Origin of the sequence: Desulfovibrio sp. X2, assembly GCF_000422205.1 — a bacterium.
Lineage (GTDB): Bacteria > Desulfobacterota > Desulfovibrionia > Desulfovibrionales > Desulfovibrionaceae > Alkalidesulfovibrio.
On the sequence record NZ_ATHV01000055.1, the window covers coordinates 55,226 to 108,160 of the forward strand.

The 52,935-nt window shown below is 69.1% G+C and carries 44 protein-coding genes and 4 tRNA genes (1 of these 48 running past the window's edge); 31 read left to right on the forward strand and 17 right to left on the reverse strand.

What is annotated here, in order from left to right:
- Nucleotides 1-526: the end of an HD domain-containing protein gene (locus DSX2_RS18900; RefSeq protein ID WP_020881489.1), read on the forward strand. Its footprint begins 2,096 nt before the window's first position; 526 of the gene's 2,622 nt are visible here — the last part of the coding sequence; its start codon lies off the left edge, out of view; the stop codon is at nt 524-526.
- A 55-nt stretch (nt 527-581) separates the two neighbouring features.
- Here the strand turns inward: DSX2_RS18900 and DSX2_RS13405 are convergent, their stop codons facing one another.
- Entirely contained in the window at nt 582-2,117 is a 1,536-nt protein-coding gene (locus DSX2_RS13405) for a multiheme c-type cytochrome (RefSeq protein ID WP_020881490.1), read from the reverse strand.
- 191 nt (nt 2,118-2,308) lie between these two features.
- Between DSX2_RS13405 and DSX2_RS13410 the strand changes: the two genes are divergently transcribed.
- Nucleotides 2,309-3,736, forward strand: coding sequence for a DNA integrity scanning protein DisA nucleotide-binding domain protein (locus DSX2_RS13410; RefSeq protein ID WP_020881491.1), 1,428 nt, complete (start codon nt 2,309-2,311; stop codon nt 3,734-3,736).
- 140 nt (nt 3,737-3,876) lie between these two features.
- Here the strand turns inward: DSX2_RS13410 and DSX2_RS17735 are convergent, their stop codons facing one another.
- Both DSX2_RS17735 and DSX2_RS13420 read right to left on the reverse strand, forming a co-directional pair.
- On the reverse strand, nt 3,877-4,956 hold the full coding sequence (locus DSX2_RS17735) for a hypothetical protein (protein ID WP_020881492.1): 1,080 nt from the start codon (nt 4,954-4,956) through the stop codon (nt 3,877-3,879).
- An 89-nt stretch (nt 4,957-5,045) separates the two neighbouring features.
- Complete coding sequence (locus DSX2_RS13420; protein ID WP_020881493.1) at nt 5,046-5,759, reverse strand: lipid-binding SYLF domain-containing protein; 714 nt, start codon at nt 5,757-5,759, stop codon at nt 5,046-5,048.
- A gap of 228 nt (nt 5,760-5,987) precedes the next feature.
- Here DSX2_RS13420 and DSX2_RS13425 point away from each other — a divergent pair, with 228 nt between their 5' ends.
- The 3 genes from DSX2_RS13425 (at nt 5,988) to DSX2_RS13435 (ending at nt 9,986) form a co-directional block, all read left to right on the forward strand.
- On the forward strand, nt 5,988-6,416 hold the full coding sequence (locus tag DSX2_RS13425) for a peptidylprolyl isomerase (RefSeq protein WP_020881494.1): 429 nt from the start codon (nt 5,988-5,990) through the stop codon (nt 6,414-6,416).
- 127 nt (nt 6,417-6,543) lie between these two features.
- Entirely contained in the window at nt 6,544-8,835 is a 2,292-nt protein-coding gene (sucD, locus tag DSX2_RS18845; protein WP_020881495.1) for a succinate--CoA ligase subunit alpha, read from the forward strand.
- A 41-nt stretch (nt 8,836-8,876) separates the two neighbouring features.
- Nucleotides 8,877-9,986, forward strand: coding sequence for a hypothetical protein (locus tag DSX2_RS13435; protein ID WP_020881496.1), 1,110 nt, complete (start codon nt 8,877-8,879; stop codon nt 9,984-9,986).
- A 123-nt stretch (nt 9,987-10,109) separates the two neighbouring features.
- Here the strand turns inward: DSX2_RS13435 and DSX2_RS13440 are convergent, their stop codons facing one another.
- A complete protein-coding gene (locus DSX2_RS13440) occupies nt 10,110-12,080 on the reverse strand; it encodes a peptidase U32 family protein (protein WP_020881497.1) in 1,971 nt (656 codons plus the stop codon).
- 76 nt (nt 12,081-12,156) lie between these two features.
- Here DSX2_RS13440 and DSX2_RS13445 point away from each other — a divergent pair, with 76 nt between their 5' ends.
- Genes DSX2_RS13445 through DSX2_RS13455 form a run of 3 tightly spaced genes read left to right on the forward strand, consistent with a single transcriptional unit; the run spans nt 12,157 to nt 15,440 of the window.
- Entirely contained in the window at nt 12,157-12,939 is a 783-nt protein-coding gene (locus DSX2_RS13445; RefSeq protein ID WP_020881498.1) for a dihydroorotate dehydrogenase, read from the forward strand.
- Nucleotides 12,940-12,942: 3 nt separating this feature from the next.
- A complete protein-coding gene (locus tag DSX2_RS13450) occupies nt 12,943-13,863 on the forward strand; it encodes a dihydroorotate dehydrogenase (protein WP_020881499.1) in 921 nt (306 codons plus the stop codon).
- A gap of 26 nt (nt 13,864-13,889) precedes the next feature.
- On the forward strand, nt 13,890-15,440 hold the full coding sequence (locus DSX2_RS13455) for a sialidase family protein (protein ID WP_020881500.1): 1,551 nt from the start codon (nt 13,890-13,892) through the stop codon (nt 15,438-15,440).
- An 81-nt stretch (nt 15,441-15,521) separates the two neighbouring features.
- Here the strand turns inward: DSX2_RS13455 and DSX2_RS13460 are convergent, their stop codons facing one another.
- Nucleotides 15,522-16,313, reverse strand: coding sequence for an ABC transporter substrate-binding protein (locus DSX2_RS13460; protein WP_020881501.1), 792 nt, complete (start codon nt 16,311-16,313; stop codon nt 15,522-15,524).
- A complete protein-coding gene (locus DSX2_RS13465) occupies nt 16,310-17,572 on the reverse strand; it encodes an EAL and HDOD domain-containing protein (protein ID WP_020881502.1) in 1,263 nt (420 codons plus the stop codon). The genes DSX2_RS13460 and DSX2_RS13465 overlap by 4 nt, the downstream gene beginning before the upstream one ends.
- A gap of 154 nt (nt 17,573-17,726) precedes the next feature.
- Between DSX2_RS13465 and DSX2_RS13470 the strand changes: the two genes are divergently transcribed.
- From DSX2_RS13470 to DSX2_RS13485, 4 genes are all read left to right on the forward strand, one after another.
- A complete protein-coding gene (locus tag DSX2_RS13470) occupies nt 17,727-18,239 on the forward strand; it encodes a cyclic nucleotide-binding domain-containing protein (protein ID WP_020881503.1) in 513 nt (170 codons plus the stop codon).
- A 142-nt stretch (nt 18,240-18,381) separates the two neighbouring features.
- Nucleotides 18,382-19,110, forward strand: a complete 729-nt coding sequence (locus tag DSX2_RS13475) for a CerR family C-terminal domain-containing protein (protein WP_020881504.1) — start codon at nt 18,382-18,384, stop codon at nt 19,108-19,110.
- Between the two features lie 27 nt (nt 19,111-19,137).
- Nucleotides 19,138-20,385 (forward strand): efflux RND transporter periplasmic adaptor subunit, encoded by a 1,248-nt coding sequence (locus DSX2_RS13480; RefSeq protein WP_020881505.1) that lies wholly within the window; start codon nt 19,138-19,140, stop codon nt 20,383-20,385.
- Nucleotides 20,382-23,528 (forward strand): efflux RND transporter permease subunit, encoded by a 3,147-nt coding sequence (locus DSX2_RS13485; RefSeq protein ID WP_020881506.1) that lies wholly within the window; start codon nt 20,382-20,384, stop codon nt 23,526-23,528. The genes DSX2_RS13480 and DSX2_RS13485 overlap by 4 nt, the downstream gene beginning before the upstream one ends.
- Before the next feature lie 112 nt (nt 23,529-23,640).
- Here the strand turns inward: DSX2_RS13485 and DSX2_RS13490 are convergent, their stop codons facing one another.
- The 5 genes from DSX2_RS13490 to DSX2_RS13510 all read right to left on the reverse strand — a co-directional run bounded on the left by DSX2_RS13490 (nt 23,641) and on the right by DSX2_RS13510 (nt 30,838).
- On the reverse strand, nt 23,641-25,194 hold the full coding sequence (locus DSX2_RS13490) for an efflux transporter outer membrane subunit (RefSeq protein ID WP_020881507.1): 1,554 nt from the start codon (nt 25,192-25,194) through the stop codon (nt 23,641-23,643).
- 1 nt (nt 25,195) lies between these two features.
- A complete protein-coding gene (locus DSX2_RS13495) occupies nt 25,196-28,369 on the reverse strand; it encodes an efflux RND transporter permease subunit (protein WP_020881508.1) in 3,174 nt (1,057 codons plus the stop codon).
- A gap of 15 nt (nt 28,370-28,384) precedes the next feature.
- Nucleotides 28,385-29,566, reverse strand: a complete 1,182-nt coding sequence (locus DSX2_RS13500; protein WP_020881509.1) for an efflux RND transporter periplasmic adaptor subunit — start codon at nt 29,564-29,566, stop codon at nt 28,385-28,387.
- A gap of 87 nt (nt 29,567-29,653) precedes the next feature.
- Nucleotides 29,654-29,944, reverse strand: a complete 291-nt coding sequence (locus DSX2_RS13505) for a hypothetical protein (protein ID WP_020881510.1) — start codon at nt 29,942-29,944, stop codon at nt 29,654-29,656.
- Between the two features lie 327 nt (nt 29,945-30,271).
- A complete protein-coding gene (locus DSX2_RS13510) occupies nt 30,272-30,838 on the reverse strand; it encodes a TetR/AcrR family transcriptional regulator (protein ID WP_020881511.1) in 567 nt (188 codons plus the stop codon).
- 141 nt (nt 30,839-30,979) lie between these two features.
- Between DSX2_RS13510 and DSX2_RS13515 the strand changes: the two genes are divergently transcribed.
- The gene (locus DSX2_RS13515) at nt 30,980-32,563 is read left to right on the forward strand and encodes a sigma-54-dependent Fis family transcriptional regulator (RefSeq protein WP_020881512.1); all 1,584 of its coding nucleotides are present in this window, start codon (nt 30,980-30,982) and stop codon (nt 32,561-32,563) included.
- A 123-nt stretch (nt 32,564-32,686) separates the two neighbouring features.
- On the opposite strand, the gene thiC is transcribed toward DSX2_RS13515, so the two are convergent.
- From thiC to gpmA, 6 genes are all read right to left on the reverse strand, one after another.
- The gene (thiC, locus tag DSX2_RS13520) at nt 32,687-33,949 is read right to left on the reverse strand and encodes a phosphomethylpyrimidine synthase ThiC (protein WP_020881513.1); all 1,263 of its coding nucleotides are present in this window, start codon (nt 33,947-33,949) and stop codon (nt 32,687-32,689) included.
- A gap of 91 nt (nt 33,950-34,040) precedes the next feature.
- Complete coding sequence (locus DSX2_RS13525) at nt 34,041-35,150, reverse strand: HD domain-containing phosphohydrolase (RefSeq protein ID WP_020881514.1); 1,110 nt, start codon at nt 35,148-35,150, stop codon at nt 34,041-34,043.
- 77 nt (nt 35,151-35,227) lie between these two features.
- Nucleotides 35,228-36,175 carry an AEC family transporter gene (locus DSX2_RS13530; protein ID WP_020881515.1) on the reverse strand — a complete coding sequence of 316 codons (948 nt, stop codon included), beginning with the start codon at nt 36,173-36,175 and terminating at the stop codon, nt 35,228-35,230.
- Nucleotides 36,176-36,271: 96 nt separating this feature from the next.
- The gene (mutY, locus tag DSX2_RS13535; RefSeq protein ID WP_020881516.1) at nt 36,272-37,366 is read right to left on the reverse strand and encodes an A/G-specific adenine glycosylase; all 1,095 of its coding nucleotides are present in this window, start codon (nt 37,364-37,366) and stop codon (nt 36,272-36,274) included.
- A gap of 31 nt (nt 37,367-37,397) precedes the next feature.
- The gene (locus DSX2_RS13540; protein ID WP_020881517.1) at nt 37,398-37,820 is read right to left on the reverse strand and encodes a hypothetical protein; all 423 of its coding nucleotides are present in this window, start codon (nt 37,818-37,820) and stop codon (nt 37,398-37,400) included.
- A gap of 241 nt (nt 37,821-38,061) precedes the next feature.
- Nucleotides 38,062-38,811 carry a 2,3-diphosphoglycerate-dependent phosphoglycerate mutase gene (gene gpmA, locus DSX2_RS13545; RefSeq protein ID WP_020881518.1) on the reverse strand — a complete coding sequence of 250 codons (750 nt, stop codon included), beginning with the start codon at nt 38,809-38,811 and terminating at the stop codon, nt 38,062-38,064.
- Nucleotides 38,812-39,024: 213 nt separating this feature from the next.
- On the opposite strand from gpmA, the gene DSX2_RS13550 reads away from it, so the two are divergent.
- The 18 genes from DSX2_RS13550 to DSX2_RS13635 form a co-directional block, all read left to right on the forward strand.
- On the forward strand, nt 39,025-39,795 hold the full coding sequence (locus DSX2_RS13550; RefSeq protein WP_052014797.1) for a cytochrome c3 family protein: 771 nt from the start codon (nt 39,025-39,027) through the stop codon (nt 39,793-39,795).
- Nucleotides 39,796-39,991: 196 nt separating this feature from the next.
- Nucleotides 39,992-41,218 (forward strand): 4Fe-4S dicluster domain-containing protein, encoded by a 1,227-nt coding sequence (locus DSX2_RS13555; protein WP_020881520.1) that lies wholly within the window; start codon nt 39,992-39,994, stop codon nt 41,216-41,218.
- Entirely contained in the window at nt 41,215-42,186 is a 972-nt protein-coding gene (locus DSX2_RS13560; RefSeq protein ID WP_020881521.1) for an RnfABCDGE type electron transport complex subunit D, read from the forward strand. The genes DSX2_RS13555 and DSX2_RS13560 overlap by 4 nt, the downstream gene beginning before the upstream one ends.
- A 3-nt stretch (nt 42,187-42,189) precedes the next feature.
- Nucleotides 42,190-42,780 (forward strand): RnfABCDGE type electron transport complex subunit G, encoded by a 591-nt coding sequence (gene rnfG, locus DSX2_RS13565; RefSeq protein ID WP_020881522.1) that lies wholly within the window; start codon nt 42,190-42,192, stop codon nt 42,778-42,780.
- The gene (rsxE, locus tag DSX2_RS13570) at nt 42,777-43,436 is read left to right on the forward strand and encodes an electron transport complex subunit RsxE (protein ID WP_020881523.1); all 660 of its coding nucleotides are present in this window, start codon (nt 42,777-42,779) and stop codon (nt 43,434-43,436) included. The genes rnfG and rsxE overlap by 4 nt, the downstream gene beginning before the upstream one ends.
- Before the next feature lie 3 nt (nt 43,437-43,439).
- A complete protein-coding gene (locus tag DSX2_RS13575) occupies nt 43,440-44,015 on the forward strand; it encodes an electron transport complex protein RnfA (protein ID WP_020881524.1) in 576 nt (191 codons plus the stop codon).
- A gap of 13 nt (nt 44,016-44,028) precedes the next feature.
- Nucleotides 44,029-46,146, forward strand: coding sequence for an FAD-dependent oxidoreductase (locus DSX2_RS13580; RefSeq protein WP_020881525.1), 2,118 nt, complete (start codon nt 44,029-44,031; stop codon nt 46,144-46,146).
- Complete coding sequence (locus DSX2_RS13585; protein ID WP_020881526.1) at nt 46,143-47,201, forward strand: FAD:protein FMN transferase; 1,059 nt, start codon at nt 46,143-46,145, stop codon at nt 47,199-47,201. The genes DSX2_RS13580 and DSX2_RS13585 overlap by 4 nt, the downstream gene beginning before the upstream one ends.
- A 139-nt stretch (nt 47,202-47,340) precedes the next feature.
- Nucleotides 47,341-47,559 (forward strand): 50S ribosomal protein L31, encoded by a 219-nt coding sequence (rpmE, locus tag DSX2_RS13590; RefSeq protein WP_020881527.1) that lies wholly within the window; start codon nt 47,341-47,343, stop codon nt 47,557-47,559.
- Nucleotides 47,560-47,642: 83 nt separating this feature from the next.
- Nucleotides 47,643-48,530, forward strand: coding sequence for a DUF1385 domain-containing protein (locus DSX2_RS13595; protein ID WP_152512961.1), 888 nt, complete (start codon nt 47,643-47,645; stop codon nt 48,528-48,530).
- A 4-nt stretch (nt 48,531-48,534) separates the two neighbouring features.
- Nucleotides 48,535-49,608 carry a peptide chain release factor 1 gene (prfA, locus tag DSX2_RS13600; RefSeq protein ID WP_020881529.1) on the forward strand — a complete coding sequence of 358 codons (1,074 nt, stop codon included), beginning with the start codon at nt 48,535-48,537 and terminating at the stop codon, nt 49,606-49,608.
- Nucleotides 49,609-49,642: 34 nt separating this feature from the next.
- Nucleotides 49,643-50,512, forward strand: coding sequence for a peptide chain release factor N(5)-glutamine methyltransferase (prmC, locus tag DSX2_RS13605; RefSeq protein WP_020881530.1), 870 nt, complete (start codon nt 49,643-49,645; stop codon nt 50,510-50,512).
- A 268-nt stretch (nt 50,513-50,780) separates the two neighbouring features.
- The gene (gene lpxC / locus DSX2_RS13610) at nt 50,781-51,704 is read left to right on the forward strand and encodes a UDP-3-O-acyl-N-acetylglucosamine deacetylase (protein WP_020881531.1); all 924 of its coding nucleotides are present in this window, start codon (nt 50,781-50,783) and stop codon (nt 51,702-51,704) included.
- A 265-nt stretch (nt 51,705-51,969) separates the two neighbouring features.
- Nucleotides 51,970-52,045, forward strand: a tRNA-Thr gene (locus DSX2_RS13615).
- 13 nt (nt 52,046-52,058) lie between these two features.
- Nucleotides 52,059-52,144, forward strand: a tRNA-Tyr gene (locus DSX2_RS13620).
- Between the two features lie 58 nt (nt 52,145-52,202).
- Nucleotides 52,203-52,279, forward strand: a tRNA-Gly gene (locus DSX2_RS13625).
- Nucleotides 52,280-52,319: 40 nt separating this feature from the next.
- Nucleotides 52,320-52,395, forward strand: a tRNA-Thr gene (locus DSX2_RS13630).
- Nucleotides 52,396-52,446: 51 nt separating this feature from the next.
- Nucleotides 52,447-52,935 (forward strand): GTP-binding protein (locus tag DSX2_RS13635; protein ID WP_020879966.1); only part of this gene is annotated, 489 nt, incomplete at its 3' end.

Below are 52,935 nucleotides of genomic sequence, written 5' to 3' on the forward strand. Positions count from 1 at the left end.
CTTCGCCACCCTCGCGGGCTGCATCAGCCTGTGCGGCGGCGACATCCTGGCCGCGGACATCTTCACCCTGTCCGACGGCACGGCGCTGGACGTCTTCGTGGTGCAATGCCCGAAGAACGGGCCGGACTGCCCGGAGATGTGGTCGCAGGTCGCGCGCAACGTGCGCTGGGCGCTGACGGACAAGCTCTCGCTCGACTACCGCATCGGCGAACGCCGCGCCTCGCCGCTCTACCGCGCGCCGCGCGGCACGGGCAAGGAGCCCTCGGTGCTCTTCGACAACGGGATCTCGGATTTCTTCACGGTCGTGGAGGTCGCGGCGGACGACCGCCTGGGCAGGCTCTACGACATCGCCGCGGTCCTGGCCGACTCCTCCGTGGGCATCCACTCGGCCAAGATCACCACCCACGGCGGGCAGATCCTGGACGTCTTCATGGTCCGCGGCCAGGGCGGGGTGAAGCTCGAGGACGAGGCCGCCCAGGACGCCCTGCGCAAGGCCCTGATCAAGCGGCTGCGCGACTCGCGGTAGTCACGCCCGGGCTATTCCCGGCATATTCCCGGCAATTCCGGCTCCCGTCCCCCGGCTACTTCTTCTTTCCCCTGCGCGCGTCCACCCAGTCCTGCAGCTGCAGCACGGTCTGCATGAGCTGGTAGCGGCCCTCGGCGAACACGCCGTAGTCGCCGCCCCCGGCCATGGCCGAGGTGAAGCGGCTGGAGTTGGCGTAGAACAGCCAGGTGCTGCCCCAGAGCTTCTCCGGATACTCGTCGAACATGTCCTTCTCGTCGGCCAGGCCGAGCTTCCAGGCCTTCTGCATGACTCTGTTCCCGGCCAGCACGGTCTGGTCGGTCTCCGCGATGGCCTTCTCGAAGCGCGCCCAGTGCCCCTCGACCCAGGCGCTTCCGTGGCAGCCCGAGCAGACCTTCTGCAGCCGCGCCTTGCGGACCGCCATCTCCTTGGCGTCGATCAGGAAGGACGAGGCGACCTGACCGTTCAGGGAGGTCGGCAGGGGGAGCCCCTCGGCGTTCCTGATGATCGAGGTGTCGGGCGACTTGGGCTCCGGATGGGCGAAGGGCAGGCCGAAGATGCGCCAGGGCAGGCGGTCGTTCATGGTATGGGTGCGCGTGGCCAGGACGGTGCCGTCCGGCGTGACGACCTGGCTGATGTGGCAGACCGCGCAGGTCGGGGCCGTGAAGTCGCGGCCCACGGTCCAGGGCATGGCGTTCCAGTCCCATTTCGACTTCATGGTCGAGAAGATGCCGCCGTGCTTGCTGGCGGCGTAGATCTTGTAGGCGGGCACGTCCGGCCCGTTGTGGCATTCCTCGCAGGTGTAGGGCTGCCGGGCCGTCTTCACGGCGAACTGGTGGCGCGTGTGGCAGGCCGCGCAGCTGCCCATGCTCCCGTCCAGGTTGACCCGGCCCACGCCGTTGTTGGGCCAGCCCGCTATGACCGGGAACTCCATGGGGCCGAGCGCGGTGTCCCGGCTCTTGGTCCCCGTGACCCGAAGCTTGGTGCCGTGGCAGTGAAAGCAGGTCCCGGCCATGGCCTCGGGGCTCGCGGGCCTTATCTCCACGCGGCCGTGGGCGTTCATGGCCGCGGCGCCGTCGATGGCGTTGACCGCCTGCATGTAGAGCGTGTTGTGCGCCAGGTTGCCGTAGGCGTGGGCCATGATGTTGCCGTCGTACTGCTTGCGCTCCACGGCGTGGCACTGTGCGCAGTCGTCCGGGCTCACGTCCACGTGGATGGTGAAGCCGTTATGCTCGAAGGCCCCCTTGCCGTGCTCGGCCGAGCGCGTGACGTGGCATTCGGCGCAGCCGACCACCGTGCCGGAGAGCTCCTCGGGGATGTCGCTGCTCGAGACGCGGCGCGAGGCCGCGGGGACCTTCAGCGCCTCGGCCGGGGTGATCTGCGCGTGGCGGCTGGCCCGCCATCCGGCCACCACGCCCGGGGTGACCATCTCGTGGCAGGAGAGGCAGGTGGTCGTGGCGTCGCTGATCGGGGGCTTTGGGACCGAGGTCTTGGCCTCCGGGGTGCCCGAGGCATCGGGATTCGCCGCGCCGCACAGGCAGGGCACGGCAAGCAGACTGAACAGAGCCAGGGACGGAAGCAGGTGGAAACGCATGCCTATTCTCCTCGCCTCGCAGCGCAGATTGACGGTTTCCGTCCTGTCTACACGAGGCGGGGGAGGGCGGCAACGCCGCATGGTGAAAAAATGGACGCGGACGCGGTCCGCTCCTGAGCCGTGGGCTTGCCGCCTGGCCGGAACACGCGCTAGAAACGGCTCGAGGGCAACGCAAACGCCAAGGAGCGGACGTGCCGGCAGCCGAAACTCTCAGCATCTACAACATCCACGACGGCCTCTCGGACGGGCTTTCGCACTTCTCTCCGGACAGCCGCGCGGCCGTGATCTACGCCGTCAGGGAGGACGACCCCCTCCGGGTCTACGACCCGCAGAACCTGCTCGCGGGCCACGAGCTGAAGCTCAAGGAGACCTTCGCCGATCCCGAGGCGCTCAGGCACGTCACCGGCGTGCAGCCCTGGGGCACGGAGCACGTGCGCATCGAGCCGCCGGACCTGGCCGGGCTCATCGGCTACGGCGGCCGCTCGCGCAACGCGGCCTTCCAGATGTGGTTCACCGAGCACCATCCGGACATGTGCTCCACCGGGCCCACGCGCTGCTGGCTCGAGCACGCCGTGCGCCTCCTCTCCCACGACCTCTCTTCGGGCGAGGCCGCCTCGCTCGGCACCGCGGGCTACGTGCTGCGCGAGTACTCAGTGCACGCCGTGCGCGACTACATCGTGGACGAGCGCAACCGCCGCCTGGGCTGGGACACGAGGCTGCGCATCTATCCGCTGCTCGACGCGGTGCTGAACATCTCGAAGACCAGGGAGGAGGGGCGCTGGCCGCGCGGCGACCTCGTCTTCGTGGAGCCGCCGGACCTCGCGCGGCTGAACTTCCTGGTGCGCTTCCCGTCCACCGAGCAGCCCGCGACGCGCGACTACAAGCACGTGCGCAAGCTCCTGCAGTGCGTGGAGCAGGGCGGGCGCTGGCTGGCCTCGGACGGAGCGCAGGTCGTGGGCGTGGTGCAGGGGCCGAGGCCCAGGGGCAGCGTGGCGGCCGAATTCAAGGGCAGCCACGGCTTCATCCGGCTGGACGAGGAGGCCGTCTGCTCCTTTTCCGACGGCGCCTTCACCTCGAGCACGCGCAAGGCCAACCTGGTGCATCTCGAGGAGATCCTGCTCGCCTCGCGCCTCGATCCCTCCTCGCAGCACATCCTCTTCCAGTGCGTGCAGTCCCTGGTCCACGCGGCCCAGGACTCGGGCCACGGCTGCGGCATCGTGGTGGACCTGGGCCTCTCGCCCCTGTCCATCCCCGGCCAGCACCTGGAGGTGCCGCTCGATCTGGTCAATTCCGGGAACCTGGAGCTGGCCAAGGCGCTCTCCTGCGTGGACGGGGCGCTGCACGTGGGCGCGGACCTGCACCTGCACGGCTTCGCCTGCCTGCTGGACGGCACGAGCGTGCCGGGCGAGAGCCGGGCGCGCGGCGCGCGCTACAACTCCGCCGTGCGCTTCACGGCCATGCACGACGACCTCGTGGTCATCGTGGTCTCGTCGGACCGGCCGGTCTCCATCCTGCAAAACGGCGTGGAGCTGACCGCGAGCTGCGCCTGGATTCCCCTCTCCAGCCGCCTGCGCAGGCCTCCGACCATGGAGGAATGGCTGGCCGCGGCCGGAGTCTAGGATTTCCCCGACTCGGATCGTGTAGGGAAGAGTGCCGCCTGAGCGTTCGCGCGGCGACGTCGTGCCGGATGCGGCCGGACCCTGGCGGGCCCGACGGGCGGAAGGCGTGAGGGAGGAACGGCGGACGAGGACGTCCCGGCTTAGGCGAAGTCCACGGCCACGTTGTTCTCGAGCGACGCCAGGGCCAGGGCCTTCTCGCGCGTGAAGCGGTCGAGCACGGCCTCGCGCACCTGCTCGGTGGAGCCGCCGAAGTGGCGCCCGCGCTCGGCGTAGACCTTGTCGATCAGCTCGCGGAAGAAGCGGGGGCCGTGGCCCGCCTTGATCTCGGAGAGGGCGGTGGCGAAGATGTCCGCCGCGCCGTTTGCGCCGTGCTGCACCGCGGTGGAGAAGATGACCTCGCGCAGGGCCTTGGGCAGCTGGTTCTCGGACAGCCCCATCTCGTCCAGGATGGCCGAGAGCGCCGGGCGGTAGTGGCTCTGCTCCACGAAGTCGTGCTGCAGCTTGGCGAAGCGGTCGGGCTCTTCGGCCGCGACGGCGCGCCAGGCGTCCGGCATGCCGCCGCGCGTGGAGCCGGTGTTGGCCGGGCCCGCGTCGCGCAGGCGCTCGGCCAGGGCAGGGGCCTTGTCGTCCAGGAAGTCGAGGAAGTCCTTGAGCGACCCCTTGGTCGAGGACAGCTGGTAGGTGCCGTAGGAGGTGCCGCCCACGCGGTCGTAGCCCACGGCCGCGGCGCCGTCCGGGCCGGACTCGAAGCGGCTGGACAGGGCGCCCGTGTCGTCCGTGGCTGCTGCGTCCGCCGTGGCGGCGGTCTTGGCGGCATCGCTCCCGGCCGCTGCGGCCTTGGCCGCCTCCGGCGCGGCTGCCTGCGCATGTCCGTCCCCGTGGTCCATCTGCATGGCGGCCATGGTCAGGAGCATGTTCATCTGCATCCGGCTGTCCAGAAGTCCCATGCCGCCCATGCCCCCCATTCCCGCCGGCCCGGCGCCCATTCCCCCGCCGCCGTTGCCGTTGCCGCCCGCGTCGGCGGCCAGCGTCTGCTGCAGGAACTGGTTGGCCATGGAGATCTGCACGCTCTGGCCGAGGGTCTTGAAGGTGTCGGCGAAGCTCTCCCTGGGCTGGACCGGACGTCGGATTTCCGACGTGCCGTTGCCTGCCCCTTTCTGGGCTCCGTAAGCCTTGGAATCTATGGGATAGATGGGAGAGTCTATGGGCGTGTTGGCCATCGTTCCTTCCTCGCGTCTGGTTTCACGCCGGTTGACTAGCAACCGGCGTGCCGGACGCGGGAAGTGGCCGTGCGGCAGGGATTCTGCCGCTACTGGACGCTCGGGGTGGCGGCCGGAGCGTCAAGGGCCCGATACAAGGCATCGGCCTGCTCGGGACGCGGGTAGTCGTTCTTGAAGAGCACGTCGTCCGCCGTGGCCTTCTCGCCGTAGAAGCGGCGGATCGTGTCCTCCTTGGGCGAGACGTAGGTCGCGCTGGCCGAGAGCCCGAGCCAGAAGCCGTCGCCGCCCACGAAGGTCACCACGCCGTCCAGGGCCTCGTTCAGGGAGGCCGCGTGCTGCTTGAGCTTCCTGCCGTCGATCTGACGCACCGAGCCGCCGAGGTCGAGGGTCATGCCCGCCATGCGCTTGACCACCGCGTCGTCCATGATCAGCATGACCAGCTGGTTCTTCGTGGCGCCGACGACCAGCCCGGCGTTGATCCCGGTCAGGCGGTAGAAGGCCGGGGCGGACCAGGTGCCGTCCTCCTTCCTGTGCACCAGCACGCCGTCGCCGGACGAGCCGCCGAAGACCAGGGAGGCGTCCTCCACGTGCGGGAAGACGATCACGCCGCGCGCCTTGGGCAGCAGCTCGCTCAGGGCCTCGTTGCCCGGATCGGCGCGCACGGTGTCCACGGCCTTGGCCGAGGCGTTGAGCAGGTTGTAGAGGTCCACGGGCGGAGGCGGCCCGGGAGGCATCTTGGGAGCTTCGCAACCGGCGAGCGCAAGGACCAGGGACAGGCAGAGAAGGGCGAGGATGGTACGCATGGTCCCTGTCATACGCCAATTAAGGGGGCATGGGAAGGCGGAGGGGGGCGGAGGCGTGGTCTCCGTGCCGTCCGAAGCGGCGTAAAACATTCGACATTGGACAACTTTCCCTGGCTCCTGTAGGGTGGCATGATGGCTGCTGGACTGCTGCGGCCCGATCCGACACACGAACACACAATCCCCCGCACGGCGATACGCCGCGTTATGGGGCCAAGGAGGAGGTACCGCATGGCCCAGGCAAAGAACGGAGATGTCGTCAAGGTCCACTATACAGGCAAGCTCTCCGACGGTACGGTCTTCGACAGCTCCGAGGGACGCGATCCCCTGGAGTTCACCCTGGGAGAGGGCATGGTCATCGAGGGTTTCGAGAAGGCCGTCGTCGGCCTCGCCCCGGGCGAGAAGCGCGAGGCGACCTTCGGCCCGGACGAGGCCTACGGCTCGTATGACGAGAGCCTGTCCTGCGCCGTTCCGCGCGACCAGATCCCGGAGCACATCCAGCCCGAAGTGGGCATGATGCTCTCCTTCACCACCGAGGACGGCCAGCCCGCCCACGTCACCGTCACCGAGGTCACGGACGACTCCGTCACCCTGGACGGCAACCATCCGCTGGCCGGCAAGACCCTGACCTTCGCCGTGGAGCTCGTCTCCATCGGCTAGCTTCCCGGCCGATCCGGCCATCCGTCTCGATCATCGACAGGGAACCGCCTTGCGCAAAGGCGGTTCCCTTCGTTTCGCAAAGGGCGTATACCACTCGCAATACACCCTCAACCCACGCGGAACGCGCATGCTGCTCGACGAGGACAAAAGCAAGGACCTGTTCGCCGCCGCGGGGATTCCCGTGCCCCACGGCATGGTCGTCCGCGCGGGAGACGAATCGCGACCCGAGCCGTTCTTCCCGCCCCCCTGGATCGTCAAGGCCCTGGTCCTCTCGGGCGGGCGAGGCAAGGCGGGTGGCGTCCTCCGGGCAGAGAACAAGCAGGCGCTGGACAAGGCGCTCGACGCGGTCTTCGCCCTGAAGATCGGCGGCGAGCCCGTGCGCCTGGCGCGCGTCGAGCCCGCCGTGGAGCACGAGCGCGAACTCTATCTTTCCCTGTCCGTGTCGCGCGACCGGGCGGGCATGGTGCTCGCGGCGAGCGGCTCCGGCGGCATGGATGTCGAGAGCGGGGCGAACGGCTCGGTGCGCATCGAGACCGTGGACCTGCCCGACGGCCCGACCCCGTATCAGGTGCGCTCCGCCTTCTTCGCCCTCGATCTGCCGCACGCGGCCTGGACGCCTTTCAACGAGCTCGTGGCCGCGCTCTGGAAGGCGGTGCGCGGGAACAACCTGCTCCTCGCCGAGATCAACCCCCTGGTCTATCTCCAGGACGAGCACGAGGAGCCTGCCGAAGAGGACGAAAAGGACGAGGATTCCGACGACTCCGCGAATGACTCTGCGAATGACTCAGCGGACGAATCCGGGAACGAGTCCTCCGGAAACGGAGACACGGGCGAGGCCGGCGCCGAGTCGGCGGACGAATCCTCGAACGGCAAGGCGGCCGCGTCGCGCAAGGCCGAGGAGAAGCGAAAGGAAGAGTGCAAGGGCCGCTTCCTGGCCCTGGACGCCAAGTGCGAGATAGATTCCAGCGCCATGTGCGGCCGCAAGGACCTGGAGGCCTACTTCGAGCCCTCCCACCTGAAGGAAGAGGAACGCATCTCGCGCGATGCGGGCTTCGCCTACGTCAGCCTCACCGGCTCGGTGGGGCTTCTGGCCAACGGCGCCGGGCTGGCCATGGCCACCATGGACAGCCTGAACCTGGCCGGGCTGCCCGCGGCCAACTTCCTGGACCTCGGCGGCGCGGCGGACGAGCGGCGCATGGGCCGGGCCCTGGAGCTGCTCTTCGGCGACCTGCGCGTCGAGGCGGTGTTCATCAATCTTTACGGCGGCATCCTCTCCTGCGGCGACGTGGCCAAGGCGCTCGCCGCCGTGCTCGGCGGGCGGCCGCCGCAAAAGCCCCTGGTCGTGCGCATGGCGGGCAACGGCGCCTCGGTGGGGCTCGGCGTGCTCGGCTCCCTGGCGCAGCCGGACATCCACGTGGTCGGCGACATGGCCGAGGCCCTGTCCGTGCTGCGCACGCTGACCGACCAGAAGGAGCCCGCGCGCATCGTCATGCCCGAGGACGACTGGGCGCCCGCGCCGCCCGCCTCGTCCCACGACGCGGCGGACATCGGCGCGTTCCCCCTGTGCAGGGAGTCGGCCGTGCTCGTGCAGGGCGCGACCGGCCGCGTGGCCGGAAAGCATATCGAGCTCATGCGCGCCTACGGCACCAACGTGGTGGCCGGAGTGACGCCTTTCAAGGGCGGTGCGGAGGTGAACGGCCTGCCCGTCTACGACTGCGTGGCGGACGCCTGCCGCGAGCACCGCATCGACGCGTCCATCATTTTCGTACCCGGTCCGTTTGCCGCGGACGCGGCGCTCGAGGCCGCGCGGGCGGGCATCCCCTGGGTGGTCTGCATCACCGAGGGCGTGCCGCAGCAGGACATGCTGGCCGTGCTGCCCAAGCTCGGCTGCCTGGGCACCCGGCTCGTGGGGCCGAACACGCCGGGCGTCATCGTGCCCCGGCAGTGCAAGATCGGGATCATGCCCGCCGAGCCCTTCACGCCCGGCCCCGTGGCCGTGTTCTCGCGCAGCGGCACCCTGACCTACGAGGCCGCCTCGCGCCTTTCGGGCGAGGGCATGGGCCAGAGCTTCTGCCTGGGCATCGGCGGCGATCCCTTCACCGGGCTCGATTTCGTGGACTGCCTGCAGATGGCGGCCGCCGACCCGGAGACCCGGGCCGTGCTGCTCATCGGCGAGATCGGCGGGCGGGCCGAGGAGGACGCGGCGGCCTGGCTGCGCGAGCATCCCATCGGCAAGCCCGTGGCCGCCTTCGTGGCCGGGGTCACGGCCCCGCCCGGCAAGCGGCTGGGCCATGCCGGGGCCATTCTCGAGGAGCATTCCGGTGGCGCGGGGGCCAAGCTCGCCGCGCTGCGCGAGGCAGGCATCTCCCTGTGCGCCTCCCTGGACGAGGTGCCGAAGGTGATGGCCGAACTGCTGTGACACGAACCGGCCGCGAAGCGGCCGCTTGAGGGAGAGACCATATGGCGCGTCCTGCGCGCACGATCTCCGTGATCGTCATCGTGGCCGCCGTCAGCTGGCTGGCCTTTTATCTCGGCGGAAAGTTCATGCACCGGCACAAGGCCGAAGAGCTGGCCGTGCAGCAGGAACAGGCCTCGCCGTCCGCGCCGGTCAACCCGGGCGGACCGTCCGTGGTCGTGCCCGCGCCGCCGCCGCCCGCTGCCGGGCAGGCGGGAGCGGGCGGGGCGGTCGGCGCCCCGGGCGAACAGGCCAAGAAGCCCGTGTCCGAGGATTCCGTCGTGCCCTCGGCCTTCTTCCGCGACCTGGCGCGCTACTGCGTGGCCCAGTTCCAGCCCGCGCACACGCGCAGGAACCCGGGCGACAGGCCCGCGAACGGGCTCAGCGTCAGCCGCCTGAACGCCCGCTTCGGCCTGGACGAGAACGCCTTCGGCAAGTCCCACCAGGGCGCGGAGAGCATGCGCCGCCACATCCTGTCCTATGTCTTCCAGCCGGGCTTCGTGCCCTACCTCTACAACAACTACGCCGACCTCTTCCTGGACCAGCTGCGCGAGGCCGTGGCCGATGCGCACCGCGACTACAAGACCGCCAAGGGCTATTCCTCCGAGCCGCTGCACGCGGACGACGCCGCGGCCATGCTGCACCAGGACTCGGCGCTTGCGGCCGAGGCGGGCAAGATCCTGGCGGCCGTCTCCTCGAGCAAGGAGATCACGGCCCGGGTGGCCGCCGAGCAGGCAGCCGCGGCCAAGGTGGCGGCTGCCTACGAGCGCGTCTGGGCGGCGGCGGACAAGAACCAGCTCGGCCCCGAGGCGGACGCGATCATCCGCCTGGCCGTGGCCGACCGCGAGGCCGCGCGAAACGGCGTGATCCGAGCCGTGCTGGCCAAGACCGGCCCCCTGCCGCTCGAGGACGACGAGGTCTTCTACATCGCCACCTGGGGCGCGCGGCGGGCCAACACGCCCGGCCAGTCCGAGGGGCTGGCTGCGGCCGCGAAGAGCCTTACGGACCTTTCGGGCAAGCTCGCGGGGCTGGCCGAGGAATACGCCTCCGGGCAAGGCGCCGCCCCGTCCTCCGCTCCAGCGCAGCCTGACAAGACGCAGGGCGCAGGCGGCTGATCGGGAGGCCCTCGGGCCGATTCAGGGCCTCAGACGACGAAGCGGCGGTCCGGGAATCTCCCGGGCCGCCGCTTCGTGTTTTCTCGCCGTTCCCGCGCCGTTTGCGCAGGACCGTCGTAAGGATCAGAGCAGCTGCAGATCGAGGTTGAAGGCCGAGGTCCTGGTCGCGGCCGGGACCTTGCCGGGCTTGTGCTCGTGCAGGTTGGCGAAGACGGAGTAGCCCGCGCCCCGAAGCGCCTCGGTCGCGGCGGAGAGGTCGAGGGGCCAGCCGGGATAGATCCACCAGGTGGGACCGTAGGCGCGCACCCACAGGACCTCGCCCTTGGGGCTCTTCAGCGGCTCCTCGGATTTGACCTCCGCGGCCTTGGTGCGCGAGAGGCACAGCGGCCACATGCCGCCCGACACCACGCCGAGCGGCAGCGGGCTCTGCCTGGGCAGCTCCAGAAGATCCTCGCGGGGCAGCTCCGGGCTCGCGAAGGCGCCGCTGAAGCCGAGTTCCTTGAGCGCCTGGATGGCCAGGCCGTTGGCCAGGTTGCAGAAGGGACCGGCCCAGACGTCGAGGCGGCCGAGCTCGGGGAAGAGGCCGATCTGCCAGGGCGAGTTGCACACGAAGCGCCGCGCCCCGCCGCGCGTGAGCACGGCGAGCGAACGCCGGACCCACTCCTCCTCCTCGGGCCAGAGCACGGGGGGCAGCCACCACCAGACGCGGCCGTAGAGCCCGCGCGAGATGTCGCCCTCGCCTCCGGGCCGAAGCCACAGGCCCACGGCGTCGCTCTGCCTGCCGCTGGGCATGCGGCGGTGCACGTCCAGGCGCAGCGGCCTGCCCCCGGTCTTGGCCGGGGCGGGCAGGCGCGGGGTGAACGAGGCGGCTCCGGGCTCGGGCGCGCTGACGGCCTCGAACTCGGCCCGCAGCCGGGCGAGCAGGGCGGTCAGCTCGGGTTCGCGGCGGTCGATGAGGTAGACCGCGGAGCCGGGCCTGGGCGCGTTCCCCTTCTGCGGCCGCAGGGTGTAGCGGCCCTTCTTGGGCACGGGCGCGTTCACGAACACGACCATGTGGCCGGGCTCGTCCTCGAAGCCCACGCGCAGCCGGTCGCCCTTGAGCAGCGGTTCGCGCGGGGTGAAGGAGAGGCTGCCCCCCTTGGGGCTGCCCGCGACCTTGCCGATGAAGCGGCCGGAGGCCGTGGACTCCGACGGAGTGACCGCCGGGTGCGGCTTCTGGGGGAGAAATCCGTAGTGCGTGCGCGGCCGCCCGAGGGCCTGCGCGAGGTAGTCCTCCGCGGCCTTCCTGCTCTCCGGGCTGCCCTTGCCGTCGCGCAGCGCCTTGTAGGCGGACACGGCGTAGTAGACGTAGTGCGGCCCCTTCTTGCGGCCCTCGATCTTCCAGCAGCTGACCTGGGGCACGTCGGCGAGCAGGCGCACGAGCACGTCGAGGGAAAGGTCGCGGCAGGAGAAGAGGCGCTCGCCCGGGCCGCCGCGCGAGTAGCGGCGGCGGCAGGGCTGCACGCAGCGGCCGCGAAGCCCGCTCTTGCCGCCGAGGTAGCTCGACCACCAGCAGCGGCCGGAGACCGCGTAGCACAGCGCGCCGTGCACGAAGACCTCGAGGTCCAGCCCCTCGGGGCAGGTCGCGGCCAGCGACTTGATCTCGTCGATGGACAGCTCGCGCGGCAGGATGACGCGCTTGGCGCCGAGCCTTTGCGCGACAGGTAGAGACGCCGCGTGGGTGGCCGAGGCGAGCGTGGAGATGTGCAGCTCGCCCTCGTAGCCCGCCTGCCGGGCGAGCTCGAGCATGGCCAGGTCCTGGACGATGAGCGCCTCCGGGCGCACGTGGCGGGCCAGGCGCTCGATGAGGCGACCGGAAGCGGCCAGCTCGCCGGGCTTGACCATCACGTTCAGCGGCACGTAGGTGCGCGCGCCCTTCTCGCGGGCCAGCTCGGCCAGCCGGGCCAGCTCGCCCACGGAGAAGTTGTCCGCCTGCATGCGGGCCGAGAAGTGCTTGAGCCCGGCGTAGACGGCGTCCGCCCCTGCGGCCAGGGCGGCCAGGAAGGATTCGGAGTCTCCGGCCGGAGCGAGTATTTGCGGTGTGCGTTCGTTCATTGTAAGGGATGCTTTCGCTGGGTGGCCGCAGGAGGCTGCCTTTTCCCGTGGGGCGAAAAGCCTATCCGAGAGGACGATGGAGCACAAGACCTGCCGTACCCTTCGCGTCGTCGCAGTGCGTCTGCTGAACGGCGGCGAGCAATTTTTGCTGACCCTGGAGAATCCCGGCTTTTCCGCCTGGAAGCCGGGCCAGTTCGTGATGATACGCCCCGTTTCCTGGGGCTTCGAGATGGTCTGGGCCCGGCCCGTGTCCATCGCCTGGTGCGATGAGCACGGCCTGACGCTCGTGGTCCGCCGCGCGGGCCGCGGCACCGCGCGCATGGCCGGGCTCGCGCCCGGCGACGAGGTCACCCTCTGGGGGCCGCTCGGCACGAGCTTCGTCACCGACCCGGCCGCGCCTACCCTGCTGCTCGCGGGCGGCATCGGGCTGGCGCCGTTCTGGGGCTATGCCGCGCGCCATCCGGCGCCGGAGAATCTGCATCTCCTCTTCGGCCACACCCTGCCGCTCGACGCCTTCCCCATGGAGCCCTTCGCTTCCCTCGGCAAGGTGGAGACCTTCTACCAGCAGACGGCGGAGCAGCTCGGCGAGTTCGTGGCCCTGCTCGAGGCGCGCGTGGCGGACTTCGCGGCGCGGGAGAAGGGCCTTGTCCTGGCCTGCGGCCCCGGCCCCTTCCTGCGCACCGTGCACCGCCTGGCGCTCGCGCACGGCGTGCGCTGCCAGCTCTCCCTGGAGAACCGCATGGCCTGCGGCATCGGCGCCTGCCTCGGCTGCGTGGCCACGGACGCCTCCGGCCACCGCGTCCAGTCCTGCACCCGCGGCCCGGTCTTCTGGGCCACCGACCTCTCTCCGGAGTTCTGATCCATGGCCACGCTGAACACGAGCGTCTCCTTCGGGGGGCTCACCCTCAAGAATCCCGTGCTCACCGCCTCGGGCACCTTCGGCTACGGCCTGGAGTTCTCTCCCTACGGCGACCTGACGAAGCTCGGCGGCCTCGTGGTCAAGGGGCTTTCGCTGAAGCCCCGCGAGGGCAACCCCATGCCGCGCATCGCCGAGACGCCCTGCGGGATGCTGAACGCCATCGGCATCCAGAACGTCGGCGTCGAGGTCTTTTTGCGCAACAAGCTGCCGCTCCTTCCCTGGCGCGAGACCGCGGTCATCGCCAACCTCTACGCCTGCTCGGCGGAGGAGTTCGGCGACCTGGCGGGGCTGTTCGCGGGCGAGGAGGGCGTGGCCGCGCTCGAGGTCAACGTCTCCTGCCCCAACGTCAAGGAGGGCGGCGCCGCCTTCGGCGCGGATCCCTCGCAGATCGAGCGCGTGACCGCCGCGGTGCGCAAGCGCTGTCCGAAAAAGCCCGTCATCGTCAAGCTCTCGCCCAACGTCACGGACATCGTGGTCGCGGGCCGGGCCGCGGCGGACGGCGGGGCGGACATCCTCTCGGCCATCAACACCCTGACCGGCATGGCCGTGGACGTGCGCACGAGAAAGCCGCGCCTGGCCAACGTGGTCGGCGGCCTGTCCGGCCCGGCCGTGAAGCCCGTGGGGCTTCGCTGCGTCTGGCAGCTCGCCCGCGCGCTGCCCCTGCCGGTCATCGGCATCGGCGGCATCTCCACGGCCGAGGACGCCCTGGAGTACATGCTCGTGGGCGCGCACGCGGTGCAGGTGGGCACGGCCAGCTTCATGCGGCCGGACGTCGCCTTCACGCTCGTCGAGGCCATCGAGGCCCTGGGCGCGAGCCTCGGCCTCTCCTCCCTCGACGAGTACCGCGGCAGCCTGAAGACCTGAGCCCGAAACCCGACCAAGGGGGGCGTATGCCGACGATCCACGGCCGAAGCGAGCGTCATGTCGTCATCGACAAGCGGCCCGGCCTCTACCTGAGCTTTCCGGACGTGGCCCGCGTGGACGACCGCATCGTCTGCGTCTACCGCGAGAGCGAGGGCCATCATCATCCCAAGCACCACCGCCTGCTGTGGCGCGTGAGCGAGGACCTGGGGCGAAGCTTCGGGGACGCGCGCATCCTGCATCCCTCCTCGGGGCACTGCCCGCGCATCTCGCTCCTGCCCGGCGGCGACCTTGCCGTGGTCTCGGACGGCACGCCGCCGCTCATGGCCTGGTCCGCGGACAAGGGGCGGACCTTTGCCGCCATGGCCACGCAGCGGCTGCAGCACGCCCTGCCGGACCGCGTCATGGAGCGCGACACCCTGACGCTTCTCACCACCGCCCACCTGCACCGGGGCAGCGCGCCCTTCTCCCAGGCCGGGCAGGCGCCCACGGAGCAGATGGTCTACGTCTCGCACGACCGCGGCGCGAGCTGGGACCCCCTGGCCGTGCAGGCCCGCGACGCCTGCCTGATGCTCTGCGAGGCCTCCATGGTCCGGCTGCCGGACGACCGGCTCCTGGTCCTCATGCGCGAGAACTCCGGCGTCTACGAGCCCATGTACTACAGCCTCGGCAGCCCGGACGGCAGCCAGTGGAGCGAGCCGCGACCCACGCCGCTCATCGGCCACCGCCCGACCCTCGGCCTGACCTCGGCGGGCAAGCTCCTGGTGACGTATCGCAGCGTGGGGCCGGACCTGTGCACGGCCGCCTGGCTCGGCGACCTTTCGGAGTGGGGCGAGTTCGCTGTGCACGGCCTCGCGCCCTCGCCGGTCAATCCCCGACTGACGGACGAGGGGCTTTTCGTGGCCAACGCGGCGGGCGAGGAGGCGTGCGCGCGCTGGGCGCTCAGGCCGATCACCTCGCCGGTCTCGGCCAGGGCCGAGCTGAAGCTCCGCCTGCGCGTGGAAGAGGCCGAGGAGAAGGCCTGTTGCGTGCGCTTCGGCGGCATCTGGTGGAGCGTGACGCCCGGCGCGATCCGTCCCCTGGTCAAAGGCGCGCGTTCCGTGCGCCTGCCCGAGGGGAGCGTGGACCTCGCCTTCGCCTACGAGCCGGGCGCAAAGCGCGCCCGGGTGAGCCTGCGCGTGGACGGCCGCCTGCGCGCGCGGCGCGAGGTGGACATGGACGTGGCCGCGCGGCCCGTGATCGTGGGCAACGGCTCCATCGAGAAGGACAATGCCGGGCGCTGGCTGGTCGAGCGCATGTCGCTCTCGATCTCGGAGCCGCGCTACGGCAGGGAGTACCGCTGGGCCTGGAAGCCGGACGACGGGCTGCCCGACGCCTGGGCCCGCGCCAACGTGCTGGAGCTTCAGAACGCGCGCGGCGTGTGGGGCGGGGACATGGGGTATTCGGGCTGGTGCGAGCTGCCGGACGGCTCCTTCTTCTGCGCCTACCACCACGCCGTGGCCTCGGAGCCCGGCTACCGGCAGTCCTGGACCTCCTGGATCCAGGGGAGCTTCTTCTCGGCGGAGGATTTCGCGCGCTAGTGTCGCGTCCGTGAAAAAAGTAGATATTCCGCGCAGCGATCTTCCGCAAAATACGGCTTTGCGTATTTTGCGGACGTCACGCTAGAAGCCGCTCGCGGCCTTGAGGCGGGCGAGGGTGCCGTCGGCGCGCATGGAGGCGAGGCCCGCGTCGAGCGCGGCCTTGAGCTGTCCGGCCCGTCCCGCCCTCTTGGAGAAGCAGACGTAGAGCGGCATCTCCTCCAGCGGCGGCTGCAGGAAGACGACCTCGTCCGCCTTCGGCCCGAGAAGCCGCCTGGCCAGCGCCTGTCCCACCCGCTCGTCGGAGATCATCATGTCCACCCGCCCCGCCGCCAGCATGCGCATGGCGGTCTGGTCGTCGCTCACGACCTCCTTGTTCAGGTAATCGGCCGCGTCGAAGGCCTCGCTGTTGGCGTAGCCGCGCTGCACGGCGATGGAATAGGGCGTCAGGTCGCGCAGGGTGCGCCAGTGGATGTTCCTCCCGCGCAGGGCGAAGAAGCCGACCACGCCCGTTCCGAGTGGGTCGGAATAGGTGAAGATCGCCTCGCGCTCGCCCGTGTGGTAGGCGGGAAAGATGCCGTCGAGCTGGCCTTCGGTGGCCCGGCGCATGCCGCGCGGCCAGGGCAGGAAGGCGAGCTCGAGCGTGTAGCCCGAGCGGCGCAGGGCCTCGCGCACCACCTGGGCGTAGAAGCCGTCGCCGGGGAGGTCCGTTCCCACGTAGGGCTGCCAGTTCAGGGTCGCCAGGCGCACGGTGTGCGAGGCCCGGCAGGGGGCGGCGAGCAGGAGCAGTGCGGCCAGGAGCCCGGCGGCCAGGGACGCGGGGCCGGTCCAGGCCGCGCCTGCTTCCGGGCGACGTCGGGCGTCGCCTCGCCTCATGTCTCGGTCCTGAATCCGAAGAAGGAATTGGCCCACAGGAGGGAATCGTAGTAGCAGCGGGCCACGACCAGCGGGTCCAGCCCGAGTTCTTCCATGGTCACGTCCAACCGCTCCCAGTTGCCGCTCTCGAAGCACTTGGCCAGGTCGATCCACAGGACGTAGGGCGATTCCCGGCCGCAGAGGGCGTCCGCGATGGCCGTCTCGAGCGGCAGGCTCTCCAGGATCTCCTCCATGGGCATGTCGAACATGGCGTCGAGCAGGGAGAAGAGGCCGAGCAGGAAGAGGCTGGCCGGTTCCTGGGCCGGGTCGGAGCGGCTCGCCCCGGCCTTCTCCAGGAACTTGCCCCTGATGGCCGAGAGGTAGGGGAGTTCCGAGGATTTCCCCGGAGGCAGCATGTCGGTGAGGATGATCAGGCGCAGCCAGTTGCGGACCTTGTTCCAGCCGAGGATGACGATGGCCTGCTTGATGGAGTGCACCTTCTGCGGGAAGGAGAAGGTGGCCGAGTTGAGAAAGGAGAGCAGGCGGAAGCTGATGGACACGTCGGTCTGGATGAGCGCGGCGAGTTCGTTGAAGTCGGGCTCGTCGCGCTGCAGGATGCGGAAGAGGTTCAGGCGCGAGGCCTCGTTGGAGGAGAGCTTGCGGCCCGGCACCACGGTGGGCTTCTGGATGAAGAAGCCCTGGTAGAGAGAGACGCCGAGCTTTCGCAGCGTCTCGTAGCGGCTGCGTTCCTCCACGCGCTTGGCCATGACCTTGGCCGGAAAGGCCGCGGCCCCGGAGAGCAGGCGCTTGACCTCGAAGCCGTCCTTCTCCAGGGCGTCGATGATCAGGATGTCCGCTTGGCGGTAGAGGGGCGTGAAACCGGGGTGGGCGCTGAAATCGTCCAGGGCCACGAGGAACCCCTCGGCCCGGATGCGCCGCACGGCCTCGACAAGCTCGGGAAGGAGCACGTCCGGCTCGCGCAGCTTCACAACGGTGCTCTTGGACGGCAGCACCAGGGGCAGTTCCTCGATGACCGCCTCCTCGGTGAAGGACAGCATGACCCGCGTCTCGTCGCGCGACGGGGCGCGCTCGGAATGGCTGAAGGCGTTGGCGGCCACCGTCAGGGTGGCCATCTGGCCGTCCGTTATGACCGCCGCCTCGGCCTCCGGGCTGTCGCGGTAGAAGAGGTCGTATCCCCAAACCCGCTCGTCGCCGTCGAAAATGGGTTGTCGGGCGAAGACGGTGGGTGTATATGTGATTTCCCCATGATCGTGGGACATACGTTCTCCAGCAAGCAATTCGAGAGAATACCCGTTTAGCCTCTCTTGGCGTTCAAGGCAAGGAACCGACATTCCGAGTGGCTGCAGGCGGCGCCCGGCGCAGGCGACGGAACCCCGGAGCACAGGGCTTGCGGGCAGCGAGCCGACTTCGCTTATGATCGACCCCGACCATCTTCTCGAACATCCGCACGACCAGGCGGGCTATCTCGACAAGCTGCGGCTCCTGCCGGGCTTCGACGTGCTCGACGACGAGCGGCTGCGCTGCCTCCTCTCCGCGACCAAGGTCCGGCGCTACGAGCCGGGCGAGATGATCATCCGCGAGGGCGAGTCCTCCCCGCGCTTCTATTTCCTTCTGCAGGGGCTCGTGCGCGTCTTCAAGGGCGCGGTGGAGCTCGGCTGCCTGCAGCGCCTGGGCGAGGTCTTCGGCGAGATGGGCGTGATCGACAAGAGTCCCCGCAGCGCCTCGGTGCAGGCCATCCAGCGCACGCTCTGCCTGGTCCTCGACGCCGAGGCCCTGGACGGGCAGCAGGGGGAGTTCAAGGCCGCCCTGGGAGCCATGGTCTACAAGGCCTTTGCCGAGCGCCTGGTGGAACGGCTGCGCGAGACGACCGACGAGAACGTGCGCCTCAAGGAGGCCCTCGCACGACAGGGCCTCGCCCTGCCCTGAGCGTCCCCGCCCTCTCCTCAGAAAAACGAACCCGACTTTTCCGATACCCGTCCGGCAAGGCTCTGGCCATGCCCGCTGCGGCGGCCGTTGACAATCGTTTAAACACTCGTTTAGGGGGGACTGCGCCCCGGGAGAGGACGAGATGGCCAGACGAGCACAACCAGATACGCGACAGCGCATAATCGAGGCCGCCGGGCGCGTCTTCTCCGACAAGGGCTTCCACCGGGCCACGGTGCGGGGCATCTGCAGCCGCGCCGGAGTCAACGTGGCCCTCATCAAGTACCATTTCGGCGGCAAGGAAGGGCTCTATCGAGAGGTCCTGGGCCATGCCTTCGGTCGGTGCCTGCGCGAGTTCCCGCCGGACACCGCGCTTGCGGACACGCCGCCCGAGGAGCGCATCGCGATCTTCGTGCGCGGCCATCTCGCGCGCATTCGCGAGAAGCGCCGCATCTCCTGGGAGGAGCGCCTCCTGCGCCGCGAGTTCTTCGAGGCCTCGCCGACCATGGAGGACATGGTCCGCAGCTTCATCTGCCCCGTGGCCGAGCTTCTGAACCGGGCCGTGGGAGAGCTGCTCGGCCTGCCCCCGAGCGACCTCGACGTCATCCGCTGCAGCCTCTCCGTGGTCGGCCAGTGCCTGCACCACTACTACTCCCTGCACACCATCTCCGCGCTCTATTCGGAAATGGGCTACAGCCCGGCCGAGATCGACGCCCTCGCGGAGCACATCACCCACTTTTCCCTCGCCGGCATCAAGGGCGTGCTCGCACGGCGCAAGGCCGGAGACGCGGCGCTCGTCCGTCCCGGCGGGAAGACCTCGAACAGGCCCGGCCTGGGCGCTTCCCGTGAAGCCGCCCTGGCCGCGCTCACATGAAAACGCAAGGAAATCGGTGACGCCCTCATGAACAGGAAAGCGGCGTATGCGATCAGGACCGTGGCTTTGCTCGGAGCGGCGGCGCTGCTCTTGTGGGCCCTGCCCCACATGATGGGCGCGCCGGGCGGCACGGCCGGGGACGGCAAGCCCGCCGCGCAGGATGCGGCCGCGGGAGGCCGGCAGGCCAAGGGCGCCGTGGGCAAGGGCAAGGTGCCCGTGACCGTGGCCACGGCCAGGCGCAGCGACTTCCCCATCGAACTCAAGGCCGTGGGCACGGTCGAGGCCAGCGCCACCGTGGGCATCAAGTCCCGCGTCGAGGGCGAGCTGGTCAAGGTCCACTTCGTGGAGGGCCAGGAGGTCAAGAAGGGCGACCTGCTCTTCACCATCGACCCGCGCCCGCTGCAGGCCAGCCTCGAGCAGGCCAGGGCCAACCTCGAGCGCAACAAGGCGCTCCTGACCAAGGCCGAGGAGGACTACCGGCGCTACCAGGAGCTCGAGCGGCAGAAGATCATCAGCCAGGAGCAGTTCGAGCAGATTTTCTCGACCCTCGCGGCGCTCAAGGCCACGGTGCGGGCCGACGAGGCCACCGTGGACAACGCCCGCGTGCAGCTCGAGTACACCTCCATCCGCTCGCCCATCTCGGGCCGCGTGGGCAGGCTGCTCTCCGACATGGGCAACATGATCAAGGCCAACGCCGACAACCCCATGGTCACCATCGTGCAGATGGAGCCGGTCTACGTGACCTTCGCCGTGCCCGAGGAGCGCCTCGTGGACGTACTGAAGGCCATGCGCGCCGGACCGGTCACGGTCCTGGCCCAGGCCGCGGAGGCGGGCGTTCAGCCCGAGAAGGGCGCGCTCTTCTTCGTGGACAACCAGGTGGACCGCAAGACCGGGACCATCACGCTCAAGGGCGAGTTCGACAACAAGAACCGCCTGCTTTGGCCCGGCCGCTTCGTCACCGTCACGCTCGGCCTGGGCATGATCAAGGATGCGGTCGTCGTGCCCTCGCGGGCCGTGCAGACCGGGCTCGACGGCCAGTACATCTGGACCGTGGACGCGAACGGCGAGGCCGGAATCCGCAACGTGACCACCGGACGCAGGTCCGATTCCGAGACCGTGGTCCTCTCCGGCATCGAGGCCGGAGACAGGGTCATCGTGGACGGCCAGCTGCGCGTCACGCCCGGCGCGCCCCTCGAAATCCTCGACGCCCCGGGCCAGTCGAGCCTCGCCTCTCCGGACGGCGGAACCCTCACGCCCGCGGGCAGCCCCTCATGAACATCTCCGAGCCGTTCATCAGGCGGCCGGTCATGACCACGCTGGTCATGGCCGCCATGCTCCTCTTCGGCATCGTCGGCTACATCCAGCTGCCGGTCTCCGACCTGCCCAACGTGGACTTTCCGACCATCCTCGTGCGCGCCGAGCTGCCCGGGGCGAACCCGGAGACCATGGCCTCGAGCGTGGCCGCGCCGCTGGAGCGCGAGTTCGCCACCATCTCGGGCATCGACTCCATGAGCTCGGTGAGCGGCGTGGGCCAGACGCGCATCACCATCCAGTTCAACCTCGACCGCAACATCGACGCCGCGGCCCAGGACGTGCAGTCGGCCATCGGCAAGGCGCAGCGAAAGCTCCCCGACGATCTCTCCACGCCGCCCTCCTACCAGAAGGTCAACCCCTCGGACCAGCCGATCCTCTACCTCACGCTGGCCTCGAAGACCCTGCCCCTGTCCACGGTCTCGGAGTACGCCGACACCTTCATCGGCCAGCGCATCTCCATGCTGCCGGGCGTGGCCCTGGTGAACATCTACGGCCAGCGCAAGTACGCGGTGCGCGTACAGCTCGATCCCAAGGCCCTGGCCTCGCGAGGGCTCGGCATCGACGAGGTGGCCGAGGCCGTGTCGCGCGGCAACACCAACCTGCCCGTGGGCGCGCTCTCGGGCGAGCACACTGCCTACAACATCAAGTCCTCGGGCAAGCTGCAGCAGGCCGCGGACTTCCGGCCGCTCATCGTCTCCTGGCAGGGCGGCTCGCCCGTGCGCCTGGAGCAGCTCGGCCGCGTGCTGGACGGCGTGGAAAACGACAGGCTGGCCCTGTGGCGCGACAACGACCAGGCCGTCATCCTGGCCATCCAGCGCCAGCCCGGCACGAACACCGTGGCCGTGGTCGACTCCATCAGGAAGCTCCTGCCGACCTTCCGCAGCCAGCTGCCCGCGGGGCTCGAGCTCTCGGTCATGTACGACCGCTCCGAGTCCATTCGGGCCTCGGTGCACGACGTCAAGTTCACTCTGGTCCTGACCATCTTCCTGGTCGTGGCCGTGATCTTCCTCTTCCTGCGCAACCTGCGCGCCACGCTCATTCCGAGCCTCGCGCTGCCCATCTCGATCATCGCCACCTTCGCGGTCATGCGACGAATGAACTTCTCGCTCGACAACCTCTCGCTCATGGCCATGACGCTCGCCGTGGGATTCGTGGTGGACGACGCCATCGTCATGCTCGAGAACATCGTGCGCCACCGCGAGATGGGCAAGAACAGGTTCCAGGCCGCCCTCGACGGCTCCAAGGAGATCTCCTTCACCATCGTCTCCATGACCATCTCCCTGGCCGCGGTCTTCATCCCGGTCATGTTCATGGGCGGCATCGTGGGGCGGCTCTTCGAGGAGTTCGGCGTGGTCATCATGGCCTCGGTGCTGCTCTCGGGCGTGGTCTCGCTGACCCTCACCCCCATGCTCTGCTCGCGCTTCCTGGACAATACGGACCACGGCGCGCACGGCGGGGAAGGGGAGAAGGCCCACGGCCGCTTCTACCAGCTCTCGGAGAAGGTCTTCGACTCCATGCTCGCGTTCTACCGCGCCACGCTCTCCGTGTGCATGCGCTGGCACTTCGCGACCTTTCTCGTCTCCCTGGCCGTGCTCGGCGTCACCGTGGCCGTCTTCCAGCACATCCCCAAGGGCTTCCTGCCGAGCCAGGACACGGGCATGCTCTGGGGCACGACCGAGGCCGTGCAGGGCATCTCCTACGACGACATGGTCCGCCACCAGCAGGCGCTGCACAAGTTCCTGCGCGAGGACCCGGGCGTGGAGTCCTTCATGTCCGTGGTCGGCGTGGGCGGCCCCAACCTCTCGCTCAACAACGGCCGCCTGACGCTGAAGCTGAAGCCCCTGTCCGAGCGCAAGGAGAGCGCGGACCAGATCATGCGCCGCCTGCGCGGCAAGCTGAACACCGTGCCGGGCATCCAGACCTTCCTGCGCAACCCGCCGCTCATCAACATCGGCGGCCGCACCACCAAGAGCCTCTACCAGTTCACGCTGCAGGACCCGGACACCTCGGAACTCTATTCCTCGGCGGCCAAGCTCGAGGCCAGGCTCAAGACCTCGCAGCTCCTGCAGGACGTGAACTCCGACGTGCAGCTCTCGAACCCCGAGGTGCGCATCAACATCCGCCGCGACCGCGCGGCCGCCCTCGGCATCTCGCCGCACCAGATCGAACTGGCCCTGCAGAGCGCCTTCGGCACGCGGCAGATCTCGACCATCTACACAGACACCAACGACTACGAGGTCATCCTCGAACTGCTGCCCGAGTACCAGCGCGACACCTCGGCCCTCTCGCTGCTCTACGTGCGTTCGAGCGACGGTTCGCTCGTGCCGCTGGACACCCTGGCCGACATCACGCGCGGCATGGGCCCGCTGGCCGTGAACCACAGCGGCCAGCTCCCCTCGGCCACCATCTCCTTCAACCTGCGGCCCGGCGTGGCGCTCTCCCAGGCCGTGGCCGAGGTCAACCAGGCGGCCAAGATCCTGCCCGCCTCCATCTCCACCGGCTTCGAGGGCACGGCCCAGGCCTTCCAGGCCTCGACCAAGGGGCTCATGCTCCTCCTTCTCCTGGCCGTCATCGTCATCTACATCGTGCTCGGCATCCTCTACGAGAGCTTCATCCACCCCCTGACCATCCTCTCGGGACTGCCCTCGGCGGGCTTCGGCGCGCTGCTCACGCTCTGGCTGTTCGGCAAGGAGCTCGACATCTACGGCTTCGTGGGCATCATCATGCTCATCGGCATCGTCAAGAAGAACGCCATCATGATGATCGACTTCGCCCTGGAGGCGCAGCGCGAGCAGAACATGGACCCGGCCAAGGCCATCTTCGAGGGCTGCCTCGTGCGCTTCCGGCCGATCATGATGACCACCATGGCCGCGCTCATGGGCACCCTGCCCATCGCCATCGCCTACGGCGCGGGCGGCGAGGCGCGCCAGCCCCTGGGCCTGGCCGTGGTCGGCGGCCTGGTCTTCTCGCAGCTGCTCACGCTCTACATCACTCCCGTCTACTTCATCTATCTCTCGAAGTTCACCGGCTGGCTCTCCGGCCTCCTGCACCGCAAGGGCGGAGCCCGGGCCAAGCCCGACCCCGCCGAAGACACCCCGGCCTAGCCGTTCTCCGTGCACTGCGCCCCGGCTTCGGCCACGGCGCATGTTCCGGCAAAATAAAAGGCGGGCGGACGCATGAGCGTCCGCCCGCCTGCCGGGACGCGGGAGAGGAGGTTCAGTGCGCGTCGACCGGCGTGGGCGTCCCCGAAGAGGCATGATTCGGGGACGGGGATGCCGTGTTGTCCGCGACCGGCTGCGCGTTCGCGTCGGTCTCTACCGCCACCTGGGCGCCTGCGAGGCCGTCGTTCATGTCCTTGTCGGTCCAGCCGCCGCCGAGCGTCTTGTACAGGGTCAGCAGGTTGTTCATGCGCTCCAGGCGCAGGGAGAGGAACGTCAGCTGCGAGGCGAAGAGCGAGCGCTGCGCCGTGAGCACGGGCAGGAAGCTGTCGATGCCCGCGGAATAGCGCTTCTCGGAGAGGTAGAGGCTGCGCTTGTCCGCGGCCACGGCCTTCTCCTGGGCCGCCATGCGCTCCTGCAGGTTGGCGCGCACGGCCAGGGCGTCCGAGACCTCCCGGAAGGCGGTCTGGATGCTCTTCTCATACTGGGCCACGGCGATGGAGCGCGAGGCCTTGGAGACTTCCAGCGTGGCCATGTTCCGGCCGAAGTCGAAGATCGGCAGCACGGCCCGGGGCGCGAAGGTCCAAGCCTGGGAGTTGGCGTCGAAGAGGCCGTCGAGCTCGTGGCTGGCCGTGCCGAAGGTGCCGGTGATGGTGATCTTCGGGAAGAAGTTGGCCCGCGCGGCGCCGATGTCCGCGTTGGCCGCCTTGAGCTGGTGCTCGGCCTGGAGGATGTCCGGGCGGCGTTCGAGCAGGTCGGAGGGCAGGCCGGGGGGCACGTCCTTGGGCTCGACCACCTTGTCCAGGGTGTCGGGCACCACGATGTCCTTGGGCAGGGGGGCGCCGAGCGCGAGGCGCAGGGCGTTCTCGGCCTGGGCCACGGCGGTGCGGGTGGCGGCCTCCTGGGCGCGGGCGGTCTCGAGGCTCGCCTCCGCCTGGCGCAGGTCCAGCTCCGTGGTCTGGCCCGCCTCGAACAGGTGGCGGGTCAGGTCGTAGGACTTGGAGCGGCTGGACACGGTATCGTGGACGATCGCGAGGCGCTCGCGCTCGGCCACCAGGGTCAGGTAGTCGCTCGCCAGCTCGGCCACGAGGCTGATGTGCGTGCTGCGGCGCGCCTCCTCAGTGGCCAGGTATGTCTCCAGGGCCTCGTCGGAAAGGCTCTTCACCCGTCCGAAGATGTCCAGCTCGAAGGAACTGACGCCGAGGTCGGCGTAATATTCGCGCGTGGTCTGGGCCTGGCCGGTGGAGGAGAGGTCGTGGGGCAGGCGCTGCTGCGTGGTGCCGCCCTCGGCGTTGACCGTGGGCAGGCGGTCCGCCCGCTGGATGCGGTACTGCGCGCGCGACTTCTCGATGTTCAGGATGGCCACGCGCAGGTCGCGGTTGTTCTCGAGCCCGACCCGCACCAGCTCGCGCATGGCCTCGTCGGGCAGGAAGTCGCGCCAGTCCAGCTCGGCCGCAGGCGTTGCGCCGTTGGCCCGCGTCGCTCCCAGGCTGACCGTGCCCTGGGGCCAGGCGTTCTGCACCGGGAGGTCCGGGCGTTTGTAGTCCGGGGCCATGCTGCAGCCGCCCATGAGGGCGGCCGCGAGGCCGAGGATCAGGATGCTGCGGCGCATATCAGTTCCCTCCGCTGTGGTCGGCCGGTTTCGTTCCGGCCGCCGCGTCAGTTTCGTGTCCGTGCCTCTCCCGTCTGTCTTCCACGGCGCGGAAGATGAGGACGAAGAAGACGGGCACGAAGAAGATGGCCAGCACCGTGGCCGCGATCATGCCGCCCATGACGCCGGTGCCGATGGCGTTTTGGCTGCCCGAGCCCGCGCCGTTGGCCAGGGCCAGGGGCATGACGCCGAGGATGAAGGCCAGCGAGGTCATGAGGATCGGCCTGAGCCTCAGGCGCGCGGCCTCGATGGTGGCCTCGTAAAGGCTCATGCCGCCCTTCTCGAAGAGCGCCTTGGCGAACTCGACGATGAGGATGGCGTTCTTGGCCGAGAGGCCGATGGTCGTGAGCAGGCCCACCTGGAAGTAGACGTCGTTGTTCAGTCCCCGCAGGCTCGCGGCGAGCAGGGCCCCGATGACGCCCAGCGGCACGACGAGCATGACCGAGAAGGGCACGGCCCAGCTCTCGTAGAGCGCGGCCAGGCAGAGGAAGACCACGAGCAGCGAGATGGAGTAGAGCATGGGCGTCTGCGCGCCGGACAGCCGCTCCTGGAAGGAGAGGCCGGTCCAGGAGTAGCCGATGCCCGCGGGCAGCTTGGCGGCGATCTCCTCCACGGCCTTCATGGCGTCGCCCGAGCTCTTGCCCGGCGCGGGCTGGCCCAGGATCTCGACCGAGGGCTGGCCGTCGTAGCGCTCCAGGCGCGGCGAGCCGTAGGTCCAATGCCCGGTGGCGAAGGACGAGTAGGGCACCATGTCGCCCTTGGAGTTGCGGGCGTAGAGCTTGTCCAGGTCGCCCGGCTTCATGCGGAAGGGGGCGTCGGCCTGGATGTAGACCTTCTTCACGCGGCCGCGGTCGATGAAGTCGTTGACGTAGGCGCTGCCCCAGGCCGCGGACAGGGTGTCGTTGATCGTCCCGACGTCCAGGTTCTGGGCCATGGCCTTGTTCGGGTCGATGTCCACGTTGTACTCGGGCACGTCGTTCAGGCCGTTGGGCCGCACGGCGACCAGCTCGGGATTCTGCGCCGCCATGCCCAGGAACTGGTTGCGCGCGGCCATGAGCTTCTCGTGTCCGAGACCGGCGCGGTCCACGAGCTCGAGGTCGAAGCCCGTGGCGTTGCCGAGCTCCATGACCGCGGGCGGCGCGAAGGCGAAGATCATCGCGTCGCGTATCTGGGAGAGGGCCCCCATGGCGCGCCCGGCCACGGCCTGCACCTTGAGGTCGGGCGAGTCGCGCAGGCTCCAGTCCTTGAGCTTGACGAAGGCCAGGGCGTTGTTCTGTCCGTTGCCCGCGAAGCTGAAGCCCGCGACGGTGAATATCGACTCCACGGCCTTGCTTTCCTTGTGCAGGAAGTAGTCTTCAACCTGTTTCATCACTTCCAGGGTGCGGCCCTGGGTGGCGCCCGGAGGCAGCTGGACCTGGGTGAAGAGGATGCCCTGGTCCTCGTCCGGGAGGAAGGCCGTGGGCATGCGCATGAAGAGCAGGACCATGACCGCCACGATGGCGGCGTAGATGGCCATGAAGCGCCAGCCGCGCCGGATGATGCGGTCGACGCCCGCCTCGTAGGCGCGTGAGCCGCGGTTGAAGTTGCGGTTGAACCAGCCGAAGAAGCCGTTCTGGCAGGTGTCGCGGTGCTTGGTCACGGGCTTCAGCATGGTGGCGCACAACGCCGGGGTCAGGGTCATGGCCACGAAGACCGAGAGCGCCATGGCCGAGACGATGGTGATGGAGAACTGGCGGTAGATGATGCCCGTGGAGCCGCCGAAGAAGGCCATGGGGATGAAGACCGCGGAGAGGACCATGGCGATGCCCACCAGCGCGCTGGTGATCTGGCTCATGGACTTCCGCGTGGCTTCCTTTGGCGGCAGGCCGTCCTCGGACATGACGCGTTCCACGTTCTCGACCACGACGATGGCGTCGTCCACCAATAGGCCGATGGCCAGGACCATGGCGAACATGGTCAGCGTGTTTATGGAGAAGCCGCAGGCCGCGAGCACGGCGAACGTGCCGAGCAGGACCACGGGCACGGCGATGGTCGGGATGAGCGTGGCCCGGAAGTTCTGCAGGAAGAGGTACATGACCAGGAAGACCAGGCCGATGGCCTCGACCAGGGTCTTGACCACCTCCTCGATGGACAGGCGCACGAAGGGGGTGGTGTTGTACGGGTCCACGACCTTGAGACCGGCCGGGAAGAACTTGGACATCTCCTGCACGCGCTCGTGCACGCGCTGGGCCGTGGCCAGGGCGTTGGCGCCGGTGGCCAGCTTGATGGCCACGGCGGCGGCGGGCTTGCCGTTGTAGCGGCTCACCGTGTCGTAGCTCTCGGAGCCGAGCTCCACGCGGGCCACGTCGCCGAGCGTGACCCGGGAGCCGTCGGGCCGCACCTTGAGCAGGATCTTCCTGAACTGCTCCGGCTTCTCCAGGCGGGACTGGGCCTGCACGGTGACGTTCAGCTGCTGCCCGGGAACGGACGGCGTGCCGCCGATCTGGCCCGCCGAGACCTGGGCGTTCTGCGCCCTGATGGCAGCGGAGACGTCGGCCGGGTTCAGTCCGTACTTGTCGAGCCTGTTCAGGTCGAGCCAGACGCGCATGGCGTACTGCGCGCCGAAGAGCGTGACGTCGCCCACGCCCTGGGTGCGGCCGAGGTCGTCCTGGATGTAGGAGGCGACGTAGTCGGCGATGTCGTTGTTGGTCATGCTGCCGTCCGAGGAGGTGAAGCCGAGGACGAGCAGGAAGTTCTTGACCGACTTGACGACGCTGATGCCCTGGCGCTGCACCTCCTCGGGGAGGAGGGGAGTGGCAAGCTGCAGCTTGTTCTGCACCTGCACCTGGGCGATGTCCGGGTCGGTGCTGTTGTCGAAGGTCAGGGTGATCTCCACCTGTCCGGAAGAGTCGCTGGTGGAGGCCATGTAGTTCAGGTGGTCCAGGCCCTGCATCTTCTGCTCGATGACCTGTGTCACCGTGTCTTCCAGGGTCTTGGCCGAGGCGCCGGGATAACTGGCGTTGATGGAGATTTCCGTGGGCGCGATGCTCGGGTACTGGGCGATGGGCAGGCTGACCACGGACAGCACGCCGGCCACCATGATCAGGATGGCTATGACCCAGGCGAATACCGGACGGTCGATGAAGAAACGAGGCATGATGGTGTACCTGGCCTATTCGTGTTCGGCCTGCTTGGGAGCGGCCGGGAGGGTTGCGGGCACGGGGCGGACCTTGATGCCGGGACGCACGCGCTGCAGGCCGTCCACCACGAGACGGTCTCCCGCGGCGAGGCCGGAGGTCACGAGCCACTTGTCGCCCATGGCGCGGTCAACGGTCAGGATGCGCTGCTCCACGGTGTCGTCGGCCGTGACCACCAGGGCCGTGGCCCGCCCCTTGGTGTCGTGGGTCACGCCCTGCTGCGGGGCCAGGATGGCGGATTCGTCCACGCCTTCCTCGAGGACCGCGCGCACGTACATGCCGGGCAGGAGCAGATGGTCGGGGTTCGGGAAGATGGCGCGCAGGGTCACCGCGCCGGTGCTCTGGTCCACGGCGACCTCGGAGAACTGGAGCTTGCCGGTGTGGGCGTAGCTCGTGCCGTCCTCGAGGAGCAGCCTGACCTCGGCCTGGTCCTTGCCCGCGCTCTTCAGGCGCCCGGAAGCCATGTCGCGCTTCAGGCGCAGCATGTCCACGCTCGACTGGGTCACGTCCACGTAGATGGGATCGAGCTGGCGCACGGTGGCCAGGGCGGTCGCCTGGTCGGCCGTGAGTAGGGCGCCCTCGGTGACGCTCGAGCGGCCGATGTGGCCGGAGATGGGCGCGGTGATCTTGGTGTAGCCGAGGTTGATGGCGGCCGTGTCCAGGACCGCCTTGTCGGCCTGGATGAGGGCCTCGGCCTGCTTGGCGGCGGCCTCGGCGTCCTCGTAGTCCTGGCGGCTGACCGCGTTGTCCCGGATCAGGTCGGCGTAGCGCTCGGCCTTGAGCTTGAGCGGCACGAGGTTGGCCTCGGCCTGGGCCAGGTTGGCCTTGGCCTGGTCGTAGGCTGCCTGGTACGGCGCCGGGTCTATCCGGTAGAGGACCTGGCCGGCCTTGACGTCGCCGCCTTCCGTGAACAGCCGCTTCTCGAGGATGCCGCCGACCTGGGGCCTGACCTCGGCGATGAGGTGGGCGGCGGTGCGGCCGGGCAGGGTGGTCGTCAGCGTGACGGGCTCCTTGGCGAGCGTGACGACGCCGACCTCGGGCGTCTGGGCGGCCTGGGCAGCCCCCTTGCCGTTCTCCGCGCCGTTGCACCCGGCGACGAGGGCCGCGGCGCACAGCGCCAGCAGAGCGAGGAACAGGGAATTTTTCGTGATCCGCATAACACACCTGAAATGGTTGAAGGTCGCTGCAAAACGCCGTGTCGGTACGGCGTGGTCATCGTATTGTCGTCGTGGGACGGCTCCGTGTCAGGCCGGGGTGGCGTCGCTCTCGTCTATCCAGAGCGTGTGGTAGACCAGTCCGAAATCCCTGAGCAGGATCGCCAGATGCAGGCCGAGCTTGCTCTTCTCGGGCGGCCCGGGCTGCTGCCAGGTCAGGAAGACGATCAGGTCGGTCGATACCACCGCCTCGTGGCAGATGCGGTACCGAGCGAGCCCGGGCGCCGAGGCCGTGCGCAGGACCTCGCGCAGCATGGCGGTCGTGTCCTGGCGGTCGTCGGGCGCGAAGGAGCGCAGAATGATGGCTTCGATCCAAAGCATGGCGGTACCCCTCTGCGCATTCCTAGCGAGTTCCGTGCCATGATGATTTTTTGATATTCCAGTATGTTGTGTTCAATGGAGATGCCCGTGACTACCCCATGGCGTAAACATGCTACCCCCTGGGGTAAATCGTGCCTTTGCTACCCTCGGGTGTAAAACTCCCTGGGGTCTGCTTTCTCCGCGTGGTGCGGAAGGCCGTTCGGGCACCTGCCGCCGCGGCCGGAGCGCGTACCCGGCTTGTCTCCAGCGGCATGCACCGTTTCCGGACCCCGGATGATCGCATCGTGCCGCCGAGGCAGGACGGCATGCCGTCCGCATTGCGGCGGGCTAGATGTCGTGGCTCAGCCGCACGAGATGATCGACGAGCGTGCGGCGCTCCTCCGAAGTCAGGGACGATACGCCCATGGCGTCCTCGAGCCACACGCCCTCGGCCGCATAGCGGATCATCCGGCCGAGGACCGAGTCGAGGGACTCGCCGTGCGCGACGATCTGCCCCAGCACCCATTCGCGCCAGGACGAGGACAGCGGCTTGTCTCCGGCCATGGACAGGCAGCACGCGTCGAGGAATTCGCTCTCTATCCCCTTGCTGAGCCGGAACACTATCGTCTGGACATAGGCCCGCGTGAACCGGCCGCGCGGGTCGGGATCGTCGGCCATGAGCCGGGCGCAGGTGTCCGCGAAGGCCTGCCGCTCCGAGTCGAAGATCTCGTCCACGAGATGCTGCTTGCTCGGGAAGTGGTGCAGCAGCCCGCCCTTGCTCACGCCCGCTTTCCTGGCCACGAGGTCGAGGGTCATTCCGGCCAGGCCGCGCGACGCGATGACCTCGGCCGCGGCCTGCAGCACCTGGGCTCGGACCTGCTGCGGCTGCTTCTTCCGCTTGTAGGCATTGTCCATGGCGCGAAAGATACCGGCCGGTCGGTTTCTTGTCAAACGCCCGTCGCATCACTATGAAGACGTGGTTGAGGGGAACAGTGTTCTACGCTATGGGGTAATCCCGGCCGCACCGCCAGCGAGGCCGCCGCACAGGAGGTCCACATGTCCATCGATCCCAATGAATTCTTCCGTCAGGCCGCGGTGCGCATCTGCGGCAGCCTGGACGTCGAGAAGGCGCTCATGGACTGCCTCGGATACATCAAGGACTACATTCCTGCCGACTACATGGACATGTGCATCTTCGTGCCCGAGGCGAACGTGCTCAAGCCCGTGGCCGCCGCATCCCTGTGCGGCGAGGAGAAGAGCGACCTCATCCCCGTGGTCGCCGGAGAGGGCCAGTCGCCCCTGGCGGTCTGGGAGAACATGGAGGAGATCTTCGTCGTCAACCGTCCCCGCGAGGACCCCTGCGTCTACAAGGCGCTGCAGCTGATGGGCAAGGAGGATGACGACGACTTCTCCCTGATCGTCATGCGCCTCGACCTGCAGGGGCGGCGCATCGGCGCGCTCGGCGTGAGCGTGACCGGAACGGACCGCTTCCGGCCGGAGCATACAGAGATGCTGCTCCTCCTGCGCGAGCCTTTCGCCATCGCCATGTCCAACGCGCTGAAGCACCAGGAGGTGGTCAGGCTCAAGGACCTCCTGGACGACGACAACCGCTTCCTCCAGACCCAGATCCGCGAGCTTTCCGGCGCGGACATCGTGGGCGCGGACTTCGGCCTGCGCGAGGTCATGACCCAGATCCGCCAGGTGGCGCCGCTGGACTCCCCGGTGGTGCTGCTCGGCGAGACCGGCGTGGGCAAGGAGGTGCTGGCCGCGGCCATCCACGAATTCTCGCACCGCCGCCGCGGGCCGTTCATCAAGGTCAACTGCGGGGCCATCCCGGAGACGCTCATCGACAGCGAACTCTTCGGCCACGAGAAGGGCGCCTTCACCGGGGCCCTGGCCCGCAAGCGCGGCCGTTTCGAGCGCGCCGACGGCGGCACCATCTTCCTGGACGAGATCGGCGAACTGCCGCCCCAGGCCCAGGTGCGGCTGCTGCACGTGGTGCAGCGCAGGGAGATAGAGCGCGTGGGCGGCAGCGAGCCCATTCCCGTGGACATCCGCATCGTCGCGGCCACCCACCGCAATCTGGAACGCATGGTCGCGGAGGGCCGCTTCCGCGAGGACCTGTGGTTTCGGTTGAACATCTTCCCGGTCTGGATTCCCCCCCTGCGCGAGCGCAAGGAGGACATCCCGGCCCTGGTCCACCACTTCATCCAGCAGAAGGCCCGGGAGCTCAAGCTGAGCGGGTACCCCGTCCTGCCTCCCGGCGCCCTGGAGCGGCTCAAGGCCTATGCCTGGCCCGGCAACGTGCGCGAGCTCGAGAATACGGTGGAGCGGGCCATGATCCGCAGCCGCGACGGCGTGCTCGTCTTCGATGCCGTGCAGGGCCCCCGCAACGGCGCCGGGCAGGATGCGGCCGCTTCGGAGGAGCGCTTCAGCTCCTTCGACGAGGTCGCGGCCGCGCACATCAGAAAGGCGCTGGAGACGGCGGGAGGCAAGGTCAACGGGGCGGGCGGCGCGGCCGAGCTTTTGGGCCTTCACCCCAACACGCTGCGCAAGCGCATGCTCCGCCTGGGCATTCCCTTCGGCCGCGGGACCGCGCACTCGGCGTCATCCTCCACCGGCCCGTCCGGCGCCGCCTGAGCCCTGAAAATGCGAAAGCCCGGTTTCCCGGGCTTTCGGCCCCGCACGGCGGGGTAAAGGAGGCAGGGGTAATGGAACGTACCTGTCAGCTATGATCCATTCCCGAAGTGTCAAGTGCCGCCGCTAGAGCATCTTCATGGCGCAGTACTTGCCGCACATGGCGCACTCTTTCTCGTGCGCGTGCTCCTTGCGGCGGGCGCGGACCATGTCCGAGTCCAGGGCCAGGTCGGCCATGGCGTCCCAGTCCAGCGCCTTGCGCGCCCGCGAGATGGCCAGGTCGCGCTCCACGGCGCGGGGATGGCCGAGGGCGGACTCGCCCGCCTGGGCGGCGATGCGCGAGGCCATGACGCCCTGGCGCACGTCGTCCACGCAGGGCAGCGTCAGGTGCTCCGCCGGGGTCAGGTAGCACAGGAAGTCCACGCCGTTCATCACGGCCACCGCGCCGCCGATGGCGCCGGAGATGTGGTCGTAGCCGGGCGAGCAGTCCGTGGTCAGGGGCCCGAGCACGTAGAGCGGGGCGTGGTTGGTCAGGCGCTTGGCCATCTGGATCTGCCCGGGGACGAGGTGCAGGGGCACGTGCCCCGGGCCCTCGATCATCACCTGCACGCCGGCCGAAAGGGCCCTGGCCTGCAGCTGGCCGAGCACGGAGACCTCTTCCCACTGCGCCGCGTCGCCCGCGTCCGCGCCCGAGCCGGGACGCAGGCCGTCGCCGAGCGAGAGCGTCAGGTTGTATTCCCGGGAGACGTCCAGGACGTCGTCGAAGCGCGTGAGCAGGGGGTTCTCGCGGCCGTTCTCGCGCATCCAGCGGCCGAGGAGCGCGCCGCCGCGCGAGACCACGCCCGTGACGCGGGATTTGTGGGCCATCTCCACGGCGTTTCTGGTCACGCCGCAGTGCACGGTCATGAAGTCCACGCCCTGCCTGGCCTGCTTGATGATCTCGTCGATGATCGCGTCGGCGTCCATGCCCGCGGGATCCAGGCCCGCGTCGATGCGCGACTGGGCCGCCGCGTAGACCGGCACCGTGCCGAGCGGCATGCGCGTGGTGGCGAGCATCTCCAGGCGGATGGCGTCCAGGTCGCCGGCGGTGGACAGGTCCATGACCGTGTCCGCGCCGCTGCGCTCGGCTTCCTTGAGCTTGGCGTGCTCGAGCGCGAGGTCGTACATCAGCTTGGAGGTGCCGATGTTGGCGTTGACCTTGATGCGGGCGGGCTGGCCGATGAGCGTGGGACGCACGTCGGGGTGCTTGGGGTTGGCCAGGAGCACCATGCGGCCGGAGCGCAGCCCGTTCTTGATTTCGTCCGCCGAGAGGCCCTCTTCGGCGGTCAGGGTTGCGAGATGGGCCTCGAGAAGGCCCGCGAGGGCCGCGTTCTGCGTGAGAATGTCCATAAATCACCGTCCTTGAAAGTCTCGAAGGTCGGTCATACCTCCCTCACGCCGGAAGAGCAACGACTGAAACGTAATCAGCCGTTCCCCACGGTCAGTCGAGGAAGGTCGCCTTGATGGTGATGAAGCCGTCGAGGTTGTCGAGGAAGAGGTCGAAGATGTCGGGATCGAAGTGGCTGCCGCGGCCCTTGCGCATGATCTCGAGCGTGGTCTCCACGCTGAAGGGCTCCTTGTAGGGCCTGCGCGAGGTCAGGGCGTCGAAGACGTCGGCCACGGCGCAGATGCGGCCGTAGAGCGGGATGTCCGTTTTGGAAAGGCCGCGCGGGTAGCCCGAGCCGTCCCATTTTTCGTGGTGCGTGTGGGCCACGAGCGCGCCCGCCTGCAGAAGCTCGGAGGTGGACTGGCCGAGGATGCGCGCGCCGATCTCGGCGTGCTGCTGCATGATCTTCCATTCGTTCGGGTCGAGCTTGCCGGGTTTGAGCAGGATGGCGTCGGGCACGCCGATCTTGCCCACGTCGTGCATGGGCGCGGCGTTGCGCAGAAGCTCCACCTCGTCCGCGGAAATCCCGTACTTGGCCGCCAGGAGGCCGGACATCTGGCCGATGCGGATGATGTGCTGCGCGGTCTCCTCGTCCTTGTACTCGGCCGCGCTGCACAGGCAGTGGATGGCCTCGCGGTAGGCGGCCGCCGTGCTGGCCTGCTGCTCGCGCAGGTTCTCCACGGCCACCTGCAGGGCCTGGGTGCGCACGCGCACGATCTCCTCGAGGTCGGCCTGGTAGCGCTTCACCGCGTCGCGTGATTCCTTCATGCGCAGGAGCGAGGTGGCGCGCACTTTGACCTCCATGAGGTCGATGGGCTTGGCGATGAAGTCGTTGGCCCCGGCCTCCACCGCCCGCAGGCGGTCCTCCCGCCCGGTCAGGGTGGTGACGATGATCACCGGCAGCTCGGCGAGGCGCGGATCCTGGCGGATGGCCCGGGTGCAGGCGAAGCCGTCCATGCCGGGCATCATCACGTCGAGGAAGACGAGGTCGCAGGACTCGTCGAGCAGGGAGAGGGCCTCGGGACCGGACGAGGCCTGGATGACCTCGTGGCCCAGGGCCTTGAGCATCCCGTCGAGCACCTTGCGGTTCAGGCGGTCGTCGTCGACCACGAGGATGCGCTTGCCGCTGCCGGTCAGAGAGGTCGGAAGGGGAACGTCATGCATGTCTTTGCATACCTTTTACGGAAGATTTTTCAAATACGAAAGCAGGGCCGTTATCCGCCTGCGCATTTTTGATCGGTCTATGCCCCGGGCGGCAGCAGTCCCGGAAAGAGCGAGAGGAGCAGGGGCATGGTGGCCGCCGCGGCCGCCGTCTCGGCGGTGATGACCGCGGCCATGAGCCCGTGGTCGCCGCCCATCTGCCTGGCCAGGATGAAGGACGAGGCCGAGACCGGGATGGCCGTGAAGATGACCGCCGCGCCGAAGGCCGCGCCTTCCACGCCCAGCAGGCGGCAGAAGAGCGCCGTGAGGAGCGGCAGGACCAGGAGCTTGGCCGTTCCGGCCGCGAGCACGCCGCGCACGTGCGCGCCGACGGACGAGGGGCGAAGACCCGCGCCCACGGCCAGGAGACCCATGGGCAGCGAGGCGCTGCCGAGCACGCGCAGGGTCTCGCCGAGGGCGCTGGGCAGGCGCAGCCCCGCCGCGTTCAGGCAGAAGCCCGCGGCGCAGGAGAGGATCAGCGGGTTCCTCGCCAGCTCGCGCAGCACGCCCGGAAGGCCCGCGCCGCGCGGCTCTCCGTCCGGCCCCAGGCCGTAGCGGCCGAGCACCGAGACCGAGAGCACGTTGACCAGGGGGATCAGGGTCATGAGCGCCACGGCGGCCAGGGAGAGCCCCTCGGGCCCGAGCAGGGCAGCGGCCGCGGACAGGCCGACGTAGGTGTTGGGCCTGATGGCGCCCTGGAAGATCGAGGAGAAGGCCGGACCGTCGCGATGCACCAGGCGGCGCGCCGCGAGCAGCAGCACGGACACCGTGCAGACCGCGAGGATGAGCGCCAGGGCCATGCGGCCCAGGGCGTGGCCCGAGTCGATGCGCGCGAGCTTGTCCAGGAGCAGGGCGGGGAAGAGCACGTAGTAGGTCAGGGCCTCGGCCGCGGGCCAGAAGCCGGGCGCGGGAAAGCCGCGCCGCTTGAGCGCGTAGCCGAGGAGGATGAGCAGGAAGATGGGGGCCAGGGCCTGGATGATGGTGCTCATGATCCGCCTTTGCGGTCCCGGGCGCGCGGCGGTCCGCCCGGGCCGCGAGCTTCGGCATGGATGCCCGCGATGGTCTCGGAAAGCCCCGGCATGCCCTCAGCCCCACAGGGTGTCAAGGCGGATGTCCCGGCCGAGCCGGTCGATGAGCTTCTTGTGCCCGGCGGGAAAGGCGAAGGCATCGAGCCCCGCGAGGTCCACCCAGCGGCCTTCCTGGGCCGCGTGGAGCGCGGGCTCGGCCGCGCCGGACAGGCTCGTGAGCGCGTAGCAGTGCAGCGCCACGCGGTAGCGGGTGTAGCCGTGGCGGACCACGGCCAGCTTGGACGTGACCGCGACGTCGAGCCCGGTCTCCTCCCGGAACTCCCGGACCACGGCCTCGGCGGGCGTCTCGCCGGATTCCACCGTGCCGCCGGGAAACTCCCAGAGCCCGGCCCACACGCCCTGCGCCGGGCGCTTCTGGATGTAGATCATCCCTTCGCGCAGCAGCAGGCCCGAGGCCACGTCCATGGGGATGTAGTCCACGGCCTTGGCGGGCACGGGGCGCTCGAAGACGAGGTCCAGGCGGAAGGCCTCGCAGAAGGCCGAGACCGGGCATTCGGAGCAGCGCGGCCTCTTGGGCAGGCAGACGAGCGCGCCGAGCTCCATGAGCGCCTGGTTCAGCTCGCGGGCCCGGCCCGGGGGAATGAGGTCCTGGGCGGTCTTGACGATGAAGGCGTGGGTCTTCGGCTCCTTGGGCGGCAGGTCCAGGTCGAAGAGGCGGGCGAAGACCCGCTCCACGTTGGCGTCCACCGCGGGCACGTCGCGGCCGTAGGCGATGGCGGCGATGGCTCCGGCCGTGTAGGGGCCGATGCCCGGAAGCTTCGCGAGGGCGGCGGGGTCGTCCGGCAGGCGGCCGCCGTGGTGCGAATCGAGCTCGCGCGCGCAGGCCAGGAGGTTCCGGGCCCGGCTGTAGTAGCCGAGGCCCTCCCAGAGCTTCAGCACCTCCTCCTCGTCCGCCGCCGCCAGGGCGGAGACGTCCGGGAAGCGGCCCAGGAAGCGCTCGAAATAGCCCACGGCCCGGTCCATCTGCGTCTGCTGCAGCATGATCTCCGAGAGCCAGACCTGGTAGGGGTCGTAGCTCTTCCGCCAGGGCAGGGCGCGGGCGCTCTGCCCGAACCAGTCGAGCAGCGCCGCGGCGATTGCCGAAAGGTCCATGGACGGCGCCGGACGCGGGGCGAGCAGGGCCTCAGGCCCCGGCGCAGCGCACGGTAAGGGGGATGACGTGCAGGTCCGGGGCCAGGGTCTGCGTGGCGTCCAGCTCGAAGGAGACCGACGTGGAGTCGCCGCAGGCCATGGCTGCGAGCTCCGCGGCCAGCCCCTTGACGTCCAGCACCGGATGGCGGGCGAAGACCTGGGGCAGGCCGTAGGTCAGGCTGCAGCGCAGGCAGTGGCCGGGACGCTGGTGCAGGCGGAACTCGAAGCGCAGCTCGCCCGAGCCCGCTCCGGCGAAGACGAGGGAGATGTCGTAGGCCCCTTCGGAGGCGTCGCCGAACATGGCCTCGAAAAAGCTGTCGGCGCGCGCGGCCGGGAAGAGGCCGGACAGGGCCTCGGGCGAGAAGGTCGCGGCCAGGGTCTCGGGGGAAGGCAGCGAGAAGGACGTCGTGGTCATGAAAAGCTCCAGGGATGCTCCGGGATCGTCGGCCAGAGGCTCCCCGGGCAAGAACGTCGGGCGTCCTCGAAAAAGGGGCCCGCGAAGGGGGAAATGTTTCGCATGATCACGCCCCTGTCAAGGGGCGCGGAAGGGCCTGGCCCGAGGCCCGGGAGGCCTGGTCGAAGGCGTCTGGGGTGTCCGTGGCTCTCGGCGCGAGCCGGATGCGCGGCGCGGGAAAGGCGCGTCGGACGGCGCTTTTTCAGCGGCCCGACCTGCCCTGGGCCGCCACGGCGGCCTGGGCCTCGGCGATGGCCTCCTGGTCGCCGAGGTAGAAGCTTTTTTGCGGCCTCAGGTCGTCGTCGAGCTCGTAGACCAGGGGCACGCCCGTGGGGATGTTGAGCCCCACGATGTCCGCGTCCGAGATGCCGTCCAGGTATTTGACCAGGCCGCGCAGCGAGTTGCCGTGGGCGCAGACGAGCACCCGCCTGCCCGCGCGGATGTCGGGCACGATGGCCTCGTGCCAGTAGGGCAGGGTGCGGTCGATGGTCAGCTTGAGGCTCTCGGCGAGCGGCAGCTCGTCCTCGGAAAGTCCCGCGTAGCGCGGGTCTCGGCCGGGGTAGCGCTCGTCGTCCGGCGTCAGGGCCGGGGGCGGGGTGTCGTAGCTGCGCCGCCATATCTTGACCTGCTCGTCGCCGAACTTCTCGGCCGTCTCGGACTTGTTGAGCCCCTGCAGGGCGCCGTAGTGGCGCTCGTTGAGCCGCCAGGAGCGGTGCACGGGCAGCCACATCAGGTCCATGTCGTCCAGCGTGATCCACAGCGTGCGGATGGCCCGCTTGAGCACCGAGGTGTGGCAGACGTCGAAGCCGTAGCCGCCTGCGAGCAGCTGGCGCGCGCCGTCGTGGGCCTCGGCCACGCCCTGTTCGGTGAGGTCCACGTCGGTCCAGCCGGTGAAGCGGTTTTCCAGGTTCCAGGCGCTCTGGCCGTGGCGCAGAAGGACGAGGGTGTGCATGGCGGCTCCCTGTTCGGTTTTCGGGCCGCGCGGGGCGCGGCATCCTGAACTTTGCAATGACACCCAAAAAGAGGCTTCAGGTCAAGCGCGGAGAACCTCGTAGCGCAGGCGGGCTTTGCGTTTTTTTATTTTCGTGCTATGTCGTCTGAAATTCAGGGAAATTGACTGGTTGATCAACCTGAGCGAGGCGTCATGGAAAAGCGGTTGCGTCCTATGGCCTTTGCAGTGGTGATTCTCGCCGTGACCGCCTTCATCGGGTATGCCGTGCCGGAAGCGAAGCCTTCGCCTCCGAAGCGGGTGCTGCTCGAAAATCCAGGTGGGCCGGTGGTCTTCGAGCACGCCAGGCACGAGGGCTACGACCTCAAGTGCGTGCAGTGCCACCACGCCTCCAAGGTTTCCACCACCGAGGTCGGCTGCGGCACCTGCCATCCGGCCGAGTTCGACCAGCATTTCGTCAAGAACCACATCCACTGGTTCGAGGGCCGCGCGGCCTGCGCCACCTGCCACCACCTGGAATGGGGCAAGCCCATCTTTGACCATGCCCTGCACGAGGAGGTGGCCGGGGGGTGCGACTCCTGCCACCACGCGGACAAGTCCATCGAGCCCAAGGAGCAGCGCTGCTCCAACTGCCACGCCATCCCCCGCTCGCCCATGGCCGCGGCCAAGCCGGTCCCGTCCGGCACGCCGCCGTCGCTGCGCGACGCGGTCCACGCCCGCTGCCGGGCCTGCCACGAGGACATGTTCGAGAAGGAGCTTACCGGCTGCTCCAACTGCCACTCGCGCAAGAACATGCCGGACGTGGACTGGAACAATCCCACGGCCTGCCGTGAGTGCCACGACAAGCCCCGCGAGTCCCTGGTGCCCACGCGCAAGGACGCCTTCCACAAGCAGTGCATGGGCTGCCACAAGAAGCTCGGGAAGGGGCCGTACAGGGACGACAAGGACGTCAAGGACTGCGGCCGCTGCCATCTGCCGACCCGCTAGTGCCGCAGGTGTTGAGGAAGTATTGACATGCACGACGGGGACCGGGCGCGGCACGAGAGTCGGACAGAGGTCCGGCTCCGTCGCCAGCGGCGGCGTGAGCGAGCCGAAAACCGCGTTTTCGGCGCGGCGGCCCTCCGCGGAATACGGCTTTGTGTATTTTGCGGACGCCATATGAGACCCCAGGGGGATGAGGAACATGGACGTATTTCGGCTTGCTGACCAGGCCGCGCCCATCGAGCCCGTACCGGCGCCCGAGCGCGTGCGCCTGCCGCTCCTCGGCGCGGGCGTGTGCGTCGGGGTGGGCGACGCGGTCGTGCGCGACCAGCGCGTGGCCGTGGCCGCGCGGCCCGGCCTGGGCGACGTGCACGCCTCGGTGGCCGGGGTCGTGGTCGCCATCGACGACGCCGCCCTGACCATAGAGAACGCGGGCGAGACCGGCCGCGAGCCGCGCGGCGAGCTCGCGGGCGCGGCGCCCGCAGAGCTCTGCCGCTCTCTCGCATCCCTGGGCGTGCGCTGCGACGACCTCCTCGAGGCCGATCTGGTCGTGGTCAACGCCCTGGAGCCAGAGCCGGGCGTCTCCTCGTTCATGGCCCTCGCGCGCCACGAGAATCAGGTGCTCCAGGCGGGCGCCGCGCTCCTGCAGCGCATTCTCGAGCCCTCGCGCATCGTCCTGGCCGCGCCCAAGGGGGCGGGGCTGACGCTCGGCCACAACCCCGTGCACGAGCTTTCCGTGCGCTATCCCGAGAATCTCGACCCCCTGGTCGTGCGCGCCGTGACCGGCAAGGAACGCCCGGCCGAGGTCGTGTCCATGGGCGTGGACAGGCTCTGGCGCATGGGCGTCGCCTCGCGCGGGCGCCCCGTGACCGAGACCGTGCTGAGCGTGGGCGGGAAGAACCTGCGCGTGGCCGTGGGCACGCCCGTGCGCCTGGTGCTCGAGGCCGCGGGGCTCGCGCCCGAGCCGGGCGACCGCGTGCTCCTCGGCGGCGTCTTCAGGGGCGAGGCCCTGTGGGACCTGGACGCCCCCGTGCCCAAGGAGGCCTACGCGCTCACCGTGGTGCCGCGCGACCTGGCCGCGCACTACGGCGAGCACCCCTGCATCAACTGCGGCGAGTGCCATCTCGTCTGTCCGGCGCGCATCCTGGTTGGCATCATGGCCCGCTTCGCGGAGTTCGGCTTCTGGGAGAAGGCGCGTGCCTACGACCTGGACTCGTGCATCGAATGCGGGCTGTGCGCCTACGTCTGCCCGGCGCGCCGCCCGCTCCTGCAGTACATCCGCCTTGCCAGGCACGAGCTGTCCCTGGTCGAGGAGTTCGCGCCGGGGCCCCAGCCGCCGGAGGGCGCAACCCTCGATCCGTCCGCCGATCCGTCGGGCAGTCCGTCCGGCAATCCTTCGGGTAACCCGTCCGAGGAGGCACGCGCGTGAAGCCCATCAAGCTCACCGTCTCCTGTCCGCCGCACATCCACTGCGGCCGCTCCGTGCGGGGGCTGATGCACGAGAGTGCGGCCGCGCTCCTGCCCGCTGCCGTCATGGCCGTGTGGTGGTACGGCGTGCCCGCGCTGCGCGTCATGGCCCTGGCCACGGCCGCGGCCGTCACCACGCAGTGGGCCATAGAGCGCCTCACCGGCCGCGAGATAGGCGTCGACGACGGCAGCGCCCTGCTCACGGGGCTCGTCTTCGCCTTCCTCCTGCCCTCGAGCGCCCCCTGGTGGCTGGTGATCATCGGCGCGGTCATCGCGCTGGGCCTCGGCCGCGCGGCCTTCGGCGGACTCGGGGGCAACCCCCTGAACCCGGCGCTCATCGCCTGGGCCATCTGCCTGCTCTCCTGGAAGGGGCACATGAACCCGGACTTCACGGTGCTCGACTCCGCCCTCGGCTCGCCCCTGGCCACCTTGCGCTACCAGGGCGCGCTCGAGGCCGCGAAGATCTCGCCCCTGGCCCTGCTCGAGGGCGCCCAGCTCTCGGGGCTCGGCGACGCCCAGGCCGGGGCGCTGCTCCTGGGCGGGCTCTGGCTCCTCGCGCGCAGGCGCCTGCGCCCGCACATCCCCCTGGCCTTCCTGGCGGGCACGGCGGCCACGGCCTTCTGCTTCCGCCTGGTCTGGCCCGAGACCTCGGCCTCGCCGCTCTTCCACGTCCTGGCCGGAGGCACGGTCTTCGCCGCCTTCTTCCTGGCCACGGAGCAGGCCTCGAGCCCGGTCACGCGGCGCGGCATGGTCGTCTACGGCCTCTTCGCCGGGGCCATGACCGTGGTCATCAGGACCTGGGGCATCTGGCTCGACGGCGCGCCCTTCGCCGTGCTCCTGGCAAACCTCGTCACGCCGATGTGCGACCGCCTAAGGCCCCGGGCATTCCCGCCCCGGCCCGCGGCGCCCAGGCTTTCCTCCGGGGGTTGAGCCATGCGTGAGACCTTTTCCATGATCCTCGTCCTCTCGCTCATCTGCGGCGCCTCGGGCTACGTCCTGGCCACGCTCAAGGAGAAGACCGCGCCGCGCATCGAGGTCCAGGAGCTGACCTTCGTCAAGGGACCCGCCCTGGCCACGGCCTTCGGCTCGTTCGACAACGACCCCATCGCGGAGCGCAAGAGCGTGGCCCTGCCGGACGGCGGCCACCTGCTGGTCTTCCCGGCCAGGCAGGGCGGCAAGCTCGTGGCCGTGGCCTTCGAGCGCTTCGCCAACGGCTTCGGCGGCCCGGTCGGGGTCATGGTCGGCTTCGACCTCGCCAAGGACGCCCTGACCGGCATCGGCATCACCACCCTGCACGAGACCCCGGGCGTGGGCATGCGGGTCACGGGCATGGGCTTCCTCAAGCAGTACCGCGACCATCCCTTCTCCGGGCTGGCGCTGAAGTCCCAGGGGGGCGACGTGGACGCCGTGTCCGGGGCCACCATCTCCTCCACGGCCGTGAGCAAGGCCGTGGGCGATGCCCTGGCCACCTACAAGGCGATCAAGCCCGAACTGCTGAAGGCCTTTTCCGGAGGCGCCGCATGAACGGATTCGTCAAGGAGTTCACCAAGGGCCTGTGGAAGGAGGTCCCGCCGTTCCGCCTCGTGCTCGGGCTCTGCCCCACGCTGGCCGTGACCAAGAGCGCGGGCAACGGCTTCGGCATGGGCGTGGCCGTCATCTTCGTCCTGGTGCTGTCCAACTTCTTCGTCTCGCTCCTGCGCAACCTCATCCCGGCCAAGGTGCGCATCGCCTGCTTCATCGTCATCGCGGCCACGCTGGTGGTGGCCGCGGAGCTGCTCATGCAGGCCTACGCCTACCCGCTCTACCAGGCGCTCGGCATCTTCGTGCCGCTCATCGTGGTCAACTGCATCATCCTCGGCCGGGCAGAGGCCTTCGCCTCCAAGAACAACCCGCTGCTCTCCGTGGCGGACGGCCTGGGCATGGGCATGGGCTACACCGTCTCCCTGACCGTGCTCGGGTCGCTGCGCGAGGTCTTCGGCGCGGGCACGCTCTTCGGCGCGCACGTCATGCCCGCGGGTTTCGAGCCCTTCGGCTTCATGGTCGAGGCGCCCGGCGCCTTCGTCTGCCTCGGGCTCCTGCTCGCGGTCATGAACTTCCTGGGCAAGATCGACGGCGGCGCCAGGCCGCCCGCGGAATGCCGCAGCTGCGGCGCCTGCTACCGCGCGGGGATGGGGGAATAAGCCATGAAGGACTATGCGCTCCTGATCATCTCGGCGATCTTCGTCAACAACATCCTCCTGGCCCAGTACCTGGGCAACTGCCCCTTCCTCGGCTGCTCCAAGGAGATGGGCGTGGCCGTGGGCATGGGCAGCGCCGTGGTCTTCGTGGTCACCCTGGCCTCGGCCTTCACCTGGCTCATCCAGAAGCTCGTGCTCGTGCCCTATGGCGTGGAGTACCTGCAGACCATCGCCTTCATCGTGGTCATCGCGGCGCTCGTGCAGTTCGTGGAGATGTTCCTGAAGAAGATGATCCCGCCGCTCTACCGCTCGCTCGGCATCTACCTGCCGCTCATCACCACCAACTGCGCGGTGCTCGGCATCGCCATCATCGTGCAGCGCAAGGACATGGGCTTCGTCTCCGGCGTGGTCTTCTCCGCCGCCTCGGCCGCGGGCTTCATGCTCGCGCTGCTGCTCATGGCGGGCATCCGCGAGCGCTACCAGATCACGCGCATCCCGAAGCCGCTGCAGGGCACGGCCATCGGCCTGGTCACGGCCGGTCTCATGTCGCTGGCCTTCTTCGCCTTCAACGGGATGATCTGAGGAGGGCAGGCGCATGGTCACGACATCTGTGCTCTTCCTGGTGGGACTCGGCTTCGGCGCCGCCGCGCTGCTGGCCATCGCCTCGCGCTTTCTGCACGTGGAGGAGGACCCGCGTATCGCCCAGGTCGAGGAAGCGCTGCTCGGCGCCAACTGCGGCGGCTGCGGCTATCCCGGCTGCTCGGGCGCGGCCCAGGCCGTGGTCGAGGGCCGGGCCGGGCCGGACGTGTGCGTGGCGGGCGGGCCGGAGGTCGCCCAGCGCGTGGGCGCGCTGCTCGGCCTCGAGGTCGTGCTGCGCGAGCCGGAGGTGGCCTTCCACGACTGCTTCGGCGGCGGCCGCGCTGCGGAGAAGTATTTCTACCAGGGTGCGCGCGACTGCCGCGCCCAGGCCATGCTCTACTCGGGCGCCAAGAGCTGCGCCACGGGCTGCCTGGGGCTCGGCTCCTGCGTGCGCGCCTGCCCCTTCGACGCCCTGACGCTGGGGCCGCAGGGCACGCCGGTGATCAACGAGGCTCGCTGCCGCGCCTGCGGCAGGTGCGCGGACGTCTGCCCGCGCGGCGTGCTCTCCGTGGTCTCCACCTCCGCGCGCCTCCTGCACATGAACCAGGAGGACGAGTGCCTGGCGCCCTGCCGCCAGATCTGCCCGGCCCAGATCAACATCCCGCAGTACATCGAGCAGGCCAAAAACGGCCAGTACGAGGCCGCCATCCAGACGCTCAAGGAGCGCAACCCGCTCATCCTCTCCATCGGCCGCGTCTGCCCCGCGCCGTGCGAAGGCTACTGCCGCCGCGCCGCGGTGGACGATCCGGTGGGCATAAACCTGGTCAAGCGCTGGCTGGCGGACTGGGAGATGGCGCACGGCCGCGTCTGCCTGCCCTGCGCCCGGCCCACGGGCCGCAAGGTGGCGATCATCGGCGGCGGCCCGGCAGGCCTGTCCTGCGCCTTCTTCCTGCGCCGCCTGGGCCACAGCCCCACGATCTTCGAGTCGCAGCCGGGCCTGGGCGGCCAGCTGCGCTACGGCATCCCGGAATACCGCCTGCCCAAGGAGGTTCTGGACTGGGAGATCCAGGGCATCCTCGATCTCGGCATCGAGGCGCGCACGGGCGTCCAACTCGGCCGCGACTTCACCCTAGAGGGGCTTCGGGAGGAGGGCTTCGAGGCCTTCTTCCTGGGCATGGGCGCCTGGCTCAACTGGGGGCTCGGCATAGACGGCGAGGACGCGGGGGGCGTCTGGCCGGGCACGGAGTTCCTGACCGAATGGGCGCTCGGGCGGGCTCCCGAGGTGGGGAAGAACGTGGTCATCGTGGGCGGCGGCAACACGGCCATCGACGCGGCCCGCACGGCAAGGCGCACCGGCGCGCGCGTGACCATCATGTACCGCCGCACCGAGGCCGAGATGCCCGCCGCAACGGTGGAGATCCACGCGGCCAAGGAGGAGGGCGTGGAAATGCTCTTCCTGGCCGCGCCCACGCGCGTGGAAAAGGACGGAGAGGGCCGCATCGCGCGGCTCGAATTCCTGCGCATGGAGCTCGGCGAGCCGGACGCCTCGGGCAGGCGCAGGCCCGTGCCCGTGGAGGGCTCGGAGGAGACGATGGACTGCGACATGCTCGTCGCGGCCATCGGCCAGTATCCGGACACCTGCTACATCGAGGAGAAGACCCCGGCCTGCGAGATCACGCGGCGCAAGACCGTGGCCGTGAACCCGGACACCATGCAGACCGCGGTGCCCGACGTCTTCGCCGCGGGTGATCTGGTCACCGGCCCCGCCCTGGTGGTCACTGCCATCGGCGGCGGACGCAGGGCCGCCCGGGGCATCCATTATTATCTGATGCAGGGCGAGATTCCCGTGCCCGCCAACCTGCAGCGCAAGCCCCTGCCGGAGACGCTCTTCAAGGAGCTGGAGGGCGTGGGGAAGGTGCCGCGCACGCGCATCCCCGAACTCTGCGCCGAGGACCGCTTCTGCAACTTCCGCGAGGTGGACCAGACCATCAGCGAGGAGCAGCTGCACTACGAGGCCGCGCGCTGCCTGCGCTGCGGCTCCACCTGCTACAATCGCGACCCCGCGCCCCTGGGCGGGATCATGGACCAGGCATCCTTCGCCCAGGCGCGCGAAGAGGGGAGGGTGGCGCAATGAGGCGCTTCGCCATGAACAGGGCCGCGCACGGGAAGCCCGGGATGTCGCGGCGGGAGTTCCTGCTGCGCTCGGCGGGCGCGGGGATCTGCGCCGCCGCGGGCACGCTCGTGCCCCTGGCCGCCGGGGCCGGGATGCTCGGCAGAAGCCGCACGCTCTCGCTCCTGCGTCCGGCCATGGGTACCTTCGTCTCGGTCAGCGTGGTGGACGACTCGCGCGATCGCGCCGAGGAGGCCGCGGGCCGCGCTTTCGACGCCGTGGCACGCTACGAGCCGGTCTTCTCCCGCTTCGCTCCGGCCTCGCCCGTGAGCGTCCTGAACGAGCGGGGGAGTCTTGCCGACGCCCCGCCCGAGCTCGCCGCGCTGTTCGCGCAGTGTTTTGCCGTGCACCGCGCGACCAATGGGGCCTTCGACCCCACGGTGCTGCCCGTGGTGGAGCTGCTGGCCGCGCGCTCCGCGGACGGCGAGGTGCGGCTCGCGCCCGGCGAGCTGGCCGCGGCCGAGGAGCTGGTGGGCATCGCGGGGCTTCGCTGCGCGGGCCGCTCCGTGCGGCTCGCGCGCAGCGGCATGGCCGTGACGCTCGACGCCATCGCCAAGGGCCGCATAGTGGACTTCGCGGCCGAGGCCATGCTCGCCGCTGGCGCGCAGAACTTCCTGATCAACGCGGGCGGCGACATCCGCGCCCACGGCTCGCCCGAGCGCGGCGGCAAGTGGCGCGTCGCGGTGGAGGACCCGGGCGGACAGAACGGCGCGCCGGCCGTGGTGGAGCTTTGCGACGGCGCCGTGGCCACCTCGGGCAGCTACGAGGTTTCCTTCGACAGCCGCAGGTTCCTCTGCCACATCGTGGACCCGGGCACGGGCCGTTCGCCCGGGCTGGCCGCCGGGGTCACGGCCTGCGCGCCCACCTGCGCCGAGTCCGACGCCCTGGCCACCGGCCTCATGGTCCTCGGGCCCGCTGCGGGCAGCCGGGCCGTGGCCGCGCTGCCGGGCCGCTCGGTGCTCTTCGTGGGGCTCGACGGAGCGCACGTCGCGAGCCCGGGGTTCCCCGCCCGAGGGTAGGGGGGCGAGAAACGCGCGATTGCCGGGCGTGCGCGGGCTGCGCGGGTTTCCCCCGGAATGTCGTGGATTTCACTTGCCAAGGGGCAAAACCGGCGTTATATGCCTGTGCTTTCCTTTTCTCCCCAAGGAGGAGTTTGAAATGAAGAGCGATATCCATCCGAAGGTGTTCAAGGCCACCTTCCGTTGCAACTGCGGCTACGAGGCCCAGATCCTGTCCACCAAGGGCGAGACCGTGCAGGTCGAAATCTGCTCGCAGTGCCACCCGTTCTACACCGGCAAGCAGCGCTTCGTGGACACGGCCGGTCGCATCGACCGCTTCAACAAGAAGTACGCCAAGTTCCAGAAGGACGCGAAGTAGGATTGCGCGCCTCGACGGGAGACCGAGTGAGGCTTTTTCCCTGGCTCCTCGCCGCCCCCCAGAACGTGGGCGGGCAGGCGGTCATGGAAGGCGTGATGATGCGCAGCGGCGGCCGTCTGGCCATCGCCGTGCGTAAAGCCGACGGATCCATCGTGGTCGAGCTTCGGCCCTGGTTCTCCCTGTTCAAGGGGGCCTGGGCCAAGACGCCCGGGGTACGCGGCTTTCCCGTGCTCGTTGAAACCCTGGTCAACGGCATCAGCGCGCTCAACTTCTCGGCCCAGCACGCCCTCGAGGGCGAGGGCGAGGAGGAGCTTTCGCCCCTGGCCCTGGCCGGGACGGTCGTCCTGGCGCTGGCCATGGCGCTCGGCCTGTTCGTGGTCCTGCCGCACGTGGTCACGCTCGGCATGCAGTGGCTAGGGCTTTCCGGCGACGTGTCGAGCCTGGCCTTCCAGGCCTGGGACGGGCTCTTCAAGCTGGCCATCTTCGTGCTCTACATCCTGGGCATCTCCCGGGTCCCGGACATCAAGCGCGTCTTCCAGTATCACGGGGCCGAGCACAAGACGATCTGGACCTTCGAGAAGGGCCTGCCGCTGAACTGCGAGAACGCCCGCACCGCGAGCCGCCTGCATCCCCGCTGCGGCACCACGTTCCTGCTCTTCGTGCTCGCACTGTCCATCGTGCTCTACGCCTTTCTCGTGCCCGGCGCGCTGCACCTCTGGGCGCCGCAGGGCAAGGTGCTGAAGCAGCTCTACGTCATCGGGCTCAAGTTCGTGCTCATGGTCCCGGTGAGCTGCCTGGCCTACGAGATCATCCGTCTCGCGGGCCGCTCGCAGCATCTGACCGTCTGCCGCATGCTCTCGGTTCCGGGCATGATGATGCAGCGCCTGACCACCTACGAGCCCGACGACTCGCAGCTCGAGGTGGCCATAGCGGCGCTCAAGTGCGCCGTGGACGCAAAAGAACAAGGATAGCATCGTGTTCGCCAAGCTTGAAAGCCTCGAGCGGAAATTCGAGGACCTCGAACGGGAGCTCGCAGCGCCTGAAGTCTTCAACGACCAGGAGCGCTACCGCAAGCTGACCAAGGCCCACTCGGACCTCGGTGAGATCGTCAAGGTCTTCCGCGAGCACAAGCGCCTGACGCGCGAGCTGGCCGAGAACAAGGCCATGCTCGCCGATTCCGATCCCGAGATCAGGGACATGGCCAAGGCCGAGATCGGCTCCATCAACGAGCATCTGCCCGAGATCGAGCACGAGCTGCAGATCCTGCTCCTGCCCAAGGACCCCATGGATGAGAAGAACATCATCCTGGAGATCCGCGCCGGTACAGGCGGCGAGGAGGCGGCCCTGTTCGCGGGCAACCTCTTCCGCATGTACTCCCGCTTCGCCGAGCGCAAGGGCTGGCGCCTGGAGGTCATGAGCGCCCACGAGATGGGCACCCACGGCTTCAAGGAGATCATCGCCTCCATCGCGGGCGAGAAGGTCTACTCCCGCCTCAAGTACGAGTCCGGCACCCACCGCGTGCAGCGCGTGCCCGAGACCGAGTCCCAGGGCCGCATCCACACCTCGGCCGTGACCGTGGCCATCATGGCCGAGGCCGACGAGGTGGACGTGCCCATCGACCCCACGGACCTGCGCATCGATACCTACCGCGCGTCCGGCGCGGGCGGCCAGCACGTCAACAAGACCGAGTCCGCCATCCGCATCACGCACATCCCCACGGGCGTGGTCGTGACCTGCCAGGACGAGAAGTCGCAGCACAAGAACAAGGCCAAGGCCATGAAGGTGCTGCGCTCCCGCCTGCACGAGGCCATGGCCTCGGAGCGCAAGGCCGAGGAGGACGAGAGCCGCCGCGCCCAGGTCGGCTCGGGCGACCGCTCCGGCCGTATCCGGACCTACAATTTTCCGCAGGGCCGCGTCAGCGACCACCGCATCGGGCTGACCCTCTATTCGCTCGACGCCTTCATGGACGGCGACATCGACGAGATGGTCGACGCCCTGATCGCCTCCAACCAGGCCGAGGCCCTGAAACACCAGGCCGAGACCGCCTGATCCGCGCCGCACCCGGCGCACACCTCACGTCCGCATGAACAGCCGCGAGACCGTCCGCAGCGTGCTGGCCAAGGCCGAGGCCTGGCTGGCGGAGAAGGGCGTGGACGGCCCGCGCCTCTCCGCGCAGCTCCTCCTGGCCCGCGCTCTGGAAAAGGACCGGCTGGCCATGCTCCTGGACGCGGACAAGCCCCTTGCCGAGACCGAACTGGCGCCCTTTCGCGCCCTGATCCGGCGGCGCGCCGCGGGCGAGCCGGTGGCCTACATCCTGGGCGAGAAGGAATTCTACGGCCTGCCGTTCGCCGTGGGGCCCGAGGTCCTGGTGCCCCGGCCCGAGACCGAGGGCATCGTCGAGGCCGTGCGCGAGGCCTTTCCCACGGGCGGCTCCGGCGAGGGACCGCTGCGTTTCGCGGACCTGGGCACGGGCAGCGGCTGTCTGGCCGTGAGCCTGGCCTCTCTCCTGCCGGACGCCTCCGGCCTTGCCGTGGACGCGAGCCAGGCCGCGCTCGGGCTGGCCGCGTCCAATGCCGCGCGAAACGGCGTGTCCGGAAGGCTCGCCTTCCTGCGCGCCGACTTCGGCCGTCTGCCGCTTCCGGACGGCTGCTGCGACCTCGTGGTCTCCAATCCGCCCTACGTCACCTGCGCGGAATACGCCGAGCTCTCGCACGAGGTCGCGGACTTCGAGCCGCGCCTGGCCCTGGTCTCCGGCGAGGACGGGCTAGACGCCGTGCGCGCCCTTCTGCCCGAGGCCGCGCGCCTGCTCAGGCCCGGCGGCCTGCTCCTCGTGGAGATCGGCTGCCGCCAGGGCGAGGCGGCCTGCAGCCTGACGCGCGAGGCAGGGTTTCGCGAGGTCGGCGTGCTGCGCGACCTGGCCGGGCTGCAGCGCATCGTGCGGGCGCGCGCATAGGCGGACGGAGCACGTCCGCGCGGCCTGACACGCCCCGATCCCTTGCTCGTCCATCCGCAAAGCTCCCTGGTCCGTTCCGGCTCCATGCGCCCCGAATGGGTCTACGGCGTGTGTGCAACGATGCGACAGCAGGAGTGGAATGTGGGGAAAAGGCCACAGTGCTGCACGCATGCTACATATCGTCCGTTTTTCATGGATGGTAAATTCTTTGTTTTTCAGTATGTTATCCGTCGGCATGGATGTTGCTAAGAGGCGCCACGGAGGCATCATGCATCAGAAGACGATCCGCAAACCCATCAGCTGCGCCGGCATCGGCCTGCACAGCGGCAAGAAGGTCCACCTCTCCCTGCGTCCCGCTCCCGAGGACACCGGGATTCTCTTTTGCGTCCGCGACGAGAACGGCAGCCGCTTCCTGAAGCCCGCGCCCGACTCCGTGCACTCCACGCGCCTGGCCACCACCCTGGCCCGGGGCAGAGACGCCATCGCCACCGTCGAGCACATCCTGGCCGCCATCCGCGGCATGGGCATCGACAACGTGCTCATCGAGGTCCAGGGCGGCGAGCTGCCCATCATGGACGGCAGCGCCGCGCCCTTCGTCTACCTGCTGCGCCTCGCGGGTACGCAGGTCCAGAACCGCGCCCGCCGGGTCATGGCGCTGAAGAAGCCCATCGAGTTCGTGCGCGAGGGCAAGTGGATCAAGGCCGAGCCGTTCAAGGGCTTTGCCGTGGACTACTCCATCGAGTTCAACCACCCGATGATCGGCCGCCAGGAGTTCTTCATCGAGCTCACGCCCGATCTCTTCGCCCGTCGCCTGGCCAAGGCCCGCACCTTCGGCTTCCTGCAGGAGGTCGAGATGCTGCGCGCCAACGGGCTGGCTCTCGGCGGCTCGCTCGAGAACGCCGTGGTCCTGGACGAGTTCGGCGTGGTCAACGAGGACGGGCTGCGTTTCAAGGACGAGTTCGTGCGCCACAAGGTGCTGGACTTCGTGGGCGACATGGCCATGTACGAGGCGCCGTTGTGGGGCCGCTTCGAGGTCCACGCCTCGGGCCACGCCCTGAACAACGAGTTCCTGCGCTACATCACGGCCAACGCCGACGAGTACCTGGAAGAGGTCGTCCTGGGTGAGCCCCGCGCCGCCGCGCGCGAGAAGGCCTGCCGCCCGATGCCCGGTGCCGCCCCGGCCCTTGCCTGAGTCTCCGCTTTATACTAGTAGATGACGTGACGCCGCCCGGCTCAGCCGGGCGGCTTTTTTTCCGGATTCGGAGGCGAATTTCACGGAAGAAGGGCAGGGCGAGGAAAAAAGGCTTGCCTTTCTCCAGGCGAGGGCGTAATGCCCCTTGTTCCGGCGCGCAGCCAAGGCTGACGCCGGATTGCTGGATCGAGGGACTGATCGGCTCCACCAGTACTTGCGCTTGACATGGCCGTCGCGCGCATGTAACGAACTCCGGCCCGTACAGGCTGGCGTAGCTCAACTGGTAGAGCAGCTGATTTGTAATCAGCCGGTTGCGGGTTCAAGTCCCATCGCCAGCTCCAGATCTTTCTCATCGGTGGGGTTCCCGAGTGGCCAAAGGGAACAGACTGTAAATCTGTCGGCGTGAGCCTTCGGAGGTTCAAATCCTCCCCCCACCACCATATTTCAGGTTTTCGGCTGTAGAAGGCAGGGGTTCTGCCGTTTGACTACGGTGAAACCGCGGGAATAGCTCAATTGGCTAGAGCATCAGCCTTCCAAGCTGAGGGTTGCGGGTTCGAGTCCCGTTTCCCGCTCCATTCGTTTCTCCGCTGACGGGAGAGAGCCTGCCGCATGTCCGCCCACGTAGCTCAGGAGGTAGAGCACTTCCTTGGTAAGGAAGAGGTCATCGGTTCAAATCCGATCGTGGGCTCCACTTTTTGTTTCAGGGCAATATTTTTGACTCCAAAGATCAAGGGGATGCACCATGGGTAAGGCAAAATTCGAGCGCAGCAAGCCGCACGTCAACATCGGCACCATCGGTCACATCGACCACGGCAAGACGACGCTGACGGCCGCCATCACGCGGACCCTGTCCATGAAGGGCTGGGCCGACTTCGTGGCCTTCGACCAGATCGACAAGGCCCCCGAAGAGAAGGAGCGCGGCATCACGATCGCGACGGCGCACGTCGAATACCAGACGGACAAGCGCCACTACGCGCACGTGGACTGCCCCGGCCACGCCGACTACATCAAGAACATGATCACGGGCGCGGCGCAGATGGACGGCGCGATCCTGGTCTGCGCGGCGACCGACGGTCCGATGCCGCAGACCCGTGAGCACATCCTGCTCGCGCGCCAGGTCGGTGTCCCGGCCATCGTGGTCTTCCTGAACAAGTGCGACATGGTGGACGACGCGGAGCTTCTGGAGCTGGTGGAGCTCGAGGTTCGCGAGCTGCTGTCCAAGTACGACTTC

Coding starts and splice junctions, on each gene's coding strand:
- DSX2_RS13405 (WP_020881490.1), bottom strand. CDS start 2,117: ATGCGTTTCCACCTGCTTCCGTCCCTGGCTCTGTTCAGTCTGCTTGCC.
- DSX2_RS17735 (WP_020881492.1), bottom strand. CDS start 4,956: ATGGCCAACACGCCCATAGACTCTCCCATCTATCCCATAGATTCCAAG.
- DSX2_RS13420 (WP_020881493.1), bottom strand. CDS start 5,759: ATGCGTACCATCCTCGCCCTTCTCTGCCTGTCCCTGGTCCTTGCGCTC.
- DSX2_RS13425 (WP_020881494.1), top strand. CDS start 5,988: ATGGCCCAGGCAAAGAACGGAGATGTCGTCAAGGTCCACTATACAGGC.
- sucD (WP_020881495.1), top strand. CDS start 6,544: ATGCTGCTCGACGAGGACAAAAGCAAGGACCTGTTCGCCGCCGCGGGG.
- DSX2_RS13435 (WP_020881496.1), top strand. CDS start 8,877: ATGGCGCGTCCTGCGCGCACGATCTCCGTGATCGTCATCGTGGCCGCC.
- DSX2_RS13440 (WP_020881497.1), bottom strand. CDS start 12,080: ATGAACGAACGCACACCGCAAATACTCGCTCCGGCCGGAGACTCCGAA.
- DSX2_RS13445 (WP_020881498.1), top strand. CDS start 12,157: ATGGAGCACAAGACCTGCCGTACCCTTCGCGTCGTCGCAGTGCGTCTG.
- DSX2_RS13450 (WP_020881499.1), top strand. CDS start 12,943: ATGGCCACGCTGAACACGAGCGTCTCCTTCGGGGGGCTCACCCTCAAG.
- DSX2_RS13455 (WP_020881500.1), top strand. CDS start 13,890: ATGCCGACGATCCACGGCCGAAGCGAGCGTCATGTCGTCATCGACAAG.
- DSX2_RS13460 (WP_020881501.1), bottom strand. CDS start 16,313: ATGAGGCGAGGCGACGCCCGACGTCGCCCGGAAGCAGGCGCGGCCTGG.
- DSX2_RS13465 (WP_020881502.1), bottom strand. CDS start 17,572: ATGTCCCACGATCATGGGGAAATCACATATACACCCACCGTCTTCGCC.
- DSX2_RS13470 (WP_020881503.1), top strand. CDS start 17,727: ATGATCGACCCCGACCATCTTCTCGAACATCCGCACGACCAGGCGGGC.
- DSX2_RS13475 (WP_020881504.1), top strand. CDS start 18,382: ATGGCCAGACGAGCACAACCAGATACGCGACAGCGCATAATCGAGGCC.
- DSX2_RS13480 (WP_020881505.1), top strand. CDS start 19,138: ATGAACAGGAAAGCGGCGTATGCGATCAGGACCGTGGCTTTGCTCGGA.
- DSX2_RS13485 (WP_020881506.1), top strand. CDS start 20,382: ATGAACATCTCCGAGCCGTTCATCAGGCGGCCGGTCATGACCACGCTG.
- DSX2_RS13490 (WP_020881507.1), bottom strand. CDS start 25,194: ATGCGCCGCAGCATCCTGATCCTCGGCCTCGCGGCCGCCCTCATGGGC.
- DSX2_RS13495 (WP_020881508.1), bottom strand. CDS start 28,369: ATGCCTCGTTTCTTCATCGACCGTCCGGTATTCGCCTGGGTCATAGCC.
- DSX2_RS13500 (WP_020881509.1), bottom strand. CDS start 29,566: ATGCGGATCACGAAAAATTCCCTGTTCCTCGCTCTGCTGGCGCTGTGC.
- DSX2_RS13505 (WP_020881510.1), bottom strand. CDS start 29,944: ATGCTTTGGATCGAAGCCATCATTCTGCGCTCCTTCGCGCCCGACGAC.
- DSX2_RS13510 (WP_020881511.1), bottom strand. CDS start 30,838: ATGGACAATGCCTACAAGCGGAAGAAGCAGCCGCAGCAGGTCCGAGCC.
- DSX2_RS13515 (WP_020881512.1), top strand. CDS start 30,980: ATGTCCATCGATCCCAATGAATTCTTCCGTCAGGCCGCGGTGCGCATC.
- thiC (WP_020881513.1), bottom strand. CDS start 33,949: ATGGACATTCTCACGCAGAACGCGGCCCTCGCGGGCCTTCTCGAGGCC.
- DSX2_RS13525 (WP_020881514.1), bottom strand. CDS start 35,150: ATGCATGACGTTCCCCTTCCGACCTCTCTGACCGGCAGCGGCAAGCGC.
- DSX2_RS13530 (WP_020881515.1), bottom strand. CDS start 36,175: ATGAGCACCATCATCCAGGCCCTGGCCCCCATCTTCCTGCTCATCCTC.
- mutY (WP_020881516.1), bottom strand. CDS start 37,366: ATGGACCTTTCGGCAATCGCCGCGGCGCTGCTCGACTGGTTCGGGCAG.
- DSX2_RS13540 (WP_020881517.1), bottom strand. CDS start 37,820: ATGACCACGACGTCCTTCTCGCTGCCTTCCCCCGAGACCCTGGCCGCG.
- gpmA (WP_020881518.1), bottom strand. CDS start 38,811: ATGCACACCCTCGTCCTTCTGCGCCACGGCCAGAGCGCCTGGAACCTG.
- DSX2_RS13550 (WP_052014797.1), top strand. CDS start 39,025: ATGGCCTTTGCAGTGGTGATTCTCGCCGTGACCGCCTTCATCGGGTAT.
- DSX2_RS13555 (WP_020881520.1), top strand. CDS start 39,992: ATGGACGTATTTCGGCTTGCTGACCAGGCCGCGCCCATCGAGCCCGTA.
- rnfG (WP_020881522.1), top strand. CDS start 42,190: ATGCGTGAGACCTTTTCCATGATCCTCGTCCTCTCGCTCATCTGCGGC.
- rsxE (WP_020881523.1), top strand. CDS start 42,777: ATGAACGGATTCGTCAAGGAGTTCACCAAGGGCCTGTGGAAGGAGGTC.
- DSX2_RS13575 (WP_020881524.1), top strand. CDS start 43,440: ATGAAGGACTATGCGCTCCTGATCATCTCGGCGATCTTCGTCAACAAC.
- DSX2_RS13580 (WP_020881525.1), top strand. CDS start 44,029: ATGGTCACGACATCTGTGCTCTTCCTGGTGGGACTCGGCTTCGGCGCC.
- DSX2_RS13585 (WP_020881526.1), top strand. CDS start 46,143: ATGAGGCGCTTCGCCATGAACAGGGCCGCGCACGGGAAGCCCGGGATG.
- rpmE (WP_020881527.1), top strand. CDS start 47,341: ATGAAGAGCGATATCCATCCGAAGGTGTTCAAGGCCACCTTCCGTTGC.
- DSX2_RS13595 (WP_152512961.1), top strand. CDS start 47,643: ATGGAAGGCGTGATGATGCGCAGCGGCGGCCGTCTGGCCATCGCCGTG.
- prmC (WP_020881530.1), top strand. CDS start 49,643: ATGAACAGCCGCGAGACCGTCCGCAGCGTGCTGGCCAAGGCCGAGGCC.
- lpxC (WP_020881531.1), top strand. CDS start 50,781: ATGCATCAGAAGACGATCCGCAAACCCATCAGCTGCGCCGGCATCGGC.